The organism is Stenotrophomonas maltophilia group sp. Smal17 (assembly GCF_030237045.1).
GTDB classification, from domain to species: domain Bacteria; phylum Pseudomonadota; class Gammaproteobacteria; order Xanthomonadales; family Xanthomonadaceae; genus Stenotrophomonas; species Stenotrophomonas forensis.
The window spans coordinates 1-52,357 of sequence record NZ_JASJSU010000023.1; the positions used below are offsets into that span (position 1 = coordinate 1).

At 65.5% G+C, this 52,357-nt stretch carries 47 protein-coding genes and 1 tRNA gene; 20 read left to right on the plus strand and 28 right to left on the minus strand.

The annotated features are described in order from the left end of the window. Positions 1 to 9 precede the first annotated feature (9 nt). From QRO93_RS08655 to QRO93_RS08675, 5 genes are all read left to right on the plus strand, one after another. On the plus strand, positions 10 to 2,370 hold the full coding sequence (locus QRO93_RS08655; protein ID WP_285304101.1) for a TonB-dependent receptor: 2,361 nt from the start codon (positions 10 to 12) through the stop codon (positions 2,368 to 2,370). 166 nt (positions 2,371 to 2,536) lie between these two features. After that, a complete protein-coding gene (gene otsB, locus QRO93_RS08660) occupies positions 2,537 to 3,295 on the plus strand; it encodes a trehalose-phosphatase (RefSeq protein ID WP_053450603.1) in 759 nt (252 codons plus the stop codon). A gap of 44 nt (positions 3,296 to 3,339) precedes the next feature. Further along, entirely contained in the window at positions 3,340 to 5,121 is a 1,782-nt protein-coding gene (locus QRO93_RS08665) for a glycoside hydrolase family 15 protein (protein ID WP_180879193.1), read from the plus strand. Beyond that, on the plus strand, positions 5,118 to 6,482 hold the full coding sequence (otsA, locus tag QRO93_RS08670; RefSeq protein ID WP_004154451.1) for an alpha,alpha-trehalose-phosphate synthase (UDP-forming): 1,365 nt from the start codon (positions 5,118 to 5,120) through the stop codon (positions 6,480 to 6,482). Before QRO93_RS08665 ends, otsA begins: the two co-directional genes overlap by 4 nt. A gap of 352 nt (positions 6,483 to 6,834) precedes the next feature. Continuing rightward, positions 6,835 to 8,133, plus strand: a complete 1,299-nt coding sequence (locus tag QRO93_RS08675; protein ID WP_180879195.1) for an OmpA family protein — start codon at positions 6,835 to 6,837, stop codon at positions 8,131 to 8,133. Between the two features lie 68 nt (positions 8,134 to 8,201). Here QRO93_RS08675 and QRO93_RS08680 read toward each other — a convergent pair whose 3' ends face one another. From QRO93_RS08680 to rluD, 4 genes are read right to left on the minus strand one after another with little or no spacing between them, the layout of a single operon-like run. Then, positions 8,202 to 8,639, minus strand: a complete 438-nt coding sequence (locus QRO93_RS08680; protein ID WP_180879197.1) for a thiol-disulfide oxidoreductase DCC family protein — start codon at positions 8,637 to 8,639, stop codon at positions 8,202 to 8,204. Further along, positions 8,614 to 9,120, minus strand: coding sequence for a DUF4166 domain-containing protein (locus QRO93_RS08685; RefSeq protein ID WP_180879198.1), 507 nt, complete (start codon positions 9,118 to 9,120; stop codon positions 8,614 to 8,616). Before QRO93_RS08685 ends, QRO93_RS08680 begins: the two co-directional genes overlap by 26 nt. A 20-nt stretch (positions 9,121 to 9,140) precedes the next feature. Then, positions 9,141 to 9,911, minus strand: coding sequence for a peptidoglycan editing factor PgeF (gene pgeF, locus QRO93_RS08690; protein WP_164086938.1), 771 nt, complete (start codon positions 9,909 to 9,911; stop codon positions 9,141 to 9,143). Beyond that, on the minus strand, positions 9,911 to 10,900 hold the full coding sequence (rluD, locus tag QRO93_RS08695; RefSeq protein WP_080357259.1) for a 23S rRNA pseudouridine(1911/1915/1917) synthase RluD: 990 nt from the start codon (positions 10,898 to 10,900) through the stop codon (positions 9,911 to 9,913). Before rluD ends, pgeF begins: the two co-directional genes overlap by 1 nt. Before the next feature lie 113 nt (positions 10,901 to 11,013). On the opposite strand from rluD, the gene QRO93_RS08700 reads away from it, so the two are divergent. Further along, positions 11,014 to 11,901 carry an outer membrane protein assembly factor BamD gene (locus QRO93_RS08700; protein WP_004154436.1) on the plus strand — a complete coding sequence of 296 codons (888 nt, stop codon included), beginning with the start codon at positions 11,014 to 11,016 and terminating at the stop codon, positions 11,899 to 11,901. A gap of 146 nt (positions 11,902 to 12,047) precedes the next feature. Here the strand turns inward: QRO93_RS08700 and QRO93_RS08705 are convergent, their stop codons facing one another. The 3 genes from QRO93_RS08705 to sucC form a co-directional block, all read right to left on the minus strand. After that, positions 12,048 to 13,682 (minus strand): NAD+ synthase, encoded by a 1,635-nt coding sequence (locus QRO93_RS08705; RefSeq protein WP_180879200.1) that lies wholly within the window; start codon positions 13,680 to 13,682, stop codon positions 12,048 to 12,050. A gap of 234 nt (positions 13,683 to 13,916) precedes the next feature. After that, a complete protein-coding gene (gene sucD / locus QRO93_RS08710) occupies positions 13,917 to 14,792 on the minus strand; it encodes a succinate--CoA ligase subunit alpha (protein ID WP_005410793.1) in 876 nt (291 codons plus the stop codon). Between the two features lie 21 nt (positions 14,793 to 14,813). After that, positions 14,814 to 15,983 (minus strand): ADP-forming succinate--CoA ligase subunit beta, encoded by a 1,170-nt coding sequence (sucC, locus tag QRO93_RS08715; protein ID WP_004154430.1) that lies wholly within the window; start codon positions 15,981 to 15,983, stop codon positions 14,814 to 14,816. 405 nt (positions 15,984 to 16,388) lie between these two features. On the opposite strand from sucC, the gene QRO93_RS08720 reads away from it, so the two are divergent. Both QRO93_RS08720 and QRO93_RS08725 read left to right on the plus strand, forming a co-directional pair. Continuing rightward, a complete protein-coding gene (locus QRO93_RS08720; RefSeq protein ID WP_180879202.1) occupies positions 16,389 to 18,002 on the plus strand; it encodes a PAS domain-containing sensor histidine kinase in 1,614 nt (537 codons plus the stop codon). 60 nt (positions 18,003 to 18,062) lie between these two features. Beyond that, positions 18,063 to 19,436: a sigma-54 dependent transcriptional regulator gene (locus QRO93_RS08725; RefSeq protein WP_008265059.1), complete on the plus strand. Its 1,374-nt coding sequence runs from the start codon at positions 18,063 to 18,065 to the stop codon at positions 19,434 to 19,436. 107 nt (positions 19,437 to 19,543) lie between these two features. On the opposite strand, the gene pilB is transcribed toward QRO93_RS08725, so the two are convergent. The 3 genes from pilB to QRO93_RS08740 all read right to left on the minus strand — a co-directional run bounded on the left by pilB (position 19,544) and on the right by QRO93_RS08740 (position 23,971). Continuing rightward, positions 19,544 to 21,274 (minus strand): type IV-A pilus assembly ATPase PilB, encoded by a 1,731-nt coding sequence (gene pilB / locus QRO93_RS08730; RefSeq protein ID WP_180879204.1) that lies wholly within the window; start codon positions 21,272 to 21,274, stop codon positions 19,544 to 19,546. A gap of 64 nt (positions 21,275 to 21,338) precedes the next feature. Beyond that, positions 21,339 to 23,453, minus strand: a complete 2,115-nt coding sequence (locus QRO93_RS08735; protein ID WP_180879205.1) for a sulfatase-like hydrolase/transferase — start codon at positions 23,451 to 23,453, stop codon at positions 21,339 to 21,341. Positions 23,454 to 23,554: 101 nt separating this feature from the next. Next, entirely contained in the window at positions 23,555 to 23,971 is a 417-nt protein-coding gene (locus QRO93_RS08740; RefSeq protein WP_053450612.1) for a pilin, read from the minus strand. Between the two features lie 355 nt (positions 23,972 to 24,326). Between QRO93_RS08740 and QRO93_RS08745 the strand changes: the two genes are divergently transcribed. The 4 genes from QRO93_RS08745 (at position 24,327) to QRO93_RS08760 (ending at position 27,857) form a co-directional block, all read left to right on the plus strand. After that, entirely contained in the window at positions 24,327 to 25,586 is a 1,260-nt protein-coding gene (locus QRO93_RS08745) for a type II secretion system F family protein (protein WP_053450613.1), read from the plus strand. A gap of 7 nt (positions 25,587 to 25,593) precedes the next feature. Next, positions 25,594 to 26,457 carry an A24 family peptidase gene (locus QRO93_RS08750; RefSeq protein WP_008268831.1) on the plus strand — a complete coding sequence of 288 codons (864 nt, stop codon included), beginning with the start codon at positions 25,594 to 25,596 and terminating at the stop codon, positions 26,455 to 26,457. Positions 26,458 to 26,468: 11 nt separating this feature from the next. Further along, positions 26,469 to 27,080, plus strand: a complete 612-nt coding sequence (coaE, locus tag QRO93_RS08755; RefSeq protein WP_180879209.1) for a dephospho-CoA kinase — start codon at positions 26,469 to 26,471, stop codon at positions 27,078 to 27,080. Between the two features lie 318 nt (positions 27,081 to 27,398). Next, the gene (locus tag QRO93_RS08760) at positions 27,399 to 27,857 is read left to right on the plus strand and encodes a pentapeptide repeat-containing protein (protein WP_180879211.1); all 459 of its coding nucleotides are present in this window, start codon (positions 27,399 to 27,401) and stop codon (positions 27,855 to 27,857) included. 207 nt (positions 27,858 to 28,064) lie between these two features. On the opposite strand, the gene QRO93_RS08765 is transcribed toward QRO93_RS08760, so the two are convergent. From QRO93_RS08765 to rimK, 14 genes are all read right to left on the minus strand, one after another. After that, positions 28,065 to 28,451: a hypothetical protein gene (locus QRO93_RS08765; protein WP_180879213.1), complete on the minus strand. Its 387-nt coding sequence runs from the start codon at positions 28,449 to 28,451 to the stop codon at positions 28,065 to 28,067. Positions 28,452 to 28,880: 429 nt separating this feature from the next. After that, entirely contained in the window at positions 28,881 to 30,866 is a 1,986-nt protein-coding gene (locus tag QRO93_RS08770) for a DUF2235 domain-containing protein (protein WP_343203059.1), read from the minus strand. 176 nt (positions 30,867 to 31,042) lie between these two features. Further along, positions 31,043 to 31,651, minus strand: coding sequence for a DUF3304 domain-containing protein (locus QRO93_RS08775; RefSeq protein WP_180879217.1), 609 nt, complete (start codon positions 31,649 to 31,651; stop codon positions 31,043 to 31,045). A 292-nt stretch (positions 31,652 to 31,943) separates the two neighbouring features. Next, positions 31,944 to 32,567: a DUF3304 domain-containing protein gene (locus tag QRO93_RS08780; protein ID WP_180879219.1), complete on the minus strand. Its 624-nt coding sequence runs from the start codon at positions 32,565 to 32,567 to the stop codon at positions 31,944 to 31,946. Between the two features lie 81 nt (positions 32,568 to 32,648). Further along, entirely contained in the window at positions 32,649 to 33,275 is a 627-nt protein-coding gene (locus tag QRO93_RS08785) for a DUF3304 domain-containing protein (RefSeq protein WP_180879221.1), read from the minus strand. 167 nt (positions 33,276 to 33,442) lie between these two features. After that, the gene (locus QRO93_RS08790; protein ID WP_180879223.1) at positions 33,443 to 34,033 is read right to left on the minus strand and encodes a DUF3304 domain-containing protein; all 591 of its coding nucleotides are present in this window, start codon (positions 34,031 to 34,033) and stop codon (positions 33,443 to 33,445) included. Continuing rightward, entirely contained in the window at positions 34,030 to 34,845 is an 816-nt protein-coding gene (locus tag QRO93_RS08795) for a DUF4123 domain-containing protein (RefSeq protein WP_285304096.1), read from the minus strand. The genes QRO93_RS08790 and QRO93_RS08795 overlap by 4 nt, the downstream gene beginning before the upstream one ends. Next, positions 34,838 to 37,447, minus strand: coding sequence for a type VI secretion system Vgr family protein (locus QRO93_RS08800; protein ID WP_180879227.1), 2,610 nt, complete (start codon positions 37,445 to 37,447; stop codon positions 34,838 to 34,840). The genes QRO93_RS08795 and QRO93_RS08800 overlap by 8 nt, the downstream gene beginning before the upstream one ends. A 232-nt stretch (positions 37,448 to 37,679) precedes the next feature. Further along, positions 37,680 to 38,084 (minus strand): hypothetical protein, encoded by a 405-nt coding sequence (locus QRO93_RS08805; RefSeq protein ID WP_053450626.1) that lies wholly within the window; start codon positions 38,082 to 38,084, stop codon positions 37,680 to 37,682. Between the two features lie 264 nt (positions 38,085 to 38,348). After that, positions 38,349 to 39,719: a HAMP domain-containing sensor histidine kinase gene (locus tag QRO93_RS08810; RefSeq protein ID WP_053450627.1), complete on the minus strand. Its 1,371-nt coding sequence runs from the start codon at positions 39,717 to 39,719 to the stop codon at positions 38,349 to 38,351. Then, entirely contained in the window at positions 39,682 to 40,359 is a 678-nt protein-coding gene (locus QRO93_RS08815) for a response regulator transcription factor (protein WP_005410804.1), read from the minus strand. Before QRO93_RS08815 ends, QRO93_RS08810 begins: the two co-directional genes overlap by 38 nt. An 8-nt stretch (positions 40,360 to 40,367) precedes the next feature. Further along, positions 40,368 to 40,841: a hypothetical protein gene (locus tag QRO93_RS08820; protein WP_053450628.1), complete on the minus strand. Its 474-nt coding sequence runs from the start codon at positions 40,839 to 40,841 to the stop codon at positions 40,368 to 40,370. 89 nt (positions 40,842 to 40,930) lie between these two features. Beyond that, a complete protein-coding gene (locus QRO93_RS08825) occupies positions 40,931 to 41,407 on the minus strand; it encodes a hypothetical protein (RefSeq protein ID WP_180879229.1) in 477 nt (158 codons plus the stop codon). A gap of 246 nt (positions 41,408 to 41,653) precedes the next feature. Then, complete coding sequence (gene rimK, locus QRO93_RS08830) at positions 41,654 to 42,532, minus strand: 30S ribosomal protein S6--L-glutamate ligase (protein ID WP_071229673.1); 879 nt, start codon at positions 42,530 to 42,532, stop codon at positions 41,654 to 41,656. A 165-nt stretch (positions 42,533 to 42,697) separates the two neighbouring features. Between rimK and QRO93_RS08835 the strand changes: the two genes are divergently transcribed. After that, the gene (locus tag QRO93_RS08835; protein WP_239544429.1) at positions 42,698 to 43,063 is read left to right on the plus strand and encodes a hypothetical protein; all 366 of its coding nucleotides are present in this window, start codon (positions 42,698 to 42,700) and stop codon (positions 43,061 to 43,063) included. Here QRO93_RS08835 and QRO93_RS08840 read toward each other — a convergent pair. From QRO93_RS08840 to QRO93_RS08850, 3 genes are all read right to left on the minus strand, one after another. After that, on the minus strand, positions 43,050 to 44,000 hold the full coding sequence (locus tag QRO93_RS08840) for a hypothetical protein (RefSeq protein ID WP_180879231.1): 951 nt from the start codon (positions 43,998 to 44,000) through the stop codon (positions 43,050 to 43,052). The genes QRO93_RS08835 and QRO93_RS08840 overlap by 14 nt on opposite strands. A gap of 146 nt (positions 44,001 to 44,146) precedes the next feature. Next, positions 44,147 to 44,220: transfer RNA gene (locus tag QRO93_RS08845), tRNA-Gly, on the minus strand. 130 nt (positions 44,221 to 44,350) lie between these two features. After that, positions 44,351 to 46,186 (minus strand): autotransporter outer membrane beta-barrel domain-containing protein, encoded by a 1,836-nt coding sequence (locus QRO93_RS08850; protein WP_180879233.1) that lies wholly within the window; start codon positions 46,184 to 46,186, stop codon positions 44,351 to 44,353. A gap of 207 nt (positions 46,187 to 46,393) precedes the next feature. On the opposite strand from QRO93_RS08850, the gene thiS reads away from it, so the two are divergent. The 4 genes from thiS (at position 46,394) to QRO93_RS08870 (ending at position 50,130) form a co-directional block, all read left to right on the plus strand. After that, positions 46,394 to 46,594 carry a sulfur carrier protein ThiS gene (gene thiS / locus QRO93_RS08855; protein ID WP_008265079.1) on the plus strand — a complete coding sequence of 67 codons (201 nt, stop codon included), beginning with the start codon at positions 46,394 to 46,396 and terminating at the stop codon, positions 46,592 to 46,594. Between the two features lie 132 nt (positions 46,595 to 46,726). Beyond that, complete coding sequence (locus tag QRO93_RS08860; protein ID WP_053450634.1) at positions 46,727 to 47,521, plus strand: thiazole synthase; 795 nt, start codon at positions 46,727 to 46,729, stop codon at positions 47,519 to 47,521. Beyond that, positions 47,521 to 48,255, plus strand: a complete 735-nt coding sequence (trmB, locus tag QRO93_RS08865; protein ID WP_010481468.1) for a tRNA (guanosine(46)-N7)-methyltransferase TrmB — start codon at positions 47,521 to 47,523, stop codon at positions 48,253 to 48,255. Before QRO93_RS08860 ends, trmB begins: the two co-directional genes overlap by 1 nt. A 27-nt stretch (positions 48,256 to 48,282) precedes the next feature. Continuing rightward, entirely contained in the window at positions 48,283 to 50,130 is a 1,848-nt protein-coding gene (locus QRO93_RS08870) for an SLC13 family permease (protein ID WP_053510704.1), read from the plus strand. Between the two features lie 139 nt (positions 50,131 to 50,269). Here QRO93_RS08870 and QRO93_RS08875 read toward each other — a convergent pair whose 3' ends face one another. Next, entirely contained in the window at positions 50,270 to 50,605 is a 336-nt protein-coding gene (locus QRO93_RS08875; protein ID WP_180879235.1) for a Rieske (2Fe-2S) protein, read from the minus strand. A gap of 178 nt (positions 50,606 to 50,783) precedes the next feature. On the opposite strand from QRO93_RS08875, the gene QRO93_RS08880 reads away from it, so the two are divergent. From QRO93_RS08880 to mscL, 3 genes are all read left to right on the plus strand, one after another. Then, on the plus strand, positions 50,784 to 51,065 hold the full coding sequence (locus QRO93_RS08880) for a hypothetical protein (RefSeq protein ID WP_008266673.1): 282 nt from the start codon (positions 50,784 to 50,786) through the stop codon (positions 51,063 to 51,065). A gap of 75 nt (positions 51,066 to 51,140) precedes the next feature. Next, complete coding sequence (locus QRO93_RS08885) at positions 51,141 to 51,857, plus strand: fumarylacetoacetate hydrolase family protein (protein WP_053450636.1); 717 nt, start codon at positions 51,141 to 51,143, stop codon at positions 51,855 to 51,857. 55 nt (positions 51,858 to 51,912) lie between these two features. Next, on the plus strand, positions 51,913 to 52,317 hold the full coding sequence (gene mscL / locus QRO93_RS08890) for a large-conductance mechanosensitive channel protein MscL (protein WP_004154386.1): 405 nt from the start codon (positions 51,913 to 51,915) through the stop codon (positions 52,315 to 52,317). Positions 52,318 to 52,357: the final 40 nt, after the last annotated feature.

Sequence of the window (52,357 nt, forward strand, 5' to 3'; positions counted from 1 at the left end):
GTCCCCGCCCTGGCCCAGGACGCGACCAACCTCGATACGGTGATCGTCACCGGCACCCGTGCCGCCGACCGCACCGTGCTCGAATCCACCTCGCCGGTGGATGTGCTCACCGCCGAGGACATCCGCAAGGCCGGCGTGGTCAACGGTGAACTGGGCAGCGCGCTGCAGGCGCTGCTGCCGTCGTTCAACTTCCCGCGCCAGTCCAACTCCGGCGGCGCCGATCACGTGCGCGCCGCGCAGCTGCGCGGCCTGTCGCCGGACCAGGTGCTGGTACTGGTCAACGGCAAGCGCCGCCACCACACCGCGCTGGTCAACACCGACAGCAAGATCGGCAAAGGCACCACCCCGGTCGACTTCAACTCGATTCCGGTCAGCGCGATCAAGCGCATCGAAGTGCTGCGCGATGGTGCCGGTGCGCTGTACGGCTCGGATGCCGTGGCCGGCGTGATCAACGTGATCCTCGACAACGGTGGAGACGGTGGCGAGATCGAAGCCAGTTACGGCGCCAACCACACCGACCTCAAGCCGATCGGACGCACCCTCACCGATGGCCAGACCGGCAACATCAGTGCCAAGGTCGGCACCGCGCTGGGCGAGGACGGTGGCTTCCTGCGCGTCGGCCTGGAGTACAAGCACCGCAACGGCACCAACCGCGCCGGCTTCGACCAGATTCCGCCGTGGGACCAGACCCCGGACAACCTGGCGTTGCAGGGCAAGCGCAACTACGTGCTGGGCGATGGCAAGAGCAAGGACATCAACCTGTGGCTGAACACCGAGATCCCGGTGGGCCAGACCTCGACCTTCTACGCGTTCGGCACCTTCAACCAGCGCGATACCGAAGGCGCGAACTACTTCCGCTACCCCGATGGCGATGCCAACTGGAAGCAGGTCTATCCGAACGGCTACCGGCCGATCTCCGAGGGCGAGAACCGCGACGTGCAGGCCGTGGCCGGCGTGCGCGGCCAATGGGGCGAGTGGAGCTATGACGGCAGCCTGGATTACGGCCAGAACGACTTCACTTACCGCCTGCGTGATTCGCTCAACGCCTCGCTGGGCCCGACCAGCCCGACCCGCTTCAAGACCGCCGATTACGAGTATGCGCAGACCGTGGGCAACCTCGACCTGAGCCGTGTTTTCACCCAGAGCGACAGCATCAGCCACACGCTGGGCCTGGGCGTGGAAGCACGCCACGAGCGCTACCAGACCCGCCCCGGCGACCCGGCCAGCTACGCCGCCGGCCCGTACACCGACCGCCCGACCGGTTCGCAGGCCGGTGGCGGTCTGACCCCGCGGGACGCGGCTACCCTGTCGCGCGATGTCGCCAGCGCCTATGCCAGCCTGTCCAGCCAGTTCGGCGAGAAGTTCTCCACCGACCTGGCAGCGCGCTACGAGCACAACGATGACTTCGGTGGCGAACTGACCGGCAAGCTCGGCCTGCGCTACGAATTCACCCCGGCCTTCGCGCTGCGCGGCGCGATCTCCAACAACTTCCGTGCACCGTCGCTGGCGCAGATCGGCTACGAATCCACCTCCACCGGCTACAACGCCGGCGGCCAGCTGGTGCAGGGCCGCCTGCTGTCGGTCAACAATCCGATCGCGCGCGGCCTGGGTGCGCAGAACCTGAAGCCGGAAAAGTCGCTCAACACCTCGCTGGGCTTCACCAGCCGCATCGGCGAGCACTTCGACCTGTCGCTGGACTTCTTCCAGATCGACATCGATGACCGCATCGCACTGTCGGAGAGCATCACCGGCGATGCGCTGACCGACTACGTGGCGGTCAACTACGGCGTCAGCGGTCTGCAGAGCGCCAGCTTCTTCGTCAACGCCGCCGACACCCGCACCCGCGGCGCCGAACTGGTGAGCAACTGGCGCCAATCGCTGGGCAACGGCCAGCTGCTGTTGACCGGCACCTATGCGTACACCAAGACCACGCTGAGGAACGTGCTGGCCACGCCGGCACAGCTGCGCGCACTGAACCCGGACTACGTGCTGTTCGGCATTGAAGAGACCAACACCCTCACCGACGCCACCCCGCGTACGCGCGGCAGTTTCTCGGCCGCATGGAGCAATGATCACTGGTCGCTGAGCACCCGCGTGAACCGCTATGGCAGCGCCACCCGCGTGTTCAACTTCGGTGATGGCTACATCCCGCGCCAGACCTACCAGGCCGAATGGCAGCTGGATGCGGAAGTCGAGTACCGCATCACCCCGCGCTGGAGCGTGGCCATCGGCGGCCAGAACCTGACCGACAACTACCCGGATCGATCCAACAGCGATATCCACTACTTCGGCAACCTGCCGTATGACGTGCTGTCGCCGATCGGCAGCAACGGCGCGTACTACTACGGTCGGGTCCGCTATACGTTCTGACTGCCCTGGGTGTCATTGCCTTGGGTGGGTGCGGACCGTTGGTCCGCACTGCCTGGGTTCCATGCAGGCCGACCTGCAGTGCCGACCAACGGTCGGCACCCACCGAAGCAAGGCCGTAGCCTGACCTCGACCCCGCGTACACGCCCACGCTGGCAAGCTGGGCGTCATGGCTGAACCGCTCCCCCTGCGTCCGCCACCGCCATTGCTGGACGACGCCTGCGCGTTGTTCCTCGATGTCGACGGCACCCTGATCGAATTCGCTGCACGCCCGGATGCCGTGCAGTTGCTGCCGGATGTGCGTGAAGCCATCGGCCGCATCAGCGACCGCCTGGAAGGTGCCGTGGCACTGGTCAGTGGTCGCCCGCTCGAACAGCTGGACCAGCTGTTTGCACCGCTGCAACTGCCTGCCGCCGGCCTGCACGGCCACGAACTGCGCGCCCAGGACGGCCGCGTGCTGCGCGACGCGCATGACGACGATACCGCCGAGTGGCTGCACGCCCTGCACCAGCAGGCGATGCGTTTCGCCCATGGCCATCCCGGCGTACTGGTGGAAGACAAGGGCGTCGGCCTGGCGCTGCATTGGCGCGGCGCTCCGCACGCGGCCAGCGAGGTGCGTGCCTTCGCCGACCGCCACGTGCGCGGCCGTACCAGCTATCGCCTGCAACCGGGCGACCATGTGGTCGAGTTCGTCCCGGTGGGTACCGACAAGGGCCGCGCAGTGCGCCGCATGATGCAGTACCTGCCCTTCCGCGGTCGCCTGCCCGTGTTTCTCGGCGATGACCTCACCGACGAATTCGGCTTCGACGCTGCCAACGGCCAGCATGGCTGGAGCGTGCTGGTGGGTGAACGTGAACCCAGCGCGGCGGTGTTCGCGCTGCCCGACATACGCAGCGTGCACGCCTGGCTGCGTGAGAATGCCTATTGACCCGGCCATCCCCCACGGCCGCAACCGACGAGATGTACCGCGTGATGACCCAACCCGATCTTGATCTGGGCGTGGTCGGCAACGGCAGCTTCGGCGCCCTGGTCGACAAACATGCCCGCGTTGTCTGGAGCTGCCTGCCCACCTTCGACGGCGATCCCACCTTCTGCGCCCTGCTCGGCCCCAATCAGCAGACCGGTGGCGACTTCGCCATCGAGCTGGAAGACTTCGCCGACAGTGAACAGGAATACCTCACCAACACCGCAATCCTGCGCACCGTGCTGCGCGACGCGCACGGCGGTGCGCTGGAAATCCTCGATTTCGCCCCGCGCTGGCGCCAGAACGACCGCTTCTACCGCCCGGTCAGCCTGATCCGGCAGGTGCGCCCCCTGGCCGGCAGCCCACGCATCACGGTGCGTGCGCGGCCCCTGGCGGACTGGGGCGCGCGCGTGCCCGAGTCCACCTGGGGCAGCAACCACGTGCGCTGGATCCTGCCCGAGCACGTGCTGCGGCTGACCACCGATGTGCCGGTGCGCTTCGTGCGCGAGGGCCTGCCGTTCGTGCTCAACCATCCCATCCACCTGATCCTGGGTGTCGATGAATCACTCAACCGCTCGATCAGCGGCTATGTGCAGGAAGCCTTCCAGCGCACCCGCGATTACTGGCGCGAGTGGGTGCGCTACCTGTCCATTCCGCTGGAATGGCAGGACGCGGTGATCCGCAGCGCGATCACCCTGAAGCTCTGCCAGTACGAGGACAGCGGCGCGATCATCGCGGCGATGACCACCTCCATTCCGGAGGCACCCGGCAGCGTGCGCAACTGGGACTACCGCTACTGCTGGCTGCGCGATGCCGCGTTCGTGGTGCGTGCGCTGAACCGCCTGGGCGCGACGCGCACGATGGAGCAGTTCCTCGGCTATATCTTCAACCTGGCCACCACCGACGGCACGCTGCAGCCGCTGTACGGCATCGGATTCGAGGCCAAACTTGATGAGGACGAAGTGCCCAGCCTGTCCGGCTATCGCGGTATGGGCCCGGTGCGCCGTGGCAACCTGGCCTGGGTGCAGCGCCAGCACGATGTCTACGGCAGCGTGGTGCTGGCCTCCACGCAGCTGTTCTTCGACCGCCGCCTGCAGGACCCGGGCGACGCGCACACCTTCGCCCGACTGGAACCGCTGGGCGAACAGGCCTTTGCCCTGCATGACGTACCCGATGCCGGCCTGTGGGAATTCCGCGGCCGCACCGAGGTACACACCTACACCAGCGCGATGTGCTGGGCCGCCTGCGACCGCCTGTGCAAGATCGCCGTGCGCCTGAAGCGCGACGACCGCGCACGCTACTGGCGCGAACGTGCCGACACCATCCACGCGCGCATCATGGCCGAATCCTGGAGCGAGGAGCTGGGCCACTTCACCGATACCTTCGGTGGCCATCGCCTGGATGCCTCGCTGCTGCTGCTGGCCGACATCGGTTTCATCGATGCGCTGGACGCCCGCTTCATCGCTACCGTCGACGCCATCGGCCGCGACCTCAAGCATGGCAATTCGCTGTACCGCTACGTCGCCCCGGATGACTTCGGCGAGCCGGAAACCAGCTTCACCATCTGCACGTTCTGGTACATCGATGCGCTGGCCGCGATCGGGCGCCTGGACGAGGCGCGCGCGATGTTCGAAACGTTGCTGCAGCAGCGCAACCACCTGGGCCTGCTGTCGGAGGACCTGGCCTTCGACAGTGGCGAGGCGTGGGGCAATTTCCCGCAGACCTATTCGCACGTCGGCCTGATCACGGCCGCGATGCGCCTGTCGCGGTCCTGGCAGGAGGCATCGTGAGTCGTCTTGTAGTGGTTTCAAACCGCGTGGCAGTGCCCGGCGAGAACCGCGCCGGCGGCCTGGCGGTCGGCCTGCTGGCCGCGTTGAAGGAACGCGGCGGCATGTGGTTCGGGTGGAGCGGCAAGAGCGTGCGCGAGGGCAGTGGCACGCTGCACACGCAGAAGGACGGCGACATCGAGTTCGTCACCCTGGACCTGAGCAAGCGCGAAGTCGACGGTTACTACAACGGCTTCGCCAACCGCACGTTGTGGCCGCTGCTGCACTTCCGCCTGGACCTGGTCGACTACGACCGTGGCACCCGCGAGACCTACCACAAGGTCAACGCGCTGTTCGCCGACAAGCTCGCCCCGCTGCTGCGCGAGGACGACATCGTCTGGATCCACGACTACCACCTGATTCCACTCGGTGCGTTGCTGCGCGAACGCGGCATCGGCTGCCGCATCGGATTCTTCCTGCACATCCCGATGCCCTCGGCCGACCTGCTGCAGGCCATGCCCGATCACCTGCGGCTGTTCTCCGCGCTGTATGCCTACGACCTGGTCGGCTTCCAGACCCAGCGCGACGCCGATCGCTTCCAGACCTACCTGCGCCTGTTCGGCGGCGGCCGCGTGCTCGACAACGGCGAACTGGAAGCTCCCGGCGGGCGCCGTTTCCGCGCAGCCGCCTTCCCGATCGGCATCGACACCGACCTGATCGCGCGCCAGGCCGGCACCGCCGCCACCAAGGCCGCGGTGAAGAATCTGCGCAACAGCCTGCGTGACCGCCAGCTGGCGATCGGTGTCGACCGCCTGGACTACTCCAAGGGCCTGCCCGAGCGCTTCCTCGGCTTCGAGCGCTACCTGCAGCGTCATCCCGACCAGCGCGGCTCGCTGACCTACCTGCAGATCGCCCCGGTCTCGCGTGGCGACGTGACCGAGTATCGGCAACTGCGCAGCCAGCTGGAACAGATCGCCGGCCACATCAACGGCGGTCACGCCGAGCCGGACTGGACACCCCTGCGCTACGTCAACCAGAACTTCACCCATGCCACCCTCACCGGCTTCTACCGGGCGGCGGCGGTGGGCCTGGTGACACCGCTGCGCGACGGCATGAACCTGGTGGCCAAGGAGTACGTGGCCTCACAGGACCCGGAAGATCCCGGGGTGCTGGTGCTGTCGCTGCTGGCCGGTGCCGCCGATGAACTGAAGCAGGCGCTGCTGGTGAATCCACACGACCTGGACGGCGTGGCCGATGCGATCGCCACCGCCGCGACGATGTCGCTGCGCAGGCGCAAGGAACGTTGGCACGCGATGATGGACCACCTGCGCACCTACGACATCAACCACTGGCGGCGCAGCTACCTGGACGCGCTGGAGAACTGAGGGATCGCGCAACCAGCCCAGCATGAAGCGACAGAAGGGCGCCAAGAGCGCTCGCAGATTGTCGTTTTAAGCCCGAAAGTAGGTGCACCTGAAACCATTCCGGCGACCAGGAGAAGGGCGTCCCACGGCGCGCCAGCGGTCCGGGGCCACCGTGCAGATCCCGCTGTGCACTAGGCCTCGCCGCATCCAGCGGCGGGCCCTGCCGCAGGGCCCGCCGAAACGAAAGAGGCATCACCCCCAGCATTTCACCATGCATTGACGCGCGCTCCCCAGAGTGGCGCCCCCGGAGCCATCGCAATCCGTCGCGCCTGCTGCGCGGCGCGACGCACATCACATTCCAGGGAGTCACTGCATGTCTGCGTACGACCGTTTCATCGAAGATGCCGCAACACGCCTCGAGCTGGGCCATCGCGCCCGCTGGGTGGTGGAGGTCATCAGCGTCTGGATAACCTCCCATCACCGGGGCCTGGACGGTCTGCAGCAGCGGTTTGAACAGGCAGGTCTGGCCTCCCGTTTTCATTCCTGGCGGCAACCGGCAGCGTTGCGGCTGCCCATCGTCGCCAGTGAGCTCGAACGCGCGCTGGGCGCACACACGCTGGCCATGATCGCGCACCGCTGTGGCATGTCACCCGGTGCTTTCAGGGTGGTCGCCTGCCATCTTCTGCCCGGGGTGGTCACGCTGATGGATGCGCCGGGCGGCCTGGTGCCCTCTCCGCATGTCCATCGCAGCATCGCGGGCCCATCGCCCCGGCGCATGACCGGCACGGTGCCAACGCGCGCGATGTATGGGAGGGCCGTGCGCAGCCTGTTGTGGCTGCTGGCCATTGTCGTTGTCCTCGGCCTCACCACCTGGTTGCAGCTGAAGGCCCGCACGCCCCTGTGGACGGTGCCGGACATTCCACTCGAACACGACGCCTACCTGTCCCTGCAGCAACATGGCACACAGATGCAGGTGCACGGCAGCCTGCCCACCGAGGGGGATCGTCGCCGTATCTGGAGCACGCTGCTGGCGGTACACGGCCGGCAGAACGTGCAGGGCGGGATAACGCTGGACCCACGCGCACGCGCGCCGCGCTGGCTGGATCGCCTGATTGCCGATCTTCCGCAGCTGCAGGGCGATGGGCTGCGGCTGGAATTCGCCGGATCGCAGCTGCGCATCGACACCTCGCTGATGGAGGACGCGCAGCGGCTGGCCATCTCGCACAGGTTGCGCCAGGACTTCCCGGCACTGGACATGAGCGGCCTGTGGGGCCCGGGACTAGCGGCGCTGTCGCAGCTGCCGACGCACGCCGATGCCGCGCAGCGGATTGAAGCGCTGAACCAGACCACGCTGAAGTTCCACGCCGGTTCGTCCGAGTTGACCGGCGACTCGCGGCAGACCCTGGAGGCCGTCGCGGATGCGCTGCGCAGAGCGCCCGACGGCAAGCGTGTTGAGATCGGCGCGCACACCGATGGTCGCGGCCACGCCCAAGCCAACCTGCAGCTCAGCCAGCAGCGCGCCGAGGCGGTATCACACGCGCTGCAGGCGCTGGGCGTCCCCGCCACCTCGCTGGTCGCGGTGGGCTACGGCCAGGACTGGCCGGTCGCCGACAATCGCAGCGACATCGGACGCGCGCAGAACCGTCGCATCGCCTATCAGCTGCTCGACTGAAAAAAGGGGACGGAGGGAATCAAGTCGTTTATGCATAAACGACTTGATTCCCTCCGTCCCCTTTTTGTTCAATCCAGGAAGCGCGCGGCCTGTTCTGGCGGCGGCAAAAGGCAGGCGTCATGCCGCCCGAACCAGCGGTAACGATTGCGCGCCAGCACCCCATACGCCGCATCACGCAAGCTTCGCGGTAGCGCACGCAGCACACCGCTCAGGCGCCAGGCGCCGCCCAACCCGGCCAGCACGCGCAGGATCGCATCGGTGTCTGTCCATGCGCCCTGCGCATCCAGCAGCAGGAATGACCGTGGGTCCTGCGGATCCAGTCCATACGCGCGCAGCAGCGCACTGCCCCGGGTGCCCTGCATCGCCGCGAAGCGATAGCGGCCCTTGCGGTCGAAACGCAGCAGGAAGCGCACCCACCGGTTGCACAGCGCGCAGACACCGTCGAACACGATCACCGCGCCGTCGGCGGCGGCGGCGGCTTCACTGCGGTTCGAGCCAGCCTTCATAGCGGATCAGGGCTCCTGCCCAGGGCAAGGTCACATCAACCCGGAAAGTGTAACGCTGCCCCTGCCCTGCTTCGCGGCAGCACACGCCGCCAAACCAGCGCGTGGGCAGCGGCAGCACCCCGAACGCCCACACCCGGCGCACCGACCAATCGATGCCGCCCTCGCGGGCCTGCAGGTCGAACTCGAAACGCACCGCGCCCAGCTGCTCACGCAGATGGCCCTCGTGCGCCCACAAGCGCGACACCATCGGCCAGCGGCCGAACCGGCGCGCCCAGCGTTCGCCCTGCCCGTGTGCGCTGAACGCCACTTCGGTCGGCAGCGCCTCGCCCTCCCTCGGCAACTGCGCCAGGGCGGCCAGCGGCGGCACCAGCCAGTGCCGTCCGCGCTCGATCCGCGACTGCCCCACGTAGCGGCAGGGCAGCGCAGCGGTATGCAGTGCCTGTACCGGCGCCGCCAGGGTGGCAAAGGCCGGCCCCAACACGCGCGCGAACAGCGGCGTGCTCAGCGCGCGATCCAGGCCAGCGTCGCCATGCGCCCGGTGCGACGGTCGCGCCGGTGCGAGTACAGGTCCGGGTCGGCCATGGTCGACACCGTGCCGCCATGCACCTGCGCCGGGTCCATGCCGGCGGCCTGCAGGCGCTGGCGGGCCAGGGCGAACAGGTCCACCTTCCAGTGCCCGGGCCGGGTCGCCACGAAAGCCGCCTCCGCAGCCGGGTCATGCCCGACAAAGGCGTGGAAGACCTCTTCGCCGATCTCGTAGTCTGCCGGCCCGGCGGCCGGGCCCAGCCAGGCCCGCAGCTGCGTCGGCGGGGTCCGCATGGCGGCCACGGTGGCCTCCAGCATGCCGTCGGCCAGGCCCCGCCAACCGGCATGGGCCGCGCCGATCTCGCTGCCGTCGGTGGCCGCGAAGACCACCGGCAGGCAGTCGGCGGTCAGGATCGCCAGCACCACGCCCGGCACCGAGGTCACCGCCGCGTCGGCCACCGGCTCGCTGGCACCCGGCACCGGCGGCGCATCGAAGCGCAGCACGGTACTGCTGTGCACCTGGCGCAGCCAATGCGGCGCGGACGGCAGCGCCAGCCCCTGCTGCAGCAGCTGCCGGTTGTGCTCGACATTGGCCGGGGTATCACCATCGGCCGCGTGCCGGTTGCCCAGGTTGAACTGCGCGAACGGCGCCGGCGAGATGCCCGCGCCATGCCGGCGCGTGGTCAGCGCATGGACGCCTGCTGGCGCTGGCCAGTCGGCCTGCAGCAACGGCAGCGCGGCCGCCATCACCAGCGGTCCCGCTCGCGTGCGGCGAAGGCTTCGCTGTCTTCGCGCAGCACCTTCATCAGGTGCAGCATGTCTTCCGGCACCGGCGCGGTGTTGCGCACCGGCTCGCCGGTGATCGGATGGGTGAACTCCAGGGTCTCGGCGTGCAGGGCCTGGCGCTTGAAGCCGCGCAGCGCGGCCACCAGCTCGTCGCTGGCACCCTTGGGCAGCTTCAGCGCGCCGCCGTACAGCGGATCGCCGATGATCGGGTGGCGCACGTGCGCCATGTGCACGCGGATCTGGTGGGTACGGCCGGTTTCCAGGCGGCACTCCAGCGCGGTGTGCGCACGGAAGCGCTCGCGCAGGCGGTAGTGGGTGATCGCTTCCTTGCCGTCCTCGCGCACGGCCATCTTCAGGCGGTCGCGCGGGTGGCGGTCGATCGGCGCATCGGCCGTGCCGCCGGCCACCAGTGCGCCCATCACGATCGCCAGGTACTGGCGGTGCACGTCGCGTGCGGCCAGCTGCTCGACCAGCGCGGTCTGCGCCTCCAGGGTCTTGGCCACCACCATCACGCCGCTGGTGTCCTTGTCCAGGCGGTGCACGATGCCGGCGCGCGGCAGCACCGCCACCGACGGGTCGCGGAACAGCAGGGCATTGACCAGGGTGCCGCTGTGGTTGCCCGCGCCGGGGTGGACCACCAGCCCGACCGGCTTGTTGATCACCAGCAGGTGCTCGTCCTCGAACAGCACGTCCAGCGGGATGTCCTCCGGCTGGGCGTCGGTCTGGGTCTCGAGCACCACCGTGAGGGTGACCACCTCGCCGCCGCGCAGCGGGTCGCGCGGGCGCACCTGGGCGCCATCCAGCAGGACGTCGCCCGCCTTGATCCACTCGGTCAGGCGCGAACGCGAGTATTCGGGGAACAGTTCGGCCACGACGGCGTCGAAACGACGGCCGGCCGCGGTGTCGGGGACGATGGCCTGGCGGGCCGATTCAGAGGGTTGTTCAGACATGGCAGGGGGCATTCTTTGAAATTTTGGGGTCCCGGCGGCCGGTTTCAGTCGCTGGACAGGACACTAGGCTATCATCGACCCTTCGTATTCCAGCCGCGTCCCGCCTCGACCCCATGATCCGACGCTCCGCCATGCTCTCTGCGCCCGTCCGCCTCACCGCCCTGCTGCTGGTGCTGGTCATCGCCGCCACCGGCTGCCACCGTGGCGCCAAGAAGGGCGATCGCCCCGATGAAGGGACGCCGGTCGAACAGTTGTACGAGAAGAGCCACAAGCTGATGCAGGGTGGCAACTGGAGCGGGGCTGAGACCAGCTTCCGCCGCCTGGTGGCCCAGTATCCGTACGGTCCCTATACCGAGCAGGCGATGATCGAAACCGCCTACGCCCAGTACAAGGCCGGCAAGCACGACGATGCGGTGTCCAGCATCGACCGCTTCATCCGTACCTACCCGACCCACCGCAACATCGCGTACCTGTACTACCTGCGCGGTCTTGCCAACTCCAACCGCAGTACGGTTTTCCTGCGCCGCGTATGGTCGCTGGACGCCAGCCGCCGCGACCTGTCCACGCCGCACCAGGCGTATTCGGACTTCAACATCGTGGTCGACCGCTACCCGAACAGCCGCTACGCCGCCGATGCGCGCAGCCGCATGCTGGAGCTGCGTGACGTGTTTGCCCAGCACGAGCTGGACAACGCCCTGTACTACATGCGCCGCGGCGCCTGGGTCTCGGCGGCCGGCCGCGCCAACTACCTGCTGGAAACCTACCCGCAGAGCGCGTTCCAGTACGATGCCGTCGCCGTCCTGGCTGATTCCTACACCCACCTGGGCAACAAGACCCTGGCCGACGACGCCCGCCGCGTCCTGCAGCTGAACCAGCCGGACCACCCGTGGCTGGAAGGCAAGTGGCCGAAGTACCCGTGGATGATCCGCAAGCTGAACCCGTTCGCCGGCGAGAAGTCCGCCAGCACCGGCCAGCGCAACGCGCGACTGGAAAAGAAATAAGAAAGGGCCCCGCAAGGGGCCCTCTTCTTTTTGTAGCGGTAGTGCCGGCCGGTGGCCGGCAACCCGATGGCCTGTCTGAGGGTCATGCAACAGCCGGCCAGCGGCCGGCTCCACCCATCGGCCGGGCCACGCCCGCCCCCCCTGCCTCAGCCCTTGTAGCCGTTGCTGATCGGGTAGCGACGCTCACGGCCGAAGGCGCGGCGCGAGACCTTCGGGCCCGGCGCGGCCTGGTGCCGCTTCCACTCGCTGATGCGCACCAGGCGCAGCACGCGGTCGACCACGGCCGCATCGTAGCCGGCGGCCACGATCTCCCCGCGCGACTGCTCCTGGTCGATGTAGCGGTAGAGGATGCCGTCCAGCACGTCGTAGGCCGGCAGCGAATCCTGGTCCAGCTGGTTCTCGCGCAGCTCGGCCGACGGCGGGCGGCTGATCACCGCCGGCGGGATCACCGGCGCGCCACCCACGGTATTGCGCCACTTGGACAGGCCGAACACTTCGGTCTTGTACAGGTCCTTCAGCGGTGCGTAGCCCCCGCACATGTCGCCGTAGATGGTGGCGTAGCCCACCGCGTACTCGCTCTTGTTGCCGGTGGTCAGCAGCAGGCCGCCGAACTTGTTGGCCAGCGCCATCAGGATCACGCCGCGGCTGCGCGACTGCAGGTTCTCTTCGGTCACGTCCGGCGTGGTGCCGTCGAACATCGGCGCCAGCGATTCCATCAGGCCCTTGAACGCCGGCTCGATCGACACCGCGTCCAGCTTCACCCCCAGCGCCTGGCACTGCTCGGCGGCCAGGTCGTTGGACAGGCCAGCGGTATAGCGCGACGGCAGGCGCACGGCGGTTACGTTCTCCGCGCCCATCGCGTCCACCGCCAGCGCCAGCACCAGGGCCGAGTCGATGCCGCCGGACAGGCCCAGCCACACCTTCTTGAAGCCGTTCTTGCGGCAGTAGTCCTGGATGCCGCGCGTCACCGCACGCCAGGCCAGCGCGTCCATGCTTTCGTCGCCGTCGTCCATCCATACGTGCGGCAGGAACCGGCGGCTCTGGCCATCGTAGTCCACCACCAGCCACTGGTCGACGAAGGCAGCGGCCGCCGGGTGCACGGTGCCGTCGCCATCGGCCACCACCGAGGCGCCATCGAACACCAGCGCATCCTGCCCCCCCACCACGTTGAGGTAGGCGATCGCCGCCCCGCTCTCGCGGGTACGTGCGGCCAGTACCGCGTCGCGCTGGGCGTGCTTGCCCCGCTCGTACGGCGACGCGTTGGGTACCACCACCAGCTGCGCACCGGCGCGCACGGTGTCGGCCAGCGGTTCGGCGAACCACAGGTCCTCACAGATCAGCAGTCCCACCGGAACGCCATTGACCTCGAACACGCAGCTGCCGCCGTCCGGGTCCACATCGAAGTAGCGACGCTCGTCGAATACCGCGTAGTTGGGCAGCTCGCGCTTGCGGTAGGTCTGCTCGACCAGGCCATCGCGCAGCACGCTGGCGGCGTTGTAGACCACCGCGCCGGCGGCCTGCGGCCAACCGACCACAGCGGTCACGCCACGGCAGGCGGCGGCAATGCGGCCCATTGCCTGCTCGCACTCGTACAGGAAGCCCGGGCGCAGCAGCAGGTCCTCCGGCGGGTAACCGCTCACGGCCAGCTCGGGGAACATCACCAGCTCGGCGCCGTACTCGTCGCGCGCCTGGCCGATCATCTCGATGATGCGCTCGGTATTGCCGGCGACATCGCCGACCGGGAAGTCGAACTGCGCCATCGCGATGCGGATCGAAGCCATGGGAATCCAGCCTGTGGTTGCAATGCGCCCATTGTAGCGCCGCACCATGCGCGCGCCGGGCGCGCTCACTGCGTGGACAGCCCCGGCTCAGTAGATCCACGCCATGCGTGGATGGGGTTGGCGGGATGGCCGGGGCCAGACGCAGAAAGGCCGCCCAGAGGCGGCCTTTCTGTTGGAGCAAGTCGAGCATGGCTCGACTCTACAAGAGCGTGCCGGCCGAGGCCGGCAACACTCTTATTTCACCAGCTTGGCGATGGCGGCACCCAGGTCGCCCGGCGAACGCACGGTGACGACGCCAGCGGCTTCCATGGCGGCGAACTTGCCTTCCGCCGTGCCCTTGCCACCCGAGGCGATCGCACCGGCGTGGCCCATGCGCTTGCCGGCCGGAGCCGACGCACCGGCGATGAAACCGACGACCGGCTTCTTCACGTGGTTCTTGATGTACTCGGCGCCGGCTTCTTCAGCGTCACCGCCGATTTCGCCAACCATGATGATGCCTTCGGTCTGCGGGTCTTCGTTGAACAGCTTCAGGCAGTCGACGAAGTTCAGGCCGTTGATCGGGTCACCGCCGATGCCGATGCAGGTGGACTGGCCCAGGCCGACTTCGGTGGTCTGCTTGACCGCTTCATAGGTCAGGGTGCCCGAACGCGACACGATGCCGATCTTGCCCGGCTGGTGGATGTGGCCCGGCATGATGCCGATCTTGCACTCACCCGGGGTGATGACGCCCGGGCAGTTCGGCCCGATCAGCACGGTGTCCGGATGCGAACGGGTCAGCACGTTCTTGACGCGCAGCATGTCCAGCACCGGGATGCCTTCGGTGATGCAGACGATGACCTTGATGCCGGCAGCAGCGGCTTCCAGGATCGCGTCAGCGGCGTACGGCGGCGGCACGTAGATGACCGATGCGTTGGCGCCGGTGCTCTGCACGGCGTCGGCAACGGTGTTGAAGACCGGCAGGTCGATATGGGTGGTGCCACCCTTGCCCGGGGTCACGCCGCCCACAACCTGGGTGCCGTACTCGATCATCTGAGTGGCGTGGAAGGTGCCCTGCTGGCCGGTGAAGCCCTGCACGATCACCTTGGTGTTCTTGTTGATCAAAACAGACATTGGAATTCCTTGGTGTCGGTATCAGGCGGCGTTCTTGACAGCTTCAACGATCTTCTTGGCGCCATCGTTGATGTTGTCAGCCGGGATGATGGCCATGCCGCTGTCGCGCAGCAGCTGCTTGCCTTCTTCCACGTTGGTGCCTTCCAGGCGCACCACGACCGGAACCTTGACGCCCACTTCCTTCACGGCGGCAATGATGCCTTCGGCAATCATGTCGCAGCGGACGATGCCGCCGAAGATGTTGACGAAGATGCCTTCGACCTTGTCCGAGGACAGGATCAGCTTGAAGGCTTCGATGACGCGCTGCTTGTTGGCACCGCCGCCCACGTCCAGGAAGTTCGCCGGCTCGCCGCCGTTGAGCTTGATGACGTCCATGGTGGCCATGGCCAGGCCGGCGCCGTTCACCATGCAGCCGATGTTGCCGTCCATGGTGACGTAGTTGATGTCCAGCTCCGAAGCGATCACTTCGGTCGGGTCTTCCTGGGTCTTGTCGCGCATGGCGACCAGCGCCTTCTGGCGGAACGCGGCGTTGTCGTCGCTGTCGAACTTGCCGTCCAGCGCGTACAGGTTGCCGTCGTCCAGGATGGCCAGCGGGTTGATTTCAACCAGGGCCAGGTCCTTTTCGTTGAACAGGCGGTACAGGTTCACCATGATGCTGGCGAACTGGCCGGCCTGCTTGGCGGTCAGGCCCAGCTTGAAGCCGAAATCACGGCCGTGGTAACCCTGCACGCCTTCGACGAAGTCGACGTTCAGCGAGTGGATCAGCTCCGGGGTTTCAGCCGCAACCTGCTCGATTTCCACGCCGCCTTCCGAAGAGGCGATGTAGGTGATGGTCTTGGTGCCACGGTCGACCAGCACCGACAGGTACAGTTCCTTGACGATCTCGCCGGCGGTGGTCACCAGCACCAGGTTGACCGGCAGTTCAACGCCTGCGGTCTGGTAGGTGGCCATCTTGGTGCCGAGCATCTTGGCCGCAGCGGCCTTCACGTCGTCGGTGGTCTTGCAGAACTTGACGCCGCCAGCCTTACCGCGGCCGCCAGCGTGGATCTGCGCCTTGACCATCCAGGGGCCCTGGCCCAGGGAGTTGGCAGCGGCAACCGCTTCGTCCGGGGTCGCAGCGACCTTGCCGGCCGGGACCGGGATGCCGTACTCGGCAAGCAGTTGTTTTGACTGGTATTCGTGGAAATTCATGCGTCACCGTGGGAATAGGAACGACCGCACGCAATTCCTCAGGGCCCCGGCGGGGCGCCGGCATGGACCGCGGCGGGCCCACTATTGTGGCCGAGCCAGCGCCGGGGCGCAAAGAAGTCTGTACAAAACGCCAGACCCGGCCAGATTTCCACCGTCATTCAGGCAGTTGCGCCCGGGCCCGTGCTGGCCACCGGTGTCCGCGGGAGGTCAAATGCGCGATCCGGGCCACTCCCACGGCACGCTTTGCGGGGGCCTATACTGGTCAGCCAGGGTGTGCAGCGTCGAGCCTGCTCGACCGCTTCCACCACGGGCCACATAGAAGCGACGCGCCGGCCCGGCTTCAGGGGACGCCGGACCGGTGCATCGCAGATTCCAGACCCAGGCAGCCAGAAGGGGAGTTCCGGCGTGTCACCCAGTGCTTCATTGATCGACCGCATCGAATCGATCCCGCGGCGTGAGCTGTATTTCTTCGCGCTGTACCGGGTGCTGATCGCAACCGTCATCGCCGCCCTGCTCTACAGCCCTCTGTCCGGCCTGGTCGGCGAGGCCCATCACCCGCGGCTGGCCGATGTGGTTGCGGTCATCTATCTGGCGTTGTCGCTGCTGGCCCTGGTGATCGGCCGCAACGAACGCTGGCTGCGGCCGATCGTGGTCAGCGGCGTGCTGGTGGACATCGTTGCCGCCACCCTGCTGTCGCATGCCCTGCCCGGTGCAAGCGCCGGCATCTCGATGTCGCTGCTGTTCAACATCGCCGCCGCCGCCACCCTGCTGCCACTCAGCCTCGGCCTGGGCCTGGCGCTGGCCGCCAGCCTGGCCACCGGCGTCGAATACACCTGGAAGCTGCTGGAAGGCGGCGACCCCACCCGCACCCTGGCCGAGCTGGCGATGTTCACCACCAGCTACCTGGCCCTGGCCTTCATCAGCTACCAGGTCGGCAACCGCGCCCGCCGCAACCAGCAGCTGGCCAACCAGCGCGGCGACGAAGTAGCCAACCTGTTCCAGATCAACGAACTGATCATCCGCCGCATGCGCACCGGCGTGCTGGTGGTGGACGCCGACAACCGCATCACCCTGGCCAACGAGGCCGCCTCGATGCTGCTGGGCGACAATGACGGCAACGGCGAGAGCGGGCGCCTGGACCTGGCCAGCGCCGCGCCGGAACTGACCCGCCGCCTGCAGCGCTGGCGCAATGGCTGGGCGCAGGACGAACTGCCGCTGCAGCTCAACCCCGACCAGCCGGAAGTGCAGCCGCGCTTCGCCCGCCTGCTGGCCGGCAGCGACCTGGCGCTCGTGTTCCTGGACGATTCCAGCGTGGTGTCCCGCCGTGCCGAATCGCTCACCCTGTCAGCGATGGGCCGCTTCTCGGCCAGCCTCGCCCATGAGATCCGCAACCCCCTGGCGGCCATCAACTATGCCGTGCAGCTGCTTGAGGAAGGCACCGGCTTCAACGAAAGCGAGCGCCGCCTGCTGCAGATCATCCGCCAGCAATGCCAGCGCACCAACGGCATCGTCGAAAGCGTGCTGGGGCTGGCCCGGCGCGAGCGCGCCACGCCCGAGAACGTGGACCTGGCCGCCTTCGTGCGCCGCTTCGTGCTGGAGTACAAGCAGGGGCAGACGCTGGAGACTGACAGCATCGAACCGATCATCAATGACAGCGCGGTGATGGCCCAGGTCGATACCCGCCACCTGTACCAGGTGCTGACCGTGCTGGTGCACAACGCGCTCAAGTACGGGCGCATCGGCCAGCAGCCGGCGCGGGTGCGCCTGCGCGTGGCCCAGCACGAGCGCAGCGCGGTGATCGACGTGATGGACCGCGGCCCGGGCATTCCCGAGAGCGTGGCCGCGCAGTTGTTCCGCCCGTTCTTCACCACGTCCGAGCACGGCACCGGCCTGGGCCTGTATATCGCCCGCGAGCTGTGCCGGGCCAACCAGGCGCGGCTCGACTACATCCCGGTGCCGGCCGGTGGCTCCTGCTTCCGCCTGGTGCTGCCCGGTCCGCACACGCTGTTGCCCACCTGATTCCGATTCCGTGCGTCAAACATTTGTCGCATCCAGCCCCCTCGTTTATCTTTCACGCCCATGAACGAAACCCGCAGCGCCCTCGTCGTCGACGACGAACGCGACATCCGCGAACTGCTGGTGCTGACCCTCGGCCGCATGGGGCTGCGCATCAGTACCGCCGCCAACCTGGCCGAAGCACGTGAACTGCTGGCCAGCAATCCGTATGACCTGTGCATCACCGACATGCGCTTGCCGGATGGCAACGGCATCGAACTGGTCAGCGAGATCGCCCAGCACTATCCGCGCACGCCGGTGGCGATGATCACCGCCTTCGGCAGCATGGATCTGGCGGTGGAAGCGCTGAAGGCCGGCGCCTTCGACTTCGTCAGCAAGCCGGTGGACATCTCGGTGCTGCGCGGCCTGGTCAAGCACGCACTGGAACTCAACAACACCGAACGCCCCGCGCCCGGCCCCAGTGCCGAACAGGGCGCGCGCCTGCTTGGCGATTCGCCGGCCATGGACGTGCTGCGCACCACCATCGGCAAGGTTGCGCGCAGCCAGGCGCCGGTCTACATCCTGGGCGAGTCTGGGGTGGGCAAGGAGCTGGTCGCGCGCACCATCCACGCCCAGGGTGCGCGTGCGGCCGGCCCGTTCGTGCCGGTCAACTGCGGCGCCATCCCCGGCGAGCTGATGGAGAGTGAATTCTTCGGCCATCGCAAGGGCAGCTTCAGCGGCGCACACGCCGACAAGCCGGGCCTGTTCCAGGCTGCCCATGGCGGCACCCTGTTCCTGGACGAAGTGGCCGAACTGCCGCTGCAGATGCAGGTGAAGCTGCTGCGCGCGATCCAGGAAAAATCGGTGCGCGCGGTCGGTGCGCCCAACGAGGAACCGGTGGACGTGCGGATTCTCTCGGCCACCCACCGCGACCTGGCGGAACTGGTCGAGGACGGGCGCTTCCGCCACGACCTGTACTACCGCATCAACGTGATCGAACTGAAGGTGCCGCCGCTGCGTGAGCGCCGCCAGGACCTGCCGGAACTGGCCGCGGCAGTGCTGGCGCGGCTGGCCCGCAGCCATGGCCGCGCCACCCCGCTGCTGGCGCCGTCGGCACTGGAGGCGCTGGCTCAGTATGCCTTCCCCGGCAATGTGCGCGAACTGGAGAACATCCTGGAACGTGCGCTGGCATTGGCCGAGGAAGACTGCATCGGTGCCGATGACCTGCGCCTGCCGCAGCACGCCCCGCGCGCCCCAGGCAGTGCCGCCCCCGCCGAAGCGGTGGCCGACCTGCAGCCGGGCAGCGCCGCCCTGCCCTCCTACATCGAGCAGCTCGAGCGCAGCGCCATCCAGCGCGCGCTGGAAGAGAACCGCTGGAACAAGACCCGCACCGCCGCGCAGCTGGGCATCACCTTCCGCGCGCTGCGCTACAAGCTGAAGAAGCTGGGAATGGAGTAGCGCCGGGACCACGCAATCCCGATCACGAACGCTGACCCAAGCGGTAGTGCCGGCCGCTGGCCGGCAACCTCATGCATCGCGCCATCCACGCATGGCGTGGATCTACCTCAATCCTTGGTGACGCGATTGATCTCGGCGAGGCTGGTGATGCCCGCAGCGGCCTTCTTCAATGCCGACTGCCGCAGATCATTCACGCCAATCTGCTGCGCCGCTTCGGCAATCTGCAGCGCGTTGCCACCGGCCAGCACGATCGTGGCGATCTCATCGGTCATCGGCATCACCTGGTAGATGCCGGTGCGGCCCTTGTAGCCCTCGGTGCACTCGTCGCAGCCGACCGCCTCGTACAACTGGATGCCTGCATCCAGCTGCGCCTGGGTGAAGCCTTCGGCCAGCAGCGCATGTTCGGGCAGCGTGGCCAGGCGCTTGCAGTTGCTACACAGGCGGCGCGCCAGGCGCTGGGCGATCACCAGCGTCACCGAGCTGGTGATGTTGTACGGCGCGATGCCCATGTTCATCAGGCGCGCGATGGTCTGCGGCGCATCGTTGGTATGCAGCGTGGACAGCACCATGTGGCCGGTCTGCGCCGCCTTGATCGCGATCTCCGCCGTTTCCAGGTCGCGGATTTCGCCGACCATGATGATGTCCGGGTCCTGGCGCAGGAACGAGCGCAGCGCCGCCGCGAAGGTCATGCCGCGCTTGTTGTTCTGCTGCACCTGGTTGACGCCGGGCAGGCGGATTTCCACCGGGTCTTCGGCGGTGGAGATGTTGCGCGTCTCGTCGTTGAGGATGCCCAGCGCCGTATACAGCGACACGGTCTTGCCCGAACCAGTCGGGCCGGTCACCAGCACCATGCCGTAGGGCTTGTGGATGGCATCCTGGAACAGCTTCTGCTGGTCCGGCTCGTAGCCCAGCTTGTCGATGCCCAGCTTGGCCGCACTGCCATCCAGGATACGCAGCACCACCTTCTCGCCGAACAGGGTCGGCAGTGTGCTCACGCGGAAGTCGATCTGCTTGGTCTTGGACAGGTTGAGCTTGATGCGGCCGTCCTGCGGCACGCGCTTCTCGGCGATGTCCAGCTGCGCCATCACCTTCAGGCGCGCGGCGATGCGCTGATTGAGCTTCACCGGCGCGCGCGCCACCATCTTCAGCAACCCGTCGATGCGCAGGCGCACCCGGTAGTCGTCTTCATAGGGCTCGAAGTGGATGTCCGAGGCGCCCTTGCGGATGGCATCGACCAGCACCTTGTTGACGAACTTCACCACCGGGGTGTCGTCGCCCTTGGCATCGATGCCGGAATCACCGCCGGTGCCCAGGTCCTCGTCACCGGCGGAGACCTCCAGGTTGCCCATGCCTTCGTCGTCACCACCCAGCGCGTCACCGAGCGTGTCGTGGCTGGCGTGCCACTGCTCCAGCGTACGGCGGATCTGGTCTTCATCCACCAGGATCGGTTCCACCACCAGATTGGTGTGGAACTTGATCTCATCCAGCGAGTGGGTCGGGTTGCTGGTACCGACGAACAGCTTGCCGCCGCGTTTGAACAGCGGCAGCACGTTGTGCTTGCGCAGCAGTTCCTCGCTGACCAGGCTCATCGCGTTCTGGTTGGCGTCGAAGGTGGAGACATCGAACAGCGGCATGCCGAACTCGACCGCATTGGCCGCGGCCAGCTGCGCGGCACCGACCACCCTGTTCTGGGCGAACCAGGTTGGCAGGGGCTGGCGTGCGGCGGCAGCCTTGGCCATCGCATCGCGTGCGCCCGCTTCATCCAGGGCGCCATCCTGGACCAGGCGGCGGGCCAGGCCGGTGATGCCGACGAGGTTGGCGGTGGTAGCGGTGTTCATAGTGCCCTCTTGATTCATTCAGCCCTTCCAGCGCTGCACATCAGCGCCTATGGCAAAGAGCCGGTTACATGTTACCGGTTTGTCGTTCCACGCTTGCTGACGGACCCGCAGGCCGGCGGCCATCTGCACGGGCCGCCGAGGCACACCAGGCCGCATGGAAGTCCCCGTCTTCACGATAGTATTCGCACACTTCACGCTGCAGATCGGCAATGGCAGGCTCAGGCGCGGGGTATGGCGTGCAGGCGATGGTTCGCCGCTCATAGTCCACCACCCGCCAGCAGTGCCGGGCCCCCGGAGCGTTGCCAGACGCCGGATCGGTCATCACGCCCCATCGCCCAAGAATCGCTCCGCGCTGCTTCTCGCGGAGCTTCTCCGGCAACAGGTCCGGGCGAACCTCGAAACGACCATCTTCCGTCAGGCGATACAGGTAGGACATTTCCTGTGCCACCTGGCCTTCATTGATGTGCGCTCGCTCAACGCCCGTGGAGCGCAGGCCGTTCTCCATGAAACGAACACGATTGCCTGGAAGATCCTCGTTCTGGCGTATCGCAGGCAACCACGAGAGCCCTTCGTAGCGGTCGCGCCTCAGGCCGACCAGTTCGGCGATCGTGGGCGCAACGTCGATCACTGAGCCAGGTCCCGCAACCCGCCGATGCGTCCAGACCGGTTGGCCATTGCGGAATTGCTGTATCGCCATCACCACATGGTTCTGCACGTCCGACAGCGCGAAGCTGCCATGGCCATATGCGCCCACGGCTTGGTTGGCGTCGTTGTCATTGAACTGGTCACGGCGCATTGCAAAGTCTTCGCCGTGGTCCGACATGACAACTAGGATCGCGTTGTCCAGACGCCGCAAGCGGCGCAGCTCATCGATGAGCGCCTCAAACTGACCATCAACTGCCCTGATCGCGTTCAGATACTGGGACTGTGAATCCTCATATCCCTTGACCTTGCCTACCCAGTCAAGAGACCTGTCCTCACGGATCCCGCCTGGCAGATAGGGCCAATGCGGCAGGCAGAGGTGGCTGACAAGAAACAGTGGCGCGTCAGCCGGCGCATCCCGCAATTCACCGATCAGGCGGGCGGGGTGGTCCGCGGTGCGATAGCTGCGGTAGGCAGCGCGATTGCCTTGGACCACGCTCAGCGGCTCTGAAGCGGGCAGCGCAGCCAGCAGGAGATTGGTTGCGAAGAAGTCAAAGCTGCCGCCAACGACGAAATCAAGCCCTCCCACCGTGGGGACGACGGTTCTATCGAAGCCAAAACTCTGGTCGAAATTGGCAAAGCGCGATTCATCCATGGCCAGCATGGTGAAGTAGCCGTGCCGCTTCAGATCCCAGGCAAGATTCTGGTCGCGCGAGAATTCCGAGCGAGGATAGAGATTGAAGCGCGCGCCGTGCTTGAGCGGATTCATTCCGGTCAAGGTACTGCTGTAGGAGACAAACGTCCGGGCCAGTGGCGTGCGTACATCATCCATGACGACCGAACCGGCCAGCGTCTGCTCGATGGCAGGAGCCAGTCCGCCGGGAAACTCACCGTAGGAAGCCAGATAGTCCGGACGAAGCGAGTCCACCCCCAGAATGATCACATCCGGCCTGTTCTCATCCATGCCCTCCCGAACGCCGCCATTCCAACCCCATGCCCCGAGGCAGACAGCCAGGGCAACCAGGGATCCGGCGGCGAACAGGTTGCGGCGGCTGCGCAACAGGGAATACAGCGCGGACAGTACAGCGATCGCCACCACGGCGATGCAGGCACCTACAAGCAATGGCGACAGCCACTGGATCATCAGCAACTCTGCATCCACGAAGGAAGCCGACTGTGGATACAGCCATCGATTGGCGAACATCGCCAGCAGAACGACCACGCTCACAAACAGCAGACTGCGCCAGAATGCGTCCCGCCGTTTGGGCAGGAGCTGGCTGCAGGCCCGACGATAGACCCACATACCGCCAACGGTCAGCAGAAGATGGCTGCCTATCGCGAAAAGCACGAACAAGGTGATTTTGGCAGCGAACCCGCGCTCCTCCAGCAATTCAGTCGCGAACTGCTGCATGAGATCGGTACGGGCGTGCAAGCCCTCGTTGCCGAAACGATCCGCGATCTGATGGACCTGCTGCCCCAGCAGGATCAACCCCATGAAAGCGGCCGCCACGTACTGGCGGACGGCGATCCCCTTCATCCCCCTACCTCATTCTCGAAAAAAAAAGGGCCCCGCATGCAGGGCCCTCTTCTACTGGCTCCTCAGGCACGGATGCCTGGGCAATCAGTCCAACAGGCCGATTACGGAGCAGCCTTGCGGCACTCGGCCGGCAGGTACTTGTTGTCAGCGGTCGAGGTGCAGGTCCAGGTGATGCCGGCGCTGGCCGACTTCGGCTCGAACTGCAGCGCGACATTCTTGGCGGCTGCGGTGCCGGTCACCGTGATGACGCCACTGGCACATTCCAGCTTCGCGGTGTTCTTGGTCGCGGTGGTGAAGGTGGCAACGCCATTGCAGGCGGTGTCATCGATCGTGCCGCCGGCGTTGGCGATGTTCTCACCGACGGTGGCCTTGGCACCCGAAGCCAGCACGGCACCTTCCGAGACGCGCGAACGGACGGTGTAGTCCTGGTAAGCCGGCAGAGCGATGGCGGCCAGGATGGCGATGATCGCGACGACGATCATCAGTTCGATAAGGGTGAAGCCCTTCTGGTTCTTCATTGTGGTACATCCCCAAGATAGTGGTGGTTGATTTCAGCGGACAGGTTCGGTCCGGCCAGCGGCCGGTTGAGCGGGTCCTGCCCCCTGCGGGTGGATCAACGCAGGTTGCGTGCCAACCCCGGCACGCCTCCCCCTGGATTTCCCCGCGCCCATGATGGCAGCAATTCTGCGGATGGGAACCCCCCAAATCCGAATCTGCGATGGACGCGGCAATGTGACGCAGTGCGTCACCTTTGGCCGGCCCCCGGCACGAAATCGCACGCTGGGCCGCCCGCCAACTGCCCAGATGGGCATGAACCCGCTACCATCAACGGCTAGATGCCCGCCTGGGGATGGCGGGTCTTGGGGAGCCAACATGTCTGTCAGTCGCAGTGCGATCAAGAATGAGCCCGTGGCGCGTAGCACCATGGAGCTGCAACCGTTTGTCTGGGAGGGGACCGACAAGCGGGGTGTAAAGATGAAGGGCGAGCAGTTGGCGAAGAACGCCAACCTGTTGCGCGCCGAGCTCAGGCGGCAGGGGATCAACCCCGGCCAGGTGAAGCCCAAGCCGAAACCTCTGTTCGGCGCGGCCGGCAAAGCGGTGAACGCCAAGGACATCGCCTTCTTCAGCCGCCAGATGGCGACCATGATGAAATCCGGCGTACCGATCGTCTCGGCACTGGACATCATCGCCAGCGGGCACAAGAACCCGCGCATGAAGAAGATGGTTGATGGCATCCGGACTGACATCGAAGGAGGCTCATCCCTGCATGAAGCCGTCAGCAAGTACCCGGTGCAGTTCGACGAGCTCTACCGCAATCTGGTCAAGGCGGGCGAAGGTGCAGGTGTCCTGGAAACGGTGCTGGACACGGTAGCAACCTACAAAGAGAACATCGAAGCCCTGAAGGGCAAGATCAAGAAGGCGCTCTTCTACCCGGTCATGGTGGTCGTCGTCGCCCTGCTGGTCAGCGCCATCATGCTGATCTTCGTGGTTCCCCAGTTCGAGGAAGTGTTCCACGGCTTCGGCGCGGAACTGCCCGCCTTCACGCAGATGATCGTCAATCTGTCCCGGTTCATGGTGTCGTGGTGGTGGCTCATTGCTGCGGTAGTGATCGGAGCAGTCGTTGCCCTCGTCATGAGCTACAAACGCTCGTTGAAGATGCAGCACACGATGGACCGGCTGATTCTGAAGGTTCCGGTCATCGGCGAAGTGATGAACAACAGCGCCATTGCCCGCTTCGCCCGTACCACGGCCGTCACCTTCAAGGCCGGCGTGCCGCTGGTGGAGGCCCTGGGTATCGTCGCGGGGGCCACAGGCAACAAGATCTACGAGGAGGCCGTCCTGCGCATGCGAGACGACGTCTCGGTGGGTTACCCGGTGAACATGGCGATGAAGCAGCTCAACCTGTTCCCGCACATGGTCATCCAGATGACCGGCATCGGCGAAGAGGCCGGCGCCCTGGATGCGATGCTGTTCAAGGTGGCCGAGTACTATGAGCAGGAGGTCAACAATGCCGTTGACGCCCTGAGCAGCCTGCTCGAACCAATGATCATGGTCTTCATCGGCGTGGTCGTTGGCGGTATGGTCATCGGCATGTACCTTCCCATCTTCAAACTCGGCGCCGTCGTCGGATAACACATACATGGCTTTTCTCGACCAGCATCCCGGCCTCGGCTACCCCGCCGCGGCCGCCCTGGGACTGCTGCTGGGCAGTTTCCTGAACGTCGTCATCCTGCGCCTGCCCAAGCGGCTGGAGTGGCAGTGGAAGCGCGATGCGCGCGAGGTCCTGGAGGAACCGGACTACTACGAACCACCCCCACCGGGCATCGTGGTCGAGCCTTCGCACTGCCCGCACTGCAAGCACAAGCTGAGCTGGTACGAGAACATCCCCCTGTTCAGCTGGATCATCCAGGGCGGCAAATGCCGCCACTGCAAGGCGCCGATCTCGCTGCAGTACCCGCTGGTGGAGGCCATGACCTCGCTGCTGGTGCTGGCCTGCGTCTGGCAGTTCGGCTTCGGCTGGCAGGGCTTCGGTGCCATCGTGCTGACCTGCTTCCTGATCGCCCTGTCCGGCATCGACCTGCGCACTCAGTTGTTGCCGGACCAGTTGACCTTGCCCCTGATGTGGCTGGGATTGATAGGCAGCATCGACAACCTGTACATGCCGGCCAAGCCCGCCCTGATCGGCGCAGCGCTGGGCTACCTGTCGCTTTGGGCAGTCTGGTGGCTGTTCAAGCAGCTGACCGGCAAGGAAGGCATGGGCCACGGCGATTTCAAGCTGCTGGCGGCCCTCGGTGCCTGGTGCGGGCTGAAGGGCATCCTCCCGATCATCCTGCTGTCCTCGGTGCTGGGCGCCATCATCGGCTCGATCTGGCTGTACAGCCGGGGCCGTGACCGCGCCACCCCCATCCCGTTCGGGCCCTACCTGGCCATCGCCGGCTGGCTGTACTTCATGTGGGGCGGGCCGTTGGTGGAGCAGTATCTGGTCCTGAGCGGCCTGCGCTGAGGGGATTCCCCATGAGCCGGTATGTGGTTGGCCTGACCGGCGGCATCGCCGCCGGCAAGAGCGAGGTGACCCGGCGCTTCGAGACGCTGGGCATCGTGGTGGCCGATGCCGACCTGGCCGCGCGCGCCGTGGTGGCCGCCGGCAGCTCGGCGCTGGGCCGTATCGCCGAACGTTTCGGCGCTGACATGCTGCTGGCCGACGGCAACCTGGACCGGGCGCGCCTGCGCGCCCACGTCTTCGCCGACCCGGCCGAACGGGTGGCGCTGGAAGCCATCACCCACCCGGCCATCCGCCTGCTGATGCAACAGCAGTGCGAGCAGGCCACCAGCCCCTATGCGATTGCCGCCATTCCACTGCTGACCGAGGTTGGCGGGCGCCAGGCCTACCCATGGCTGGACCGGGTACTGCTGGTGGATGCCCCCGAAGCCGTGCAACACGCGCGGCTGATGCAGCGCGATGGTATCGACGCCGCACTGGCCGACCGGATGATTGCCGCGCAGGCCAGCCGTGCGCAGCGGTTGGCGCTGGCCGATGACGTGGTGGTCAACGATGGGCAGCCGCAGGATCTGCAGGTGCAGGTGGAACAGCTGCATGCGCGGTATATAGCTGCAGCGGCGGAATAGCGCGAAGTTCAGTCAGGACGTTTCGGCAGTCTCCAAAGGGATTTGGCGTAAACGGCGCAATCTGTCCATGGCTCGTCCCTGCTCTGCTGCAGACGCGTCGGAGGCATCGGCTGCGCGTCCCTGATGAAACCCAATCTGGATGACACTGTTCCTGAAGGCACAATGCTGGTGAAATCACCCGCATGAAGGCCATATGGAAAGTACAACGGACCATGGGTGAAAGTAGTGCCTTCTGAAAAAGCCCTCACCTGGCGCGAAGACAGAAGCCCACTCACCATTACTTCATGTCTTTGCGGGAGCCCCAAGCGGAAAAGGATCATGAAAGAGATAAAGGACCTCAGCGGAAACGTCATTCTTACAGTCCCGCCCACGTCTGGAATTCTTGACCTGGACTCGGCCATGTTGGCGAACGCCAATCTGGACGGCGCTGAACTTGAAGGTGCGATCCTCATGCAGACATGCCTTTCAGGCGCAAGCATGGTAGGTGCCGACCTGTACTGGGCGATACTTTTCATGGCGGACCTGTCAGATGCCAACCTTCAGAACGCCGACCTGCGTGGCGCAGACCTGAAAGACGCAATCCTGCGGGGCGCCAACCTGTCGGGGGCCAACCTGGGCCGTGACAATCTGGGCGGCAGCACGCAACTGGAAGGTGCAGACCTGAGCACAAGCGTGCTGGATGGCGCGATTCTCACCGGGGCACTTTATGACGACAAGACCTTGTTCCCCCCAGGATTCCTTCCGGAAGAACGAGGGCTGTTGAAATCATCGGATTGAAAGAGACATGAAGGAAGAAGCCGTCGCAGCCCGTTGATGTACAGCGAATGCAACTCGAAAACACCAGGAGGCCGCGCTCTGCAGCGCCACTGACAATCGCAGGTCCGGTCCACACCGGCGCCGAGAACGCCTTGGACGTACAGGCGCCCGGCGCTGGTTATGATCTCGACAGGCTCAATGCTTCATTCAAGTGCACACCGCGCGGATCTATTCCAATTGCAGGCGCGCGTGGCGGACCAGCTCTCGGGCACCCAACAGCAAGCCATCAACCACATCCGGGCTGAGCTGCTGGTGGACACCGCCCTGCTCGCGTGCGGCTGCAGCGGCGTGCAGCACCTGGACCAGCACCTCCAGACCGGCCAACGTACGCCCGAGCCCAGCCCGGGTTGCGGCCTGCGCGGGGCTGAGACCCTGCGCATCACACCGCCGGCCATCCGGGCCGTCATGGCCATCCATGCGGGCCAACAGGGTAGGCAACAGGTCTTCGGGGTCATCGAGCAGGGCTTCGAGCCGCTCGGCCGCATTGGCAGGCAGTCGGTTGACGGCATCGCCAATCAGGGCGGAAAGATGGGGAAATTCGGGACGTGCGGACATGGAGAGCTCCTCGCAGACGGCAAGCCACCTGCAGAAGCAAGGTGGCGGACGGTGCGGGTTGGCGTACCGGAGACCAACAATCAGCAAAGAAGCTCCAGCGGATTCTTATGAATCCCCACACACCGCCCGCCGTTGACCGGGCACACGGTGCATTTTCCACGATGGGCCCTCGCCCACCGATAGGTAGCTGAATGTCGGTTTTTTTCAGGACGCCAATCCCGGCCGGGGCACCCGCCACGGCACAGCCATCAGGCCACCCGAAGAGAAGCAGTTCTGTAGGGGAAATCCCAAGCAGCGCGCGAGCTTGCCGATTCGTGCGCCGTCACACGTCCGTGCCGCGGCACCCATCACACAGCTGACGCAATGGGCCGCGTTAGCTGCGAGGCACAGCCGCCGACTGCACGCTGGATGCGACAACGCGCGCGATCGCTAGGCGGCTGCATCTTCCGAAGTCTGCTGCCTGCGTAGAGAGGCCTCCGCAATCGCCACACCGGGCGGATTGAGATAGCAGGTGCGCCAGCGCAGGTAGCCCCACTGCCAGTGGTACTCGCGCCCGATCAGCTGCAACGCTTCATCGAAGTCGTCAGGGCGCTGCCGCCAGTCAGTCAGCTCTTCCAGCTCCTGCACCGACATTCCCAACGGCACCCGTGGCTGGAACATCTGTCCGGAGCGTTGCATGCGGTCCCGTGCCTCCTGGTGGGACCGCTCAATCGCATCCAGCTCACGCATCCGCTGCTGGTACGCGTCACGCTCGCGCCGCTGCACGTGAACCCACTCGTCATCGTCCAGCCCGAACGGCTTGAACCACGCCCGCGAGTCGTGCACGTAGCCATCCAGAAACGCTGCCACTGCCTGCGGTGGCGCCTGCCGCGAGTCCCAGATCGATTGAATCTGGCCATCCAGCCACTGCTGTTCCTTTTTGCCCCGCAACCTCGCCTGCACGAAATCCTGCACGGGAATACCCTGGAACCGAGGCGGCGTGGCCATGCCGTGGTGGGCCGCGTAAGGTTCCTCGGTGCGCAGGCGGGCCGTAGCGTTGTTGTAGCGCATCGCCCGCGCCTCCTGCACCAGCTCGGCATTGCCGCCACTCAGGTCCGCGCGGTCCTGCGCAGGCGCCTGCAGGTAGCCCGGCAGGCGATCGAAGTCATCCAGATGCTGCCGACGCCACAGCAGGTACTGGCGATAATGGGCATACATCAGCACCGCGGTGCGGTTGGCCTTGGAGGCGGGGGTGCTGGCCGGCAGGAACGGCGCCATCGCCTGCAGGTACGCGTTGTAGTGCTGGCGCAGTTTCGGGGAGACCTCGAACTGGCTCTGCAATTCCACTCGCGCCTTCTCAATCGGCAACAGCGGCACGCCTGCCGCCAGCGCATGCCGATACATATCGCACAGCGGAATCTGCGAAAGCTTGTCGGCATCCTTCGGCGAACGCCCCTGCTCGCCGGGCGTGTAGCCGCCACCCACGTCCGAATGCACTCCAGGGTAGATGATCTGCTCGCAGTTCGCGCCGTCCACCAGGTCCACCGGGAACGAGCCACGCACCTCATGCGCAGCCACCATATGCACACAGCGGCGCACATCGGCGGGAATGCGCAGGTCTTCGGCTGTTGCCCAGCCACCGTGGCCATCGAATACCGATTCAAAGAAGCTCTGCGCGGCGCCTACCGAAGCGACCGTATCGAACAAGCCTACGAAATCGATCTGTACGGGAATGCCACACAGCCGCAACGGCCCGGGACCGGGGTCACAGGCGTCGCCGAGCCAGTTGCAAAGTACACGGGCCTCGGTAGCGCCGCGCGAGAAACCGAACACCGATATGCGGATGCGGTCTACCCGGGGATTCTGCTGCTGGAACGGGGCCACCTTCTTCGCAAGAAAAGCGCGTCGCTCCTGCAAGACTGCCCGGCGCGCCACGTGATCGGCGCGCGCCAGATGGGTTCCGCGCACCCGCTGCAACGCGCCCACCATGTTCCAGAAGCCACCAGTAAGCGAGTTGCGAAGTTCGATTTCCTCCTGCCCTTGGTTGATCGCTAGGTAGTTGGACAGCGACATCCGCGCCGCCTGCGCCAGGCGCTCGACGTCCTGTAAGTGCAGGCGGAGATCGGCACTCATCTTGCGCGCGATGGGAACAGTGGAATCAAAGCCCATCGCAGCCGTGACGGTTGTCTCTGCAAAGTGAGTCAAGAGATGATCCTGGACCTGCATCAGCATCCAGTTCACCCGACCCTCGCCGCCCCAGCCGGCTGCCGCGCCAGCGCGCGCATGCCAACCAGTGCCAGTGTCGCCTATTTCTTTCAGCGCCTCCGTACCGACGCCTTGGATGTAGCTCGCAAAATTGGTTGGCCGACGACCAATTTCTTTGGCTCGCCCTAGATCATAGACGTCGAAGAGTCGAGACACATTGCTCTCGCTCATGTCCTTACGCTTCTTTGACGCCAGCCTGTGATTACGAGTCCCATCGAAGAAACAGCCGATTGACACATCTACTCCGCAATCCGTTTCAGCCCCCATACGGGAAGCGGAATATCTTCCTAGTTCAGTCAAACTAAGTTTCGTCGCGGGATCTGAAACGGGAGGTGCCACGCTTACTTTCATTCTGGCACCCCGCCCCCTGCCGTCGCCTCAAGAAATCCATTGATCTTTTCTGAATCACGCTCGCTGTCAGCAAAATCAAGATCGTAAGCAAATTTAGGGACCCCCGGAAAATATGGCGTAGCTATGACCCTTACCTCATCATCAGGGAAATACATAAAGAAGATGAAACCATCCAAGAATGGCTTATAGCGCGGCACAACGATCTCCTTCTCAATATAGCTATGCGGATCCTTAAGGAACATGCTACTCGTACGGTAAGCAACTGTTACTTTCAGCCCCGGATGCCAAATGCGGGGGAGTGTCACGCAGCATGTACGCCCATTGCTGCTGGTACGGGGCTCCATTCCCCCTCCCCATGCTTCGTTGATGACGACTATGCCCAGCCCTTCGTCAGAATAGTTAGCAATACCGATCGTGAGATGCATTTCTGGCGGCGCATCGGTAATGTCGTGACCAGAGGTATAGTCAATAATGCGCGGCTTCGGAGGGCCCGGCGTTGGTGGACCAACCCTGAAGTCCATGAACTTCAGCACCAAGCCAGTCAAGGCAAACAGCGCCAGCCCGATCAGAGCGCCCCTGACAAGAACCTTCTTCACCAGAGCCATTCGCTCGACACCTTTCATTCAAACGCGCCCTCGGCTACGAAGCATACTGGGGTAAATGACCTGCTCGCAGTTCGCGCCATCCACCAGGTCCACCGGGAACGAGCCGCGTACTTCATGCGCGGCCACCATGTGCACACAGCAACGCACATCGGCGGGAATGCGAAGCAGACCATTGAAAGATCCACACCACAGTCGGATCCGATTTCCGACAATGAGGCCGCATATCGCCCCAATTCACTGGAACTGAGCTGCGTTGGTTGCTCTGACGTCGGAGTAGATACCCTTACCCTCACTATTCCGCCTCCTTGCCCGCTGTTGCTTCCAGAAATCTCTTAATCTTTGCTGGATCACCGCGCCCATCACCGAAGTCAGTGTCGTAAGCGAAGCCCGGATATCCTGGGGAGTAGGGAGTGGCCACGATCTGCACCTGATCACCAGGAAAGTAGAAGAAATAGATGAACCCATCAAGAAACGGCTCATAGGGCGCAACAAGAACGTCCTTCTCAACATAGCTTTGGGGATCTTTGAGAAACATGCTGCTGGTGCGGTAAGCCACGGTGACCTTCAGACCTGGATGCCAGAGACGAGGAAGCGTCACGCAGCATGTACGCCCGTTGCTACTGGCTCGAGCCCGCATCACCCCCCCCCAAGCATCATTAATGAAGACAGTCCCCAGCCCCTCATCCGAGTAATTGGCGATACCAATTGTCAAATGCATTTCCGGCGGAGCGTCGGTAATGTCGTGACCGGTATCAGGCTCAATGATGCGTGGTTTCGGGGGACTTGGAGGCAGCGGCCCAACCCTGAAATCCATGAACTTGAGCACGACACCTGCTACGGCCAGCATCGCAAGACCAAGCAGAGCAAATCGTGTCAGCAGCTTCGTCACAACCTTCAATCGATCAGGCTGTTTCATTCAATGCTCCTTCGGTTATAGCTCACGTCGTAGCCATCGAACACCGACTCAAATCCGACACTGGTCGAGACGTAGTCACTCTCATTTCGCCACCTCATCCAAGGCGGTCTCCGCGAGGAATCGCGAGATCCGAAGTTCATCACGCTCGTAACCAGCAGCCCCAAGGTCGTAAGCAAACTTTGGATAACCTGGAAAATACGGCGTGGCAACCAGCCTTACCTGATCGTTCGGGAAATACATGAAGAATACAAATCCATCAAGGAAAGGTTGATAGCGCGGCACGAGAACGTCCTTCTCTACGTAGCTGTTCGGATCCTTCAAGAACATGGAGCTTGTGCGGTAGGCTACCGTGACCTTCAAACCTGGATACCAGAGGCGAGGCAGCGTCACGCAGCATGCACGCCCATTACTGCTGGTACGAGGCTCCATGCCTCCTCCCCATGCTTCGTTGATGACGACTATGCCCAGCCCGTCATCAGAGTAGTTGGCAATACCGATCGTGAGATGCATTTCCGGTGGCGCGTCGGTGATGTCGTGGCCAGTGTCAGGCTCAATAATGCGCGGCTTCGGAGGACTGGGCGGTGGTGGACCAATCCTGAAATCCATGAGCTTCAGCACTAGGCCAGTCAAGGCAAACAGCGCTAGCCCGATCAGAGCAACCCTGACAAGCACCTTCGTTACAACAGCTATTCCCTCAGGGTTGCTCATTCAAACGCACCCTTAGCCACGGCACACGCCGTCGTAGATGATCTGCTCGCAGTTCGCGCCATCCACCAGATCCACCGGAAATGACCCCGCACATCGAACCTTCTTACGCGTGCTAAGACTTATTGATTCCTTGTCCAACGGCGCCAAAGAACTCACTCTCATTATCTCTATTCCTCTCCATCCGACTCAATGAGAAATCTAGAAATTCGTTCAGGGTCACGCTCAAGCTCAGCATGACTAATGTCGTAGGCAAACTTTGGATATCCCGGGAAATACGGCGTTGCCACGACCCTAACTTGATCGCCCGGGAAGTACATGAAATAGATGAAACCATCAAGAAACGGCCTGTATGGCGCGACAAAGATGTCCCTCTCAACATAGCTACTGGGATCCTTGAGAAACATGCTGCTGGTGCGGTAGACCACCGTCACCTTCAACCCCGGATGCCAAAGACGAGGCAACGTCACGCAGCAGGTCGCAGCGTTCCCACTGGCTCGTGGCTCCATCCCACCCGCCCAGGCCTCATTGATGAAGACCGTCCCCAATCCATCATCCGAGTAGTTGGCCACGCCGATTGTCAATGACATTTCTGGCGGTGCATCAGTAATGTCGTGACCAGAAGCAGAGTCGATGATGCGTGGCTTCGGAGGACCGGGCGGTAGTGGTCCAATCCTGAAGTCCATGAACTTCAGCACCAGGCCTGCCACAGCAAGCAGCGCCAGCCCGATCAGAATCACCCTCGTCACAAACCTCTTCATGGCGTCTCATCATCGCCATGGGGCGCATTCCTCGCGGCAACGACCTTGATCGTCATCCGATGCGCCAGCGCGGGATGGTCGATGCCTCGGCGTGCCAGACGTCCCAGCACGTGTTCCGCGCAGCGATGCACCTGCGAGGGCAGCATGCCGTCCGGGCGCAGCACGGGCCGCTGCAGAATGAAGCGCGTGATGGCATCGGCCTGGCTTCCGCTCCGTAGTGTGGCCTCCTGCGCCGCGGTGAACGTGAGCGGCCTGGCGTCGGCATCGAGCGGCACTCCCCCCTTGCCGGTTACGCACATCCAATCTCCGATGCGGGTGGGCAGGTGCCAGTCGTGTAGACCGCCCAGTACGCGCGTCCGCTGTGCATCGTCCAGCGCATCCAGCAGGCGGGCGGCGGCACGCCCATCGGCCCAGCGCAGCAACCACGGCTGGTCGGTGCTGGAACGGCCCTCCCAAATCCGCCGTAGATGTTCGGCCAATGCATGCGGGTCGGCGGTGCTGCGTAGCACCGACAGCATCGGCGCGCCGTTGCTCAGGTCCAGCAGCGCCTGCCAGCAGCGTTCGCGCACTCTGGCGTCGTCCGGCAGGACAACCAGGCATGGCGACAACCGGTCTAACCCTTTGCCGGTATAGCGATGCGTAAACAGCGGCACCACGTCAGCGGCCAGCGCGCGCAGCTGCGTCCAGGCGTCCGGCGCGAATGCCATGTCCAGCAGCGCACAGGCGGGCCGCGCGTCCACACACTGGTCGCCGGGGGTCTGCCACGGCAACCGGGAATGCCGCCACGGATCGATCCACGGGGCGTCAGCCATTCTTCGTAGACCATGGCAGGCCGGCCTGCATCGCCTTCAGCAGGCACTCCACGCAGACCGTCTGTGCGAACTGCGGCAGCGGAAACAGCTCCTGCACCGGACCGGTGAAGTGCCGGTTGCCGGCCTTGAAGGTCAATGTGCCTGGACAGCTCACCCGCAGGTGCCCGTCCTCCAGTGTGATCGAAGCGCCGCCGGCCGTTGCGATGTGCAGTGTGTTGCCTGCCGCCAGTTGCACCTCCCCCCGCTGGCTGGCCGCCACCACCCCAGCGCGCGCCTGCAGGTGCACGGCGTCTGCCTGCGCCTGCATATCAAGCACCTGTTCGCCAGCCACCACGCTCAATCCGGCACTTCCCGGATTGCGTGTGGCACCCGCCAACACACCTATGGCCTGGCGGCACTGCCAACGCCCATGGCCGGCAACGGTCACCGACGAACTGCCGCCACTGGCCAGCAACGTACTGTGCCCCACGCCCAGCTGGATCGCCTGCCCGGCCACCTGGCAGATGCCTGCCGGTGCGGACAGGCCAAGCACCGCAGACCCGGTTGCAGGGATGTCTTCGTCAGCGCCCTGCAGCCGCTGCGATGCCGCCACGCTGTCGGCCAAGGCCTGCAGCACGCTGGCACCGTTGCCCTCGGCGGCGTGGCCGCGCAGCCGCACCGTACGTTGCTGCCGTGCCGCTTCATCAAAGGAGTGCGCCAGCACGAGCGTCTGCCGCAACAGCGCGACCGGCGCAGCGCGCAGACCGGCCGGGGTGGACGCAGAGCGCTGCATGCTGTCCAGCCACAGGCCTGCCGTGGCACGCACGGCGCCCCACGCGTCGCTGCGCAGCTCGAATCCACTTCCGCGCAGGCTGCCGCGGAAGTTGTGCTGCAGGTGACGCAGATGACCCATGCTGATCGCGCTGTGGCACTGCGTTGTGCCAAGCCGTACCTGCAGCTGGTCATCGCTGTCGTCGAACTCGAGACTGTTACCGCCATGGCCGTCCCAGCTCTGCGAGCTGATGCCCCATACGGCGCCCACATTGCGCTGGGCCGATTCACCCGCGCCTGCAGCATGCCAGCGCGGGGCGTTGCCACCGGCCAGGTTGTTCTGGGCACTGCTGCCAGCATCGCTGGACAACGCCAGCGCTTCAGCGCGTGACTCGCCCCGGCCGTTGTAGAGCGCACCCATCACGATGGGGCGGCAGAGGTCGCCGTTGATGAAGTCCACCACCACCTCCTGGCCGACGCGGGGCAGGAACTGGCTGCCCCCGCCGGGGCCGGCAAAGGTCTGGGCGACGCGCAGCCAACCGCTGTCGGCCCTGCTGTCGGTGGCAAAGCCGAACCGCACACGGATGCGCCCGTTGCTGTCCATGTGCAGCGGTGCACCGTCATCGCCACCGAGCACAGTGGCCAGTTGTGGGCCGGGGGCCGCCGACCGCCCTGCCCTGCCATCCGGAGAACGTCGCCATCGACGGTCGTACGGCATGGCCTCGAAGCGATTGGCATAGCCCAGCCTCTGCGCGCGGTCGGCAGGCACGGTGTCGGGCAGTGCGTGCAGCGGCAGGTGCTGCTGCAGTTCGAGAACCTCAGGCAGCGTGTTGACCGCTGCGTGCTGCACCGCTGTAAGCAGCAACGCGGGCGCTACTCGCTGGCCGGGCTCTGGCAACACCTCGAATGCGTAGCCGGGCTGGAAGTCCGGCTCGGTGCCTTCGCCGGTCCAGCGCCGCTGCTCACACAACGCTGCCTCGGTGTCGCGCATCACCTCGGCCAAGGCCTCGCGCGAGGTCTCCCACGCCGCGTGGCGTGCCGGCGAATAGTCCTCCAATGGGCCACTGGCCACAGTGCGCACAGGCAGGCTGGCCGAAACCACACGCAACGGATCGTCCAGATCCGCCACCCGGGTCATGTGGGTCGGCACGACGCGACAGGTCTCATGCAACAGCGCGATGCCCGCGTCATCGGGCACGCGCTGGGTCTGGTGCAGGCGTCGGGGCCGTGACAGCAGCGAGCATCGGGTACTGTCGCCGAAGATCATCATCGTATGCCCGCCCGGTACATCGGGCAGCGTGCGGATGCACCAGCCCAGGCCTTCATCGGCCATCAACTGCTGCAGGAACGCCATGTCCGATTGGCGGTACTGCACGCGATAGCCCCGGCACCGGCGGTCGATGGCAGCAGTACTTCCAACGTGCCAGGACCAATGCGCCAGCGGCGCGTGCACCGAGAGCACCGTGCTGATGATGCTGGCCACGTCCTGATCCTGGAACACGCGACTGTGGCGGCTGTCATGCAGCCAGGCGGTCCAGTCGGCCAGGTGCACGCGGTACCGCACAAGACGGCCTGCGCAGGCCAGGCGCTCGACACTGCGGATCAGCCCGACCCGGACAACGTCTGCACCGTCCGGCAGGCGTGTGGTGATGCTTGCCGGCCGGGCCACCCAATCATCCAGGCTGTGCTCGCACGGCTCGCCCAGCAGATCGATCTGGCAGCGCAGACCTTCGGACAACGATTCGCTGCCGTGCCAGCGCTCTACGATCAATCGCAATGCGGTAGGGCCGCAGAAGCGATGGACGCGCGACGACGCCTCGTGGGCAGCAACGAACGATGATCGGTGATCCATGGCAGTTCCTTGACAGACACAGCACGCGAAGAAACGCGCTTTCCATGCTTCAAGCCTTGGCGGATCAATGCCGAGGACGCAATCCGAAAAGTTTCTGAAAAGCGTCGAAGATCAATTTCTGCCTGGTATTACAGCGCTTGCACGATGCATCGCGGGGGCGTGCAGCCGTTGCCGAGCCGCCAGGAAGGCGGAATACGACAGCGGCTGCGGGGCGGTGCCTCGCACGCGGCGACTATTGCAGCGTCGCCGAACCCCGATTCCTTTCGGCCTGCAACTGCCTTTGTGCGTGGGTGGTCAGCTCCCGCGCAGCCAGCAGCAGGCCATTCATCGCATCCGGGGGCACGACCTGCGACGGGCCTCCCCGAGTGCGTGCGACATGCACGGCATACATCATCCGGGTCAAGCTCGTGATTCCTGCGACGGTGTGCCGGATGCCCGCCAGCGTGCCAGCCTCCGGGGCACTCAGCCCGGTGCGCTGCGTAGAACCGTCGATGTCCATCTGCCCCTTCAGCATCGGCATCAGGCCATCGGGCCCGGACAGTACGTCCTCGACGCGCTGGGCGATTTCGACAGACAGCTGCCTGATCGATTCGCCGACCAGTTGATACAGGTTCGGGTAATGGGTGCGGTATGACATGGCGCAGCTCCTGGCGGACGGTGGGTGATCCCGGCAGAAGCATCTGACTCTGTGCTCGTCGGTCCGTCAGGGGGCAAATGCGCCAACAGCGCAATCAGATCGCCGAACCGTGAGCCCTGACACGCAACAGCGCCACAACGCCCGCGGGGATCGCGAACCGGACGGCCCCGGACGGGCGTATTCGTGCTGCGTACGACAGTGGATTCACGCCCTGCGTGGGGCTCACGTGCCGACCAAGGTCGGCACCTACCAAAGCAGCGGTCCTTACAACGGCTTCGGCGAGAACGTGAGGGTGGCGATTACGCCGCGCTCGCCGCCCGGGCGCACGCTTACCTGCCAGCCATACAGATCGCACAGGCGGCTGACGATCGACAGGCCGATGCCGCCGCCCTGCGAATGGCCGGCATGGGTGCCGCGATAGCCACGCTGGAACAGCTTGGCTGCATCTTCTTCACTCAGGCCCGGGCCGCTGTCGGTCACCGAGACCGCGTTGGCACCCACGTGCACGCGCACCTCGCCATCCTGCGAGTACTTCACGGCATTGCCGATCAGATTGCCCAAGGCCACCGACAAGGCGGCTTCCGGCGCGTCGATCACCAGATCGCGTTCGCCTTCCAGCGCCAGCTCCAGCGGCTTGCCACCCAGCTGTGCGCGGTGCGCATCCAGCAGCTGCTCGGCCACGCGCGCGACGTTGCTGGTGCCCTGCCCGCGCTCGTTGCGCGACAGCAGCAGCAGCGCGCCGATCAGGTCGCTGCACTGCTGTTCGGCGCGCTGGATGCGCTGCAGGCGCTGCAGCACCTTCTCATCCAGGCCGGGGCGGGTCAGCAGCAGCTCGGTGGCGCCGCGGATCACCGCCAGCGGCGTGCGCAGTTCATGGCTGACGTCGGCATTGAACTCGCGGTCGCGCTGCACCACCTCGGTCAACCGCGAGGAATAATCATCCAGCGCCTGTGCCAGCTGCCCCACTTCGTCATCGGGGAAGCGCGGCGCCAGCGGTTCGGGATCACTGGTGCCGCCGCGATAGGCACGCAGCCGCGCCGCCAGGTCCGAGACCGGCTTCATCACCTTCGACGCCGACCACCAGCCCAGCACCAGCGACAGCACGCTGAACACCAACACCGACAGCACCAGCGCGCGGTTGAGCTGTTTGCCACCGCGCACGCTGTCGGTCATGTCATAGGCAAGGAAGAACCACGCGTCATCGCTCTTGCGCACGGCCAGCTTGTAGGCATACGGCTGCCCCTGCTCGTCGGTGCCGCTCAGGTTGTAGTTGCCGGTCTGCAGATCGGCCCATTGCGGCCAGGACTCGCGCGCCTTGTCGAATTTGTCCGCCGAGTAGGCGTAAGCACGGATCTGCTGCACCGGCACGGCCGGGTTGCGCCCCGGGTGCTCGTAGAAGCGACGCGCGTACTCTTCGATGTTGTGGTTGATCACGTCTTCCACCAACTGGTTTTCCACCCGCATGCGGGCCCAGTTGGTGGCGAACGCGAACAGCGTTGTCAGGCAGAAGCCCAACAACACGAACGAGACGATGATGCGGCTGCGCAGGCGCCGCCGATAAGGCGTGCGCCGACGCTCCCCTTTCGCTGCCACCGAATCAGGCTTCCGGGGTAGCGATGCGGTATCCGATGCCATGGCGGGTCTGGATCAGCGGCACTTCAAACGGCTTGTCGACCACCGCACGCAGGCCATGGATGTGCACGCGCAGCGAATCGGAGTCGGGCAATTCCTCACCCCACACCCGGGTTTCCAGCTCCTGGCGGGTCACCACGGCCGGGGCCGCTTCCATAAGCGCCTGCAGGATCTTCAGTGCAGTCGGGTTGAGCTGCAGCAGCTTGCCCTGGCGACGCACTTCCAGCGTATCCAGGTTGTATTCCAGATCGCCGGTTTCCAGCACGCGGGTCTGCACGCCCTTTCCACGGCGCGACAGGGCATTCAGACGTACTTCCACTTCCTGCAGCGCGAACGGCTTGATCAGGTAGTCGTCGGCACCGGAATCGAAGCCGGCCAGCTTGTTGTCCAGCGAATCGCGCGCGGTCAGCATCAGCACCGGGGTCTGCTTGCGCGCTTCATTGCGCAGCTTCCGGCAGACTTCGATACCGTCCATGCCGGGCAGGTTGAGATCCAGCACGATCGCGTCGAACTCGTGCACCACGGCCAGATGCAGGCCGGTGACCCCGTCAGCCGCGAAGTCCACCGTGTGCCCGCGGTCCTCCAGGTAGTCACCCAGATTGGCCGCAATGTCGCTGTTGTCTTCGATTACCAGAATTCTCACTGTCACCTCTAATTGACGAATTTGCCGGTGCGCTGGGCCTGGCTCATGTCACGCTGTGCCCTGTCCTTCTGCCGGGCGCGCTCGGCAACGGTGCTGCACTGCGTCGTGGACCGGTTCGAACCCGTCACCTTCTCGCGCTGGCATATTAGACGACTATCCTCACGCGCTTGTGTCAAAACCGTGTTCACGATCTGCTGGTCGTTGAAGATATCGGTTCGCACCTGTTCAGGCATCGAATCGCGGTTCGGATGCTGCTCGACGGCCGTGCGCATGCGCACCAGCGCCTCACGTACCCGGCTGCGGTCGCTCTGCTTCAGTTCGCTGTAGGTCTCGCCATCGTTGAGCTGGATTTCAATGCGCTCGATCTGCTGCTGCAGCGGCTTGCCGGGCAGGAAGACTTCGCTGGACTCTTTGGACGCAGAGGCGACGGTGGCCAGGGTCAGCCCCGAGAACAGCACCGCCGACATCAGGAGGGACTTCATGACAAACGAATCCTTGTTTGAATGGATCGCTGACTGTATTCGCACCACCTTCACGCCAGCAAGTGCCAAGCGCAGGGGCGGCGGACGGCCTAGCGGTTGCTGGGAGGCGAGAGGTCGGTGAAGGTGCGCTGGTCATGGAGCAGGGCCTTGCCCTTCTCCTCGATGCGCCGCCGTTCGGCCACGGTCATGCAGCGGCTTTTGGGCATGTTGCTGCCGGTGGTGCGGGTGTATTGGCAGACCTGCCGGCTGTCATCATGGGCCCGGGCAAGCAGGGTATTGACCCGTTCCTGGTCGTTGAAGACGTCGTTCTGGACCTGCGGCGGCAGTTCCTGCAGCGTCTGGCGGTCCCCCATCCGCTGGGTGATGCGCGCCAGTGCCTGTCGCACCTGGGCGCGGTCATCCGCGGAAATCTCACTGTAGTCGCCGTCGTCCAGGGCCTTCTCGACCTTCCGGACCTGTTCGGCCACCGGCATCTGCCGGTCCATCTGTACAACGGTTTTTTCCGGCTTGGCGACAGCCGTGCCTGCCAGCCCCAGCAACAACGCGATCATGGTGACGCGATACATCGCTTGCCTCCGATCCATCCAGGAACGATGGAGGCCACTCTACGGCCGTCACGGCGCCTCCACAAGCGGCGCGCCTGGCCCATAAAAAAGACCCAGGCGGTGCCCCCGCCTGGGTCTGAAGTTGTATCCCGATACCGATCCTGCTGAGAGGCAGAGCTGCGGTTCGCTGAAGGCTACGCCGAGGCCGATTAAAGGCATGTTAAACCCGGCCTCAGCAACCCATGAGATTTATAAGCGGCTGAATAATCAGGACTTTTTAATCTTCTCCACGTGCTCGATGATGCGCGTGGCCACGTCCACCCCGCACGCCGCTTCGATGCCCTCCAGCCCCGGCGTGGAGTTGACCTCAAGCACCAGCGGGCCACGCGCGGAACGGATCAGGTCCACCCCGCACACCGACAGGCCCAGCGCCTTGGCCGAACGGACCGCGACCTGTTGTTCGGCCCGGCTGGCCTTGGCCGCCACCGCCGTACCGCCGGCATGCAAGTTGGAGCGGAAGTCGCCCTCCGGTGCCTGTCGCTGCATCGAGGCCACCACCTGGTCGCCGACCACGAAGCAGCGCAGGTCCGCGCCCTTGGCCTCGCCGATGAACTCCTGCATCAGGAAGTTGGCGTACAGCCCGCGCAGCGCCTCGACGATGCCCCGCGAGGCGCTGGCCTTCTCGGTGAGGATCACACCGCGGCCCTGGGTGCCTTCGTTGAGCTTCACCACATGCGGCGGCGGGCCGAGCATGGACAGCAGGTCGACCGTGTCATCGGGGTTGTCGCCGAACACGGTGACCGGCATGTCGATGCCCTTGGCGGCCAGCAGCTGGTGCGCACGCAGCTTGTCACGCGAGCGCAGGATCGCATCGGACGGGTTGGGCGTGCGGGCGCCCATCAGCTCGAACTGGCGCAGCACGGCCGTGCCATAACGGGTGATCGAGGCACCGATGCGCGGGATGACCATGTCCACGCCGGTCATCGGCCGGCCCTTGTAGTGCATCGAGAAGCCATCGGCGGCGATGCGCATGTAGCAGCGCAGCGGGTCGAGGATACGCACGGTGTGGCCGCGCGCGCGCGCCGCCTCGACCAGCCGGCGGGTGGAATACAGGGAGCTGTTGCGGGACAGGATGGCGAGCTTCATCGCGGCGGGATCGGGCGGCAGGCGCGCAGCATAGCGCGCGCGTGTGGCGGGCGGATGATGCCGTGCCCGATGACGCCGGCACCGCCGCAGAGGCTGTGCCAAGATGGCCACGCCGGCCACAGGACAGGAACACGGCCGGCTTACACAACCCAAGGAGAACCACAGATGCGAATGGGAATTCCGCTGTTGTTGCTGTTTGGCCTGGCGGGGGGCGCCACCGAAGTGCATGCCGCGCCCACCCATGCAGTCTCCCGGCTCTATTTCGACGCCAGCAACACGCTGATTGGCCAGAGCCTGCGCTACTGCACCGGCAGAACCCAGCACCAGGGGGCTGCCTCACATACCAACACCCGCTGGATCGATGTCACCTATGCCTGCAACGGCGACTCGACCGAGGTGAGCTACGGAGGCTGGGTACCGGCCGACCTGCGGCAGGATTTCTGCGGCCTGTATGACGCCTGCACCTTGTTGATGCCGTGGCCGGAACACACGTTGCCCGGCCCGCTGGCGCCCGGATTCAATTCCGACTGACCGGCCGCCCCGCGGCAACGTCTCCGGCGATGGAGCCATCGTCGCCGGAGACACTTTTCGACAGTGCGATGATCTCTTCCATCCGTGCGCGCGCCTGTTGCATCTGCTCGGGCGCAAGCATCCCATGGCTGTACAGCTCCTCAAGCGAGTTGTAACCACACACACCGGCGCGGCACATGCGTTGGAGGATGGGGGAATCGGCGCCGCACGGTACGCCCTTTCGGCAGCCCGCCAGCATCCATGCAGCTTCCTCGACGGCTGTGCCCGCCTTGTAGGGCTTCAACGCTTCGATGCGGTGGGAGGCGGCTTCCCCCATGGTTGCCGCAAGTGCCATGTAGGCTTCACCGTCGTCCTGCATGAGCACGGCTTCGACAAACGTCTTGTGGTCCTCCACCGAAAGATCCTGGTCCGCGAGGTGGAGGCCAGGCGCCGCCTGTTCGATCTGTGCAGCAAGGCTTCCCTGATTCACCGCCAGTTCCCGGTAGCGCTTCAGATTGCGGAAGCCGCTCACAACGTCCTCGGGCATTCCTTCGCATCGCGCCTTGAACCACGCCGTGCTGCGCTGGAGTGCGACCTTCTTTTCCTGTGCGATGTCCAATCCCGCGAGCGAGCCCCAGTCAGGAATGACGGCACAGTCGTCATGGATGCGGCTGAGTACAAAACTCGCGTTCGCGTCGCCGCTCCTGGACAGGAATTCAAGGTCCGCCATCAACGGCTGAACGTTTCGAGCGGTGTAGTACTTCTGATAGGCGGCGGGCGCATTTCCCGTGGCCGCCATGCCGGAGTTCGCGACTCCTGTGGCGGGGATGACCGTGGCGCTTGCGGTGCGCGCTGCATGTCCGGCTTCAGAAGGGGCCGTGCTGTCCGTGCACGCTGTCGTTGCCAGTGCCAGCACTGGAGCCAGCAGAAAGGCGTTCCATCGTGAGCCGGCCCGCATCCTCATTCCTTGTCCCAACGTCATCATCCGGCGTGAAGGGGCATTCACTCTAGTGATGCTGCACGTCGGTCACAAGGCTGGATCGACAGGCACACGAAAGCGGGCATCGAGCGCCCGAATCTGCGGTGCAAAAGAAGGAGGTGCGATGGAGCGGGCGATGGGAATCGAACCCACGTCAGTAGCTTGGGAAGCTACAGCTCTACCATTGAGCTACGCCCGCGTTGCGGGGGAAAGTCTATGCGCTGGGGCCGGTGTTGCGCAATGGTTGGCCGCGCCGCATGCGCCGGACACGGTCCGGCGCTGTTGTCAGGCATCCCAGGCACCGTGCGGTGCCCGGGATGACGCGTGGATCAGAAGCTGCCGCTGAAGTTGGCAAACAGCGTCGCGTCCTGGGCACGCTTCTGCCCGGCCGAAGCACTCAGGCCGAAGTTGCTCTGCAGGCCGAACATCTCGGTACGGGCACCCAGTACGACGGTGGCGTAGTTCTTGTCGAAGTTCAGGCCCGGCACGCGGTAGCTGCCCAGTTCCGGCAGGGTCTGCAGCCACGCGCTGGCCTGCTTGGTGTCTTCGAACTCGTGGTCGTAGGTCAGCTGTGCGTACGGCTTGACCGCACCGCCGTCGAAGCGGGCCTGCCAGCCGATGCGGCCGACGGTCGAATCGACGTTCTGGCGGTCATAGCCCAGCGCGGTGGCCAGCGTGCCGGTCGCGGCGCTTTCGGTGTAACCGTCGATCTTCACCTTCTGCCAGATCACCGAAGCGATCGGGCCGTGGCGGAAACCGCCCTCGGTGCCGAACTCGTAACCGGCGTTCAGCGCTGCGGTCAGGTTGCTGCCGTCCGGCGAACCGCCGTGCTCGCGGGTGGCCGGGCCCAGCTGGACCTTGCGGTTCACGTCATAGGACAGCCAGGTGTAGCTGACCTGGCCGTTGACCCAGATGCGGTCGTGGTACCAGCCGGCGAACAGACCGGCGGTGGTGTCCTTCTGGGTGAAGTCACCGCGGCTGTTGCCGAAGTCGGCATTGAGGCGGCCGAAGCCGGCGAAGCCGCCGAACACCATGCCGTCGCGTGCCCAGTCGACACCGAACAGGCCGGCCGGCGCCAGGCCGTCGTACAGGTCGGCGTGGTCGTAGCGCTGCAGGTCACCGCGCACGCCGCCCCACCAGGACAGGCCGTCGGCCGGACGCCCACCCAGGTGCATGCTGACCTGGTCGGCGCGCGAGCGGCCGATGGTCTGCGCCGAGTGGCTCAGCACCTGCTGCAGGCGCGGCCCTTCCAGCACCGAGACCGCGTACTGGCCCAGCAGCTGGTGGCCGGCCGTGGTCGGATGCACGCCATCGGCAAACAGATAGGTATTGGCCGCATCCGGGCTGACATAGCTGGTCGGGTTGCAGGTCAGGATGCTCTGCGTCGGATTGGTCGGATCGATCTTGCAGGCGGTGCTGGTGACGTTGGTGAAGCCGTACATGGCCGGGTTGGCGGCCACTTCGCCCAGCACGGTGAAGGTGTCGAGCGGAATGAACTCGATGCCGGCCTGCTTCAGGCCGCCGTACAGGGCCTTGTTGTAACCGGCCGACAGCGCGGTGGCGGCACCGGCGTTCGGGCCACGGAAGGCCGGGGTCAGGCCGACGTTGGGCAGGTTCGGCACCAGCACGTACTGCGCACCCGCCTGCTTGAGCGCGCCGACCAGGGCGATCTGGTCGGTGACCGCCGCGCCGATGATGGCCTGCGCCTGTGCCGGCGCTGCCGCCGCCGCGAACAGGTCGTTGGCGCCACCCCAGACGGTATACAGGGCATTTGCGTCAGCCTTGCCGCCATTTGCAGCGAGGTAACGAGCGGCCTGCGACTTCAGCGAGGGAATCGGACCCAGCGCGCCGCTGCCTTCCACCGACACGCGGGCACCGCCCACGGCGTAGTTGTCACCGTTCTGGCCGTTGCCGTTGGCTGCGCCGTTGAGACCGTAGTAATTGGCCAGCTGCTGCGACCAGACCCAGCCCGGGTTGGTGGTGAACTGGCCGGTGACCGGCTGCACGCCGGGCGGCAGCAGCGGGCGGAAGTAGCCGGCGTCGGTCAGGCTGTCGCCGAAGAACACCGCGTGGGTATACGGGGATTCGCCTGCCATGGCCGGAACCGCGGCCAGCGCGATCGCGGCCGCCATCAGGGAGCGGATCGGGCGTTTGCTGAGCAGCATGTAAAGAACTCCTGTGGGGAAATCGTTGAGGACCCGGCGGACGTACGCCGGCGCACGGTGAATGGTTTCACCGCGCCGCCTTTTGCTCACGCTGCGCCGCCGCATGGATTGTCGCCCGGCCCTGCGCCAGCGTGCTGTGCAGGACGTGGCATCTGGCGCAGATTGCAACGGTTCCGATCCCGGCGGGCTATCAGCGACAATGTGCTGATGAACATCCAGCTCAATGGCGAACCCCGTACCCTGCCCGCTTCGGCGACCCTTCACGATCTGCTTGAGGCCGAGCAGCTGCTGCAGCGCCGGGTGGCGGTGGAGGTCAATGGCGAGATCGTCAGCCGCAGCCGCCATGGCGAGCATGTCCTGGCCGAGGGCGACGTGGTGGAGATCGTGCACGCGCTGGGCGGCGGTTGAGGCCATTCCGGGTAGTGCCGGCCGCTGGCCGGCCATCCGACGCTGCCTGACGCCTCACATCTACCGGCCAACGGCCGGCACTACCTTTGGTTGCGTGACCCCATCTTCAGGCGGATAAGCGATAATCGCGCCATGAACGTTCATGTCTCCCCCGATTCGCTGGTGATCGCCGGCAAGACCTATGGCTCGCGGCTGCTGACCGGCACCGGCAAGTTCAAGGACCTGGAAGAAACCCGCCTGGCCACCGAGGCTGCAGGCGCCCAGATCGTCACCGTGGCCATCCGCCGGACCAACATCGGCCAGAACCCGGGCGAACCGAACCTGCTGGACGTGCTGCCGCCGGACCGTTACACCATCCTGCCCAACACCGCTGGCTGCTACACCGCCGAGGACGCCGTGCGCACCTGCCGCCTGGCCCGTGAGCTGCTGGACGGCCACAACCTGACCAAGCTGGAAGTGCTGGGCGACCAGAAGTCGCTGTACCCGGACGTGGTGCAGACCCTCAAGGCCGCCGAACAGCTGGTCAAGGACGGCTTCGAGGTGATGGTCTACACCTCCGACGACCCGATCCTGGCCAAGCGCCTGGAAGAGATCGGCTGCGCCGCGGTGATGCCGCTGGCCGCGCCGATCGGCTCGGGCCTGGGCATCCAGAACAAGTACAACCTGCTGCAGATCATCGAAGACGCCAAGGTGCCGATCATCGTCGACGCCGGCGTCGGCACCGCCTCGGATGCGGCCATCGCGATGGAGCTGGGCTGCGACGGCGTGCTGATGAACACCGCCATCGCCGGTGCACGCAGCCCGGTGCTGATGGCCAGCGCGATGCGCAAGGCGGTCGAAGCCGGCCGCGAGGCGTTCCTGGCCGGGCGCATCCCGCGCAAGCGCTACGCCAGCGCCTCCTCTCCGGTGGATGGGCTGATCGGCTGATGACCAATCCTTTCGACAGCGCCGGCTCCAAGGCCCCGCCCAAGCCCTTCACCGTCAGCGAAGGCCGCCGTGAAGTACGCAGCTTCGTGCTGCGCCAGGGCCGATTCACCCCCGCCCAGCAGCGTGCGTTTGACGAACGCTGGCCGCGTTTCGGCATCGACTACAACGGCCAGCCGCGCGATCTGGACGCGACCTTCGGCCGCCCGGCGCACAAGGTGCTGGAAATCGGCTTCGGCAACGGTGCCGCGCTGCGCTTCGCGGCCCAGCACGACCCGTCGCGTGATTACATCGGCATCGAGGTGCATGCGCCCGGCGTGGGCCGGCTGCTGAACGCGCTGGCCGACGACAACGCCGACCACGTGCGCCTGTACCACCACGATGCGGTGGAAGTGCTGCAGAACGAGATCGCCGACGGCGCGCTGGATGAAGTGCGCATCTACTTCCCGGACCCGTGGCACAAGAAGCGCCACAACAAGCGCCGCCTGCTGCAGCCGGCGTTCGCCGAACTGCTGGTGCGCAAGCTGCGCCCGGGCGGCCGCCTGCACTGCGCGACCGACTGGGAAGACTACGCCGAGCAGATGTGGGACGTGCTCGACGCCACCGCCGGCCTGGTCAACCGTGCCGGCCCGCGCGGCAGCGTGCCGCGCCCGGACTGGCGCCCGCAGACCCACTTCGAGACCCGCGGCCAGAAGCTCGGCCATGGCGTCTGGGACCTGTTGTACGACCGCACCTGATGATCGCCTGAGGACATCGCGCCCCACATGGATACCGCGCTGACGCTGACCAACGACATGAAGCTCGTGCTTGGGCTGGTCGGCTTCACGATGGCGATGTTCCTGTTCGAGCGCATCCGCGCCGACGTGGTCGCGCTGGTGGTGCTGGTGGTGCTTGGTGTCACCGGGCTGATCGCGCCGGAGGAGATCTTCGGCGGTTTCTCCGGTAACGCGGTGATGAGCATCATCGCCACCACCATCCTCGGTGCGGGCCTGGACCGCACCGGGGCACTGAACCGACTGGCCGCCTGGCTGCTGCGGCGCGGCCACGGCGTCGAGCAGCGGCTGCTGATGATGACCACGGCCATTGCCGGCCTGAACTCGTCCTTCATGCAGAACCCGTCGGTGATGGCGTTGTACCTGCCGGTCGCCTCGCGGCTGGCCGCGCGCACCGGGCTGACCCTGCAGCGCCTGCTGCTGCCGATCTCGGCGGCGATCGTGATGGGCGGCGCGCTGACCATGGTCGGCAACTCGCCACTGATCCTGCTGAACGACCTGCTGGCCTCGGCCAACAACAACCTGCCCTCGGGCCTGGCCACCATCGAGCCGCTGCGCATGTTCGCGCCGCTGCCGATCGGCGTGGCGCTGCTGGTCGCCTCGCTGCTGTACTTCCGCTATTACGGAGACCGCAAGCTGATCGAGGAAGAGAACCTGGTCAACGACGGGGTCACCCCGGCGCGCACCGAAAGCTACTTCGCCAAGACCTACGGCATTGAAGGTGATGTGTTCGAGCTGGTGGTCAGTGCCGAGAGCCCGCTGGTGGGCATGACCCTGGGCGAGGCGGAGAACCTGCACGATGCACCGCTGCTGCTGGCCCTGAAGACCGGCAACGACACCCGCCTGGCACCGCCGGCGGAGATGCGCATCTGGGTTGGCAGCGTGCTGGGTGCGATGGGCCCGCGCCAGCAGATCAGCGACTTCGCGCAGAACCAGTTCCTGCGCATGTCCTCGCGCCTGAAGCACCTGGGCGACCTGTTCAATCCCAGCCGCGCCGGTATTTCCGAGGCGGTGGTGCCGCCGACCTCGAACGTGATCGGCAAGAGCGCGGCCGACCTGCGCCTGCGCAAGGAGCGCGGCATCAGCCTGCTGGCGATCAACCGCGACAAGCAGGTGATCCGCGAAGACGTGCGCGACGTGCAGCTGCGCGCGGGCGACATGCTGGTCTTCCACAGCATCTGGACCGACCTGGCACAGGCCGCCAGGAGCCGGGACTTCGTGGTGGTGACCGATTACCCGACCGGCGAGCAGCGCCCGCACAAGTTCAAGATCGCGATGGCGATCTTCGCGCTGACCATCCTGATCGCGCTGACCAGCAAGCTGCCGGTGGCGCTGACCCTGATGACCGGCGTGGCGGGCATGCTGCTGACCGGCGTGCTGCGCATGGACGAGGCCTATGCCTCGATCAACTGGAAGACGGTGTTCATGATGGCCGGGCTGATTCCGCTGGGCTGGGCAATGGACTCCAGTGGCGCGGCGGCGTGGGTGGCCGGTCACACCATCGACAAGCTGCCCACCGGCATTCCGCTGTGGGTACTGGAAGTGGCGCTGGCGTTGCTGACCACCGCGTTCTCGCTGGTGATCAGCCATGTGGGCGCGACCATCGTGATGGTCCCCATCGCGGTGAACCTGGCGCTGGCTGCCGGCGGCAGCCCGACCGCATTCGCGCTGATCGTGGCGCTGTCGGCGTCCAACAACCTGATGACGGCCTCCAATCCGGTGATCTCGATGATCACCGGTCCGGCCAACTACACCCCGCGCGAGATGTGGCGGGTCGGCGGCCCGCTGTCGCTGATCTACACCTGCGTGGTGGTGTTGATGATCAACCTGATGTTCTGAGGGGATTGATCGGCAGGGCTGCGCCCTGCACCCGCAGACTGCAATCGGTAGGTGCGGACCGTTGGTCCGCACGAGGCCTGCCTGCAACGGAGCGTGCGGACCAACGGTCCGCACCCACCTCAGGCAACATCGCCCAGCCTCAGGCCAGGTAGACCTGCCCGTCGCGCACATCCACTGGCACGGCCCGCAGGCGGTCGCCCTTGCACGGGCCGGCGATGCAGTCGCCGCTGTCCAGCGCGAACGAAGCGCCATGTGCCGCGCACACCAGGTGGCCCTCGCGGCTCTTGAGGAAGTGGCCCGGCGCCCAGTCCAGGCGGCGGCCGGCATGCGGGCAGATGTTCAGGAAGGCACGCACCTGCGCGCCGTCGCGATACAGCAGCACCGACTCGGCATCGCCATCGACCACCGCTTCGACCTCGGCAAACGCGCCATCGGCAATGGCATCAAGGGCGATCAGGGCAGCAGCGGCAGTCATGGCGAAGGCTCGGACAGTAAAGCGGCATTGTCGCACGCCTGCTCAGGTGACTGGCTGCAAGATGAACACAAGTCATTGATTCGTAATAAGCACAGGCTATATTTAACGAGTTTTTCACTCAATGACAGTGGCGCGTCCCGATACTCTGTTTTCGCTGATCCCAGCCTATCGAGCCGCCATGTTCAATCGCGCATCCGCCTTCACCCAGTTCCGCACCCTGTTCGCGCCGCGCAAGCCGCGTCATCCGTTGGTGCGCGTTGCCGTGGGCCTGCTCGGCCTGGCGATCCTGGCCGCGATGGTGTTCATCGGCGTGTTCGTCGGTGCGGCGATGATCCTGGTCGGCCTGGCGTGGAAGCTGTTGGCCTCGCGCAAGCCGGGCACCACCCGTCCGGTCGATCCGACCGTGGTCGAGGGCGAGTACCGCGTGGTGCGCAAGCCGGTGTTGCCGGCCTCGCGTTGATCCATGCCTTCCGTGCCCGCTGACGGCGGGCGCCATGCGTTCTAGACTGCGGGCACGCCCTTCCTGGATGCCCGCATGTCCGATGTCTCCGATGTGATCCCTGCCGTTGCCCTGCCGCGTGTGCCGGTCGTGGGCGGCGGCAGTTTCCCCGTGCACCGCATCTACTGCGTGGGCCGCAACTTCGCCGACCATGCCCGTGAAATGGGCGCGGTGGTGCCGGCCGCCGATGACCGCGGCCGCCCGATGTTCTTCAGCAAGCCCGCCGATGCGATCGTGGTCGGCCATGACGATGCCATTCCCTATCCGCCGGCGACCGCCAACCTGCACCACGAAGTGGAACTGGTGGTGGCCATCGGCCGTGACGCGCCGGCCGGCGAGCTGGCCGTGGCCGATGCCGATGCACTGGTCTACGGCTATGCCGTCGGCCTGGACCTGACCCGCCGCGATCTGCAGGCGGCCGCCAAGGACAAGGGCCACCCGTGGGATGCCGCCAAGGGCTTCGATGCCTCCGCGCCGATCAGCGAGATCGTACATGCCGCCGAGGTTGGTGACCTGGCCGCGCTGAACCTGTCGCTGGAGGTCAACGGCGAAGTGCGCCAGCAGGCATTGCTCGACCAGATGATCTGGAACGTGCCGGAGATCCTGCATGAGCTGTCCAAGCTGTGGCAGCTGCGCGCCGGCGACCTGGTATTCATGGGCACCCCGTCCGGGGTGGCCGCGCTGAAGCCCGGCGACCGCTTCAGTGCCCGCCTGGAAAACGTGGCCGAGCGCCACGGCGTGATCGCCGGCTGACATCACCTGCGCTACCCTGCGCGCTGTCCACTTCCCCCCCCGGAGAAAAACAACAATGGGAATGCTCACCGAGTTCAAGGAATTCGCGATGCGCGGCAACGTCATCGACCTCGCCGTCGGCGTGGTGATCGGCGCCGCCTTCGGCAAGATCGTGACCGCACTGGTCGAGAAGATCATCATGCCGCCGCTGGGCCTGCTGATCGGCAAGGTGGACTTCTCGCAGCTGGCCTGGACGTTGTCACCGGCCAGCATCGGTGCCGACGGCAAGGAGATCCCGGCCGTGGTGATCGGCTATGGCGACTTCATCAATACGCTGATCCAGTTCGTGATCGTGGCGTTCGCCATCTTCCTGGTGGTAAAGACGATCAACCGCCTGTCGCGCAAGCAGGAAGCCGCCCCGGCCGCACCGGCCGAGGAAGTGGTGCTGCTGCGCGAGATCCGCGACAGCCTGAAGAAGTAAGGTCGCAGAACGGTAGTGGCGGCCGCTGGCCGGCAACATC

Coding starts and splice junctions, on each gene's coding strand:
- QRO93_RS08740 (WP_053450612.1), bottom strand. CDS start 23,971: ATGAAGAACCAGAAGGGCTTCACCCTTATCGAACTGATGATCGTCGTC.
- pgeF (WP_164086938.1), bottom strand. CDS start 9,911: ATGGCGGCCGCGCTGCCGTTGCTGCAGGCCGACTGGCCAGCGCCAGCA.
- QRO93_RS08805 (WP_053450626.1), bottom strand. CDS start 38,084: ATGTCATACCGCACCCATTACCCGAACCTGTATCAACTGGTCGGCGAA.
- QRO93_RS08780 (WP_180879219.1), bottom strand. CDS start 32,567: ATGAAACAGCCTGATCGATTGAAGGTTGTGACGAAGCTGCTGACACGA.
- QRO93_RS08825 (WP_180879229.1), bottom strand. CDS start 41,407: ATGTATCGCGTCACCATGATCGCGTTGTTGCTGGGGCTGGCAGGCACG.
- QRO93_RS08745 (WP_053450613.1), top strand. CDS start 24,327: ATGTCTGTCAGTCGCAGTGCGATCAAGAATGAGCCCGTGGCGCGTAGC.
- QRO93_RS08750 (WP_008268831.1), top strand. CDS start 25,594: ATGGCTTTTCTCGACCAGCATCCCGGCCTCGGCTACCCCGCCGCGGCC.
- QRO93_RS08680 (WP_180879197.1), bottom strand. CDS start 8,639: ATGAAGGCTGGCTCGAACCGCAGTGAAGCCGCCGCCGCCGCCGACGGC.
- QRO93_RS08725 (WP_008265059.1), top strand. CDS start 18,063: ATGAACGAAACCCGCAGCGCCCTCGTCGTCGACGACGAACGCGACATC.
- pilB (WP_180879204.1), bottom strand. CDS start 21,274: ATGAACACCGCTACCACCGCCAACCTCGTCGGCATCACCGGCCTGGCC.
- QRO93_RS08665 (WP_180879193.1), top strand. CDS start 3,340: ATGACCCAACCCGATCTTGATCTGGGCGTGGTCGGCAACGGCAGCTTC.
- QRO93_RS08850 (WP_180879233.1), bottom strand. CDS start 46,186: ATGCTGCTCAGCAAACGCCCGATCCGCTCCCTGATGGCGGCCGCGATC.
- QRO93_RS08840 (WP_180879231.1), bottom strand. CDS start 44,000: ATGCGGGCCGGCTCACGATGGAACGCCTTTCTGCTGGCTCCAGTGCTG.
- QRO93_RS08765 (WP_180879213.1), bottom strand. CDS start 28,451: ATGTCCGCACGTCCCGAATTTCCCCATCTTTCCGCCCTGATTGGCGAT.
- trmB (WP_010481468.1), top strand. CDS start 47,521: ATGACCAATCCTTTCGACAGCGCCGGCTCCAAGGCCCCGCCCAAGCCC.
- QRO93_RS08810 (WP_053450627.1), bottom strand. CDS start 39,719: ATGGCATCGGATACCGCATCGCTACCCCGGAAGCCTGATTCGGTGGCA.
- QRO93_RS08880 (WP_008266673.1), top strand. CDS start 50,784: ATGTTCAATCGCGCATCCGCCTTCACCCAGTTCCGCACCCTGTTCGCG.
- QRO93_RS08795 (WP_285304096.1), bottom strand. CDS start 34,845: ATGGCTGACGCCCCGTGGATCGATCCGTGGCGGCATTCCCGGTTGCCG.
- QRO93_RS08860 (WP_053450634.1), top strand. CDS start 46,727: ATGAACGTTCATGTCTCCCCCGATTCGCTGGTGATCGCCGGCAAGACC.
- QRO93_RS08705 (WP_180879200.1), bottom strand. CDS start 13,682: ATGGCTTCGATCCGCATCGCGATGGCGCAGTTCGACTTCCCGGTCGGC.
- QRO93_RS08820 (WP_053450628.1), bottom strand. CDS start 40,841: ATGAAGTCCCTCCTGATGTCGGCGGTGCTGTTCTCGGGGCTGACCCTG.
- QRO93_RS08760 (WP_180879211.1), top strand. CDS start 27,399: ATGAAAGAGATAAAGGACCTCAGCGGAAACGTCATTCTTACAGTCCCG.
- QRO93_RS08835 (WP_239544429.1), top strand. CDS start 42,698: ATGCGAATGGGAATTCCGCTGTTGTTGCTGTTTGGCCTGGCGGGGGGC.
- QRO93_RS08875 (WP_180879235.1), bottom strand. CDS start 50,605: ATGACTGCCGCTGCTGCCCTGATCGCCCTTGATGCCATTGCCGATGGC.
- mscL (WP_004154386.1), top strand. CDS start 51,913: ATGGGAATGCTCACCGAGTTCAAGGAATTCGCGATGCGCGGCAACGTC.
- sucC (WP_004154430.1), bottom strand. CDS start 15,983: ATGAATTTCCACGAATACCAGTCAAAACAACTGCTTGCCGAGTACGGC.
- coaE (WP_180879209.1), top strand. CDS start 26,469: ATGAGCCGGTATGTGGTTGGCCTGACCGGCGGCATCGCCGCCGGCAAG.
- QRO93_RS08790 (WP_180879223.1), bottom strand. CDS start 34,033: ATGAAGAGGTTTGTGACGAGGGTGATTCTGATCGGGCTGGCGCTGCTT.
- QRO93_RS08800 (WP_180879227.1), bottom strand. CDS start 37,447: ATGGATCACCGATCATCGTTCGTTGCTGCCCACGAGGCGTCGTCGCGC.
- otsB (WP_053450603.1), top strand. CDS start 2,537: ATGGCTGAACCGCTCCCCCTGCGTCCGCCACCGCCATTGCTGGACGAC.
- rimK (WP_071229673.1), bottom strand. CDS start 42,532: ATGAAGCTCGCCATCCTGTCCCGCAACAGCTCCCTGTATTCCACCCGC.
- QRO93_RS08735 (WP_180879205.1), bottom strand. CDS start 23,453: ATGAAGGGGATCGCCGTCCGCCAGTACGTGGCGGCCGCTTTCATGGGG.
- sucD (WP_005410793.1), bottom strand. CDS start 14,792: ATGTCTGTTTTGATCAACAAGAACACCAAGGTGATCGTGCAGGGCTTC.
- QRO93_RS08700 (WP_004154436.1), top strand. CDS start 11,014: ATGATCCGACGCTCCGCCATGCTCTCTGCGCCCGTCCGCCTCACCGCC.
- rluD (WP_080357259.1), bottom strand. CDS start 10,900: ATGTCTGAACAACCCTCTGAATCGGCCCGCCAGGCCATCGTCCCCGAC.
- QRO93_RS08770 (WP_343203059.1), bottom strand. CDS start 30,866: ATGAGCGAGAGCAATGTGTCTCGACTCTTCGACGTCTATGATCTAGGG.
- QRO93_RS08675 (WP_180879195.1), top strand. CDS start 6,835: ATGTCTGCGTACGACCGTTTCATCGAAGATGCCGCAACACGCCTCGAG.
- thiS (WP_008265079.1), top strand. CDS start 46,394: ATGAACATCCAGCTCAATGGCGAACCCCGTACCCTGCCCGCTTCGGCG.
- QRO93_RS08785 (WP_180879221.1), bottom strand. CDS start 33,275: ATGAGCAACCCTGAGGGAATAGCTGTTGTAACGAAGGTGCTTGTCAGG.
- QRO93_RS08885 (WP_053450636.1), top strand. CDS start 51,141: ATGTCCGATGTCTCCGATGTGATCCCTGCCGTTGCCCTGCCGCGTGTG.
- QRO93_RS08775 (WP_180879217.1), bottom strand. CDS start 31,651: ATGGCTCTGGTGAAGAAGGTTCTTGTCAGGGGCGCTCTGATCGGGCTG.
- QRO93_RS08870 (WP_053510704.1), top strand. CDS start 48,283: ATGGATACCGCGCTGACGCTGACCAACGACATGAAGCTCGTGCTTGGG.